The organism is Okeania sp. SIO2B3 (genome assembly GCF_010672525.1).
Taxonomy (GTDB): Bacteria; Cyanobacteriota; Cyanobacteriia; order Cyanobacteriales; family Microcoleaceae; genus Okeania.
In genome coordinates, this window is record NZ_JAAHGH010000011.1 from 17,325 (window position 1) to 74,995 (window position 57,671).

35 protein-coding genes and 3 pseudogenes (1 of these 38 only partly in view) are annotated in these 57,671 nt (G+C 35.8%); 23 read left to right on the forward strand and 15 right to left on the reverse strand.

Annotated elements, in window-relative coordinates; genetic code table 11:
- Positions 1–80: 80 nt before the first annotated feature.
- The 9 genes and pseudogenes from F6K15_RS12475 to F6K15_RS39075 form a co-directional block, all read left to right on the forward strand.
- The gene (locus F6K15_RS12475) at positions 81–5,393 is read left to right on the forward strand and encodes an ATP-binding sensor histidine kinase (RefSeq protein ID WP_293061209.1); all 5,313 of its coding nucleotides are present in this window, start codon (positions 81–83) and stop codon (positions 5,391–5,393) included.
- Positions 5,394–5,581: 188 nt separating this feature from the next.
- A pseudogene (locus F6K15_RS38320) lies at positions 5,582–7,087 on the forward strand (AAA family ATPase); the annotation flags it as partial.
- A gap of 80 nt (positions 7,088–7,167) precedes the next feature.
- Positions 7,168–9,975, forward strand: a complete 2,808-nt coding sequence (locus F6K15_RS38325; RefSeq protein WP_363267835.1) for an ATP-binding protein — start codon at positions 7,168–7,170, stop codon at positions 9,973–9,975.
- A gap of 382 nt (positions 9,976–10,357) precedes the next feature.
- A complete protein-coding gene (locus F6K15_RS12485) occupies positions 10,358–11,326 on the forward strand; it encodes a hypothetical protein (RefSeq protein ID WP_293061210.1) in 969 nt (322 codons plus the stop codon).
- A 676-nt stretch (positions 11,327–12,002) separates the two neighbouring features.
- The gene (locus F6K15_RS12490; protein WP_293061212.1) at positions 12,003–12,548 is read left to right on the forward strand and encodes a hypothetical protein; all 546 of its coding nucleotides are present in this window, start codon (positions 12,003–12,005) and stop codon (positions 12,546–12,548) included.
- Positions 12,549–12,702: 154 nt separating this feature from the next.
- A complete protein-coding gene (locus F6K15_RS12495) occupies positions 12,703–13,491 on the forward strand; it encodes a hypothetical protein (RefSeq protein WP_293061214.1) in 789 nt (262 codons plus the stop codon).
- The gene (locus F6K15_RS12500) at positions 13,488–13,667 is read left to right on the forward strand and encodes a hypothetical protein (protein ID WP_293061216.1); all 180 of its coding nucleotides are present in this window, start codon (positions 13,488–13,490) and stop codon (positions 13,665–13,667) included. Before F6K15_RS12495 ends, F6K15_RS12500 begins: the two co-directional genes overlap by 4 nt.
- Before the next feature lie 348 nt (positions 13,668–14,015).
- A pseudogene (locus F6K15_RS39070) lies at positions 14,016–14,430 on the forward strand (RNA-guided endonuclease InsQ/TnpB family protein); the annotation flags it as partial.
- A gap of 159 nt (positions 14,431–14,589) precedes the next feature.
- A pseudogene (locus F6K15_RS39075) lies at positions 14,590–14,715 on the forward strand (RNA-guided endonuclease TnpB family protein); the annotation flags it as partial.
- Between the two features lie 104 nt (positions 14,716–14,819).
- Here the strand turns inward: F6K15_RS39075 and F6K15_RS12510 are convergent.
- The 3 genes from F6K15_RS12510 to F6K15_RS12520 all read right to left on the reverse strand — a co-directional run bounded on the left by F6K15_RS12510 (position 14,820) and on the right by F6K15_RS12520 (position 19,442).
- Entirely contained in the window at positions 14,820–16,166 is a 1,347-nt protein-coding gene (locus tag F6K15_RS12510) for a cytochrome c biogenesis protein (protein ID WP_293061218.1), read from the reverse strand.
- Positions 16,167–16,374: 208 nt separating this feature from the next.
- On the reverse strand, positions 16,375–17,697 hold the full coding sequence (locus F6K15_RS12515; protein WP_293061220.1) for a transposase: 1,323 nt from the start codon (positions 17,695–17,697) through the stop codon (positions 16,375–16,377).
- A 1,010-nt stretch (positions 17,698–18,707) separates the two neighbouring features.
- Entirely contained in the window at positions 18,708–19,442 is a 735-nt protein-coding gene (locus F6K15_RS12520; protein WP_293061222.1) for a cytochrome c biogenesis protein CcdA, read from the reverse strand.
- 438 nt (positions 19,443–19,880) lie between these two features.
- Here F6K15_RS12520 and F6K15_RS12525 point away from each other — a divergent pair, with 438 nt between their 5' ends.
- Together F6K15_RS12525 and F6K15_RS12530 are read left to right on the forward strand one after the other, a co-directional pair.
- Positions 19,881–20,135: a hypothetical protein gene (locus F6K15_RS12525; RefSeq protein WP_293061224.1), complete on the forward strand. Its 255-nt coding sequence runs from the start codon at positions 19,881–19,883 to the stop codon at positions 20,133–20,135.
- The gene (locus F6K15_RS12530) at positions 20,129–20,485 is read left to right on the forward strand and encodes a type II toxin-antitoxin system PemK/MazF family toxin (RefSeq protein WP_293061226.1); all 357 of its coding nucleotides are present in this window, start codon (positions 20,129–20,131) and stop codon (positions 20,483–20,485) included. The genes F6K15_RS12525 and F6K15_RS12530 overlap by 7 nt, the downstream gene beginning before the upstream one ends.
- 463 nt (positions 20,486–20,948) lie before the next feature.
- On the opposite strand, the gene F6K15_RS12535 is transcribed toward F6K15_RS12530, so the two are convergent.
- The 3 genes from F6K15_RS12535 to F6K15_RS12545 all read right to left on the reverse strand — a co-directional run bounded on the left by F6K15_RS12535 (position 20,949) and on the right by F6K15_RS12545 (position 23,203).
- Positions 20,949–21,221, reverse strand: a complete 273-nt coding sequence (locus F6K15_RS12535) for a hypothetical protein (RefSeq protein ID WP_293061228.1) — start codon at positions 21,219–21,221, stop codon at positions 20,949–20,951.
- Positions 21,170–22,327 carry a glycosyltransferase family 4 protein gene (locus tag F6K15_RS12540; RefSeq protein ID WP_293061229.1) on the reverse strand — a complete coding sequence of 386 codons (1,158 nt, stop codon included), beginning with the start codon at positions 22,325–22,327 and terminating at the stop codon, positions 21,170–21,172. Before F6K15_RS12540 ends, F6K15_RS12535 begins: the two co-directional genes overlap by 52 nt.
- Before the next feature lie 345 nt (positions 22,328–22,672).
- The gene (locus F6K15_RS12545; protein ID WP_293061231.1) at positions 22,673–23,203 is read right to left on the reverse strand and encodes a hypothetical protein; all 531 of its coding nucleotides are present in this window, start codon (positions 23,201–23,203) and stop codon (positions 22,673–22,675) included.
- 191 nt (positions 23,204–23,394) lie between these two features.
- On the opposite strand from F6K15_RS12545, the gene F6K15_RS12550 reads away from it, so the two are divergent.
- Both F6K15_RS12550 and F6K15_RS12555 read left to right on the forward strand, forming a co-directional pair.
- A complete protein-coding gene (locus F6K15_RS12550; protein ID WP_293061233.1) occupies positions 23,395–23,574 on the forward strand; it encodes a hypothetical protein in 180 nt (59 codons plus the stop codon).
- A 154-nt stretch (positions 23,575–23,728) separates the two neighbouring features.
- The gene (locus tag F6K15_RS12555; RefSeq protein ID WP_293061234.1) at positions 23,729–23,995 is read left to right on the forward strand and encodes a hypothetical protein; all 267 of its coding nucleotides are present in this window, start codon (positions 23,729–23,731) and stop codon (positions 23,993–23,995) included.
- Between the two features lie 66 nt (positions 23,996–24,061).
- On the opposite strand, the gene F6K15_RS38330 is transcribed toward F6K15_RS12555, so the two are convergent.
- Complete coding sequence (locus F6K15_RS38330) at positions 24,062–24,385, reverse strand: transposase (protein ID WP_363267841.1); 324 nt, start codon at positions 24,383–24,385, stop codon at positions 24,062–24,064.
- 19 nt (positions 24,386–24,404) lie between these two features.
- The gene (locus tag F6K15_RS12560; protein ID WP_363267843.1) at positions 24,405–25,316 is read right to left on the reverse strand and encodes a transposase; all 912 of its coding nucleotides are present in this window, start codon (positions 25,314–25,316) and stop codon (positions 24,405–24,407) included.
- 322 nt (positions 25,317–25,638) lie between these two features.
- On the opposite strand from F6K15_RS12560, the gene F6K15_RS12565 reads away from it, so the two are divergent.
- The gene (locus F6K15_RS12565) at positions 25,639–26,118 is read left to right on the forward strand and encodes a DNA-binding protein (RefSeq protein WP_293061236.1); all 480 of its coding nucleotides are present in this window, start codon (positions 25,639–25,641) and stop codon (positions 26,116–26,118) included.
- Between the two features lie 15 nt (positions 26,119–26,133).
- On the opposite strand, the gene F6K15_RS12570 is transcribed toward F6K15_RS12565, so the two are convergent.
- From F6K15_RS12570 to F6K15_RS12585, 4 genes are all read right to left on the reverse strand, one after another.
- On the reverse strand, positions 26,134–31,692 hold the full coding sequence (locus F6K15_RS12570; RefSeq protein WP_293061238.1) for a glycosyltransferase: 5,559 nt from the start codon (positions 31,690–31,692) through the stop codon (positions 26,134–26,136).
- Between the two features lie 523 nt (positions 31,693–32,215).
- Positions 32,216–34,087 carry a sulfotransferase family 2 domain-containing protein gene (locus tag F6K15_RS12575; protein ID WP_293061240.1) on the reverse strand — a complete coding sequence of 624 codons (1,872 nt, stop codon included), beginning with the start codon at positions 34,085–34,087 and terminating at the stop codon, positions 32,216–32,218.
- Between the two features lie 430 nt (positions 34,088–34,517).
- Complete coding sequence (locus F6K15_RS12580) at positions 34,518–36,434, reverse strand: glycosyltransferase family 92 protein (RefSeq protein ID WP_293061242.1); 1,917 nt, start codon at positions 36,432–36,434, stop codon at positions 34,518–34,520.
- 652 nt (positions 36,435–37,086) lie between these two features.
- Positions 37,087–39,816, reverse strand: a complete 2,730-nt coding sequence (locus tag F6K15_RS12585; protein ID WP_293061244.1) for a sulfotransferase domain-containing protein — start codon at positions 39,814–39,816, stop codon at positions 37,087–37,089.
- Positions 39,817–40,446: 630 nt separating this feature from the next.
- On the opposite strand from F6K15_RS12585, the gene F6K15_RS12590 reads away from it, so the two are divergent.
- From F6K15_RS12590 to F6K15_RS12600, 3 genes are all read left to right on the forward strand, one after another.
- Positions 40,447–41,382: a tetratricopeptide repeat protein gene (locus F6K15_RS12590; RefSeq protein WP_293061246.1), complete on the forward strand. Its 936-nt coding sequence runs from the start codon at positions 40,447–40,449 to the stop codon at positions 41,380–41,382.
- Positions 41,363–41,509: a hypothetical protein gene (locus F6K15_RS12595; protein WP_293061247.1), complete on the forward strand. Its 147-nt coding sequence runs from the start codon at positions 41,363–41,365 to the stop codon at positions 41,507–41,509. Before F6K15_RS12590 ends, F6K15_RS12595 begins: the two co-directional genes overlap by 20 nt.
- A gap of 597 nt (positions 41,510–42,106) precedes the next feature.
- Entirely contained in the window at positions 42,107–47,992 is a 5,886-nt protein-coding gene (locus tag F6K15_RS12600; protein WP_293061249.1) for a tetratricopeptide repeat protein, read from the forward strand.
- Positions 47,993–48,341: 349 nt separating this feature from the next.
- Here the strand turns inward: F6K15_RS12600 and F6K15_RS12605 are convergent, their stop codons facing one another.
- Positions 48,342–48,737 carry a hypothetical protein gene (locus tag F6K15_RS12605; protein WP_293061251.1) on the reverse strand — a complete coding sequence of 132 codons (396 nt, stop codon included), beginning with the start codon at positions 48,735–48,737 and terminating at the stop codon, positions 48,342–48,344.
- A 359-nt stretch (positions 48,738–49,096) separates the two neighbouring features.
- On the opposite strand from F6K15_RS12605, the gene F6K15_RS12610 reads away from it, so the two are divergent.
- The 6 genes from F6K15_RS12610 (at position 49,097) to F6K15_RS12635 (ending at position 54,863) form a co-directional block, all read left to right on the forward strand.
- Positions 49,097–49,660: a Uma2 family endonuclease gene (locus F6K15_RS12610; RefSeq protein WP_293061253.1), complete on the forward strand. Its 564-nt coding sequence runs from the start codon at positions 49,097–49,099 to the stop codon at positions 49,658–49,660.
- 322 nt (positions 49,661–49,982) lie between these two features.
- Positions 49,983–52,292 (forward strand): asparagine synthase-related protein, encoded by a 2,310-nt coding sequence (locus tag F6K15_RS12615; protein WP_293061255.1) that lies wholly within the window; start codon positions 49,983–49,985, stop codon positions 52,290–52,292.
- A gap of 86 nt (positions 52,293–52,378) precedes the next feature.
- Complete coding sequence (locus tag F6K15_RS12620) at positions 52,379–52,783, forward strand: nucleotidyltransferase family protein (protein WP_293061257.1); 405 nt, start codon at positions 52,379–52,381, stop codon at positions 52,781–52,783.
- Complete coding sequence (locus tag F6K15_RS12625) at positions 52,770–53,093, forward strand: DUF86 domain-containing protein (protein ID WP_293061258.1); 324 nt, start codon at positions 52,770–52,772, stop codon at positions 53,091–53,093. Before F6K15_RS12620 ends, F6K15_RS12625 begins: the two co-directional genes overlap by 14 nt.
- A 47-nt stretch (positions 53,094–53,140) precedes the next feature.
- A complete protein-coding gene (locus F6K15_RS12630; protein WP_293061259.1) occupies positions 53,141–53,815 on the forward strand; it encodes a hypothetical protein in 675 nt (224 codons plus the stop codon).
- 58 nt (positions 53,816–53,873) lie between these two features.
- Positions 53,874–54,863, forward strand: a complete 990-nt coding sequence (locus tag F6K15_RS12635) for a glycosyltransferase family A protein (RefSeq protein WP_293061261.1) — start codon at positions 53,874–53,876, stop codon at positions 54,861–54,863.
- A gap of 15 nt (positions 54,864–54,878) precedes the next feature.
- Here the strand turns inward: F6K15_RS12635 and F6K15_RS12640 are convergent, their stop codons facing one another.
- Complete coding sequence (locus F6K15_RS12640; RefSeq protein WP_293061262.1) at positions 54,879–56,384, reverse strand: sulfotransferase; 1,506 nt, start codon at positions 56,382–56,384, stop codon at positions 54,879–54,881.
- A 194-nt stretch (positions 56,385–56,578) separates the two neighbouring features.
- On the reverse strand, positions 56,579–57,671 hold the 3' portion of the coding sequence (locus F6K15_RS12645; RefSeq protein WP_293061264.1) for an FkbM family methyltransferase. Its footprint extends 11 nt past the window's final position; 1,093 of the gene's 1,104 nt are visible here — the last part of the coding sequence; the start codon falls outside the window, past its right edge; the stop codon is at positions 56,579–56,581.

Genomic DNA, 57,671 nt, shown 5'->3' on the forward strand with positions numbered 1-57,671 from the left:
TGGACTTTCGGAAAAAAACTAATTAAAATAGGTATAGATATGATCAAAATTAGACTCAAAAGACGAACAAATTAACCCAAATGATAGAGACAAAAACAGTTAAAGTCGCTAATTATCAAACCCTTGAACTCATCCACCAAAGCGAACGTACCCTAGTCTATCGCGGTATGAATTTGGAGAACGGGCAACCCGTAGTGATAAAATTGATGGGTAACGAATATCCTTCCTTTAACGAATTAGTTCAGTTTAGAAATCAATACGCCATTGCCAAAAATCTAGACATTCCCAGTATTGTCAAGCCATACTCGCTGTTGCGTTACAACAATGGCTACGCTCTCATCATGGAAGACATAGGAGCCATCTCCCTAGCAGAATATCAGCGTCAATTCTCTGTATCCGTTGAACAATTTTGGGCAATTGCTCTATCTATAGCAGAAATTCTGCACCATCTCCATCAAAATTACATTATTCATAAAGATATCAAACCAGCAAATATATTAATTCATCCAGAAACAAAACAAGTAAAATTAATCGATTTTAGTATCTCATCATTACTGCCGAAAGAACGAACAAGTTTGCAAACCCCCAATGTCTTAGAAGGAACTCTAGCTTATCTTTCCCCAGAACAAACTGGAAGGATGAATAGAGGCATAGACTATCGCAGCGATTTTTATTCTCTAGGAGTAACATTTTACGAACTCTTAACAGGAAAACTCCCCTTTGAAAGTGAAGACCCTTTGGAACTGGTCCACGCACACATTGCCAAAACTCCTCCCACAATTCCTGAAACCCAAGTACCTATACCCTTAGCAAATATAGTGTTGAAATTGATGGCTAAAAATGCAGAACAACGCTATCAGAGCGCCCTGGGACTCAAGTACGACTTGGAAAAATGTCGGGTTGAATATCAACAAACCGGGAAAATAGAGCAGTTTGTATTGGGAGAAAGGGATTTATGCGATCGCTTCCTGATTCCAGAAAAACTCTATGGAAGGGAAAAAGAAGTCCAAACTCTTCTGGATGCTTTCGAGCTAGTGGCACAAGGACAAACAGAAATGATGCTGGTAGCGGGATATTCGGGTATAGGGAAAACCGCAGTTGTTAACGAGGTTCACAAACCAATCACCAGACAAAAAGGATACTTTATCACAGGAAAATTCGACCAATTCAATCGCAACATTCCCTTTTCTGCCTTCGTCATCGCCTTCCGAGATTTAATGGGGCAATTACTGGGAGAATCTGATATTGAATTGCAAAAGTGGAAAGGAAAAATCCTAGAAGCAGTGGGAGAAAATGGACAAGTTCTGATTGATGTCATTCCCGAACTCCAACACATCATTGGAAAACAGCCCCCTGTCCCCGAACTTTCTGGTAATGCAGCCCAAAACCGCTTTAACCTTTTGTTTGAGAAATTTATCGCCGTTTTCACAAGCATTGAGCATCCCTTAACACTGTTTCTTGATGACTTGCAATGGGCGGATTCAGCATCGCTAAACTTGCTAAAAGTTCTGATGGGAGGAACTCGGACAGGATATTTGCTGCTGCTGGGAGCATATAGAGATAACGAAGTATTCCCCGGACATCCATTGATGTTAAACTTGGCAGAATTAGAGAAACAAAACGCAACGATTTCGACCATTACTCTGGCTCCCTTGTCTGTTAATCATATCAATCAATTGGTGGCCGAAACTCTCAGTTGTTCGGTAGAATTAGCTACACCTTTAACGGATTTAGTCTATCAAAAGACGAAAGGGAATCCCTTCTTTACAACTCAATTCTTAAAAGGATTGCATGAGGATGAGTTAATTACTTTTAATCAAAATTTAGGATATTGGGAATGCGATTTAGTGAAGGTGCGAGAAGCAGCTCTCACCGATGATGTAGTGGAATTTATGGCGGGACGGTTGTATAAGTTACCCGATGCCACCCAAGAAGTGTTGAAATTAGCTGCTTGTATTGGTAATCAATTTGATTTAGAGACTTTAGCCATTATCTGTGAAACTCCTAGCGAAGAAGTAGCAGCTAATCTTTGGAACGCCCTGCAAAGTCGTCTGATTTTACCCCAGAGCGAAGCCTACAAGTTTTTCCAAGGGATGGAATATGAAGGTCAAATTCAGAGTGTTTCAGTGAGTTATCACTTTTTGCACGACCGCGTTCAACAGGCTGCCTATTCTTTAATTCAGAACGATAGCAAGCAAATGACCCATCTGAACATTGGGCGTTTGTTATTACAGACAATTTCTCCAGGGGAACAGGAACAAAATCTCTTCAAAATCGTCAATCAGTTGAATATGGGGATTTCCCTAATTGAGCAACCGAGGGAACAAGAAGAACTGGCACAATTGAATTTAGTGGCTGCACGGAAAGCCAAATCTTCTGCTGCCTACAATGCTGCTGCAAGCTACTTAAATATAGCAATTGAACTGCTGCATACTGAGATGATTTCTGCTGAACCATGGCAAACTCATTATGAATTGATGCTGCCATTGCATAATTTACTGGCTGAAGTCAGCTATCTCAACGGCGAGTATGAAGCATCACAGCAACAGACACAAACAGTTATTGATAATGCTAAAGATATCCTAGAACAGGTTAAAGCCTACGAAATCAGGATTTCACTGTCAGTAGCACAAGGTCAGTGTCTGATGGCTTTGGATGTGGGGTTAGAAATCTTGAGTTTGCTCAATGTTTCCCTCGACGATGCTCCCTTACCAGATATCGATATCGATCGCCTTTACATTTTACCTGCAATTACCAGTCCCCAAATCATTGCAGCTTTAAGTATTCTCAGTAAATTATGGGCACCTGCCTTTATTGCCAATCCCCAGTTGGTACCGTCGATCATTTTAACGATGCTTAACCTGTCTGTAAGATATGGTAACTCAGCAACAGCAGCATTTGCCTATGCACTTTACGGGATGCTGCTCTGTGCCAAAATGACGGATATTGAATTGGGCTACCGCTTTGGGCAACTGGCACTGCATACCCTCGAACGGTATGAAGATGCCGAGCTGACCTGCAAAGTCAATCAACTATTCCATGCCTTTATTCGCAACTGGAAAGAGCCAGCACGCGATCGCGTTTGGGATCTGGCTGATAACGTATTAACAGGCTTAGAAAATGGTGAAATTGAGTTTGCTTGTTATTCTGCGATTAACTATTGCGATAACCTTTGCTTAATAGGTGAATCCCTAACCGTTATTCATCAAAAACAAACCTACTACATTGAGCTGATCGAGAGTCTCAAGCAAGAATTTCAATACTTTGCTGCCGCAATCTGGGGACAGTTCGTGGAAAACTTAATGGGTATGGCTGTTGAGCCAACACAGCTTTTGGGACAAAGGTTTGACGAATCTGCACAAATTCCCAAACTTCAAGAGACCGGAGCAATTACTTCTTTGTTCTTTGTCTATACCACTAAAACTATTCTCAATTATTTGTTTAACGATTACGAACAAGCCCTGATTCATTCCCAGTCGGCGATTAATTACGAAAAAGGTGGAGAGGGAATGTTACCTATTACTCAGATTCCCCTGTATCGGGCATTAGTATTATTAGCTCTTTACCCCACTGCTGACCCTCAAAGGCAGACTCAAATCTTAGATGAGGTGGAAACTCATCAACAACGTCTAGAATTATGGGCAAATCACGCCCCGGAAAATTTTCAGCATAAACTAGATTTGGTAGCTGCGGAAAAGGCCAGAGTTCTGAGTCATCGAGAGGAAGCAATAGAGTTATACGATCGCGCCATTGCGGGAGCCAAAGAAAACGAATATATTCAAGAAGAAGCCATCGCCAACGAACTTGCAGCTAAATTTTATCTCGACTGGGGTAAAGAAAAATATGCAGCCCTTCATATGCAAGAAGCCTATTATTGTTACGCTCAGTGGGGAGCTAAAGCCAAAACCCAGGACTTAGAACAACGCTATCGGCAACTGTTAACCCCCATTCTCCAGCGTTCCACCACAGAATTGACCGCCAAGAGTACCTTTACCAAAGGTAACACGAACACCACCAACATTACTGATGGAGTCGGAATCTTAGATTTCGCAACTTTAATGAAAGCCTCCCGCTCCTTATCGCGAGATATGGAAAGCGATGGCATCATTGCTAATTTAATGCAGATTATTTTAGAAAATGCGGGAGCTGAAACCGTAGCCTTGATGATATTTAACGATGATATATTAATCTTAGAAGCACAAATTATCAACGGAGAAATTGACCAAAAAGACTCCATCCCAGTAGAGGAAACGAACCAAGTTCCCTTAGAAATCGTTAATACAGTCAAACGCACCCAAATGCCTGTGATTTTAGACGATGCTCGCCAAGAAACACGATATCAAGGAGACCCTTATATTGAAGACCATCAAACTCGTTCTCTACTATGTTTGCCTTTGCAAGACCGGGGCCAACTCCGAGGCATCCTTTACCTCGAAAACAATCAATGTACTGGTGCTTTTACCGAAGAGCGAGTGGAAGTTCTCTGTTTACTTTGTGCCCAAGCAGCAATTACTCTAGAAAATGCTCGCCTCTACGAACAAGCGCGTCAAGCTCTAAAACTGGAACGGGAACTCCACGAACTGCAACGCACCCAAATCCAATTGATTCAAAGTGAAAAAATGTTTAGTTTGGGTCAAATGGTAGCAGGAATTGCCCACGAAATTAACAATCCTGTTAGTTTTATTCATGGCAATATTACCCATGCCAACACATATATGGAAGAAGTGCTGGAATTACTCGCTCTTTATCAAAGCCACTATCCTCAGCCGCACCAGGAAATTGAAGAGGCAATGGAGGAGATGGATTTAGAATTTCTGCGTTCTGACTTTGAAAAACTGTTAAAGTCTATGGGAAATGGGAGCGAGCGCATCAAAAATATTGTGACATCCCTACGAACTTTTGCTCGTCTGGATGAGTCAAAATTCAAGCGTGTAGATTTACATAAAGGGATTGAAAGTACTTTAACGATTTTACAAAATAGGTTGCAAAAACAGGAAAAACGAGCAGAAATTCAAGTAGTTAAAAACTATGGAGAATTACCTTTAGTGGAATGTTATGCCGGACAATTAAACCAAGTGTTTCTGAATATACTGAATAATGCCATTGATGCTTTGGAAGAATGTGAGGCTCAAGATTATCTAACTATTCGCATTGGCACGGAAGCGGATGGAAAACAAGTGAAAATTACGATAGCTGACAATGGAGTGGGAATGAGTGAACAAACGCAAAAGCAACTTTTCGATCCTTTTTTTACCACAAAAGAAGTAGGCAAAGGGACGGGATTGGGGTTAGCGATCGCCCATCAAATTGTCACAGAAAAACATGGTGGTATGATTAGCTGTAATTCAAAAGTTGGGCAAGGTACAATTTTTACAATTATGATTCCTAGATAAAATCTGGTTTTCCTGGAAACTGACTATAACTATCTTTACTTTTGGGGAGCGATCGCAATTCATTGATTTTGGGGAGATATCTGAGTATTTTCGGAGATGTCTAATAGCTGGACTTTCGGAAAAAAACTAATTAAAATAGGTATAGATATGATCAAAATTAGACTCAAAAGACGAACAAATTAACCCAAATGATAGAGACAAAAACAGTTAAAGTCGCTAATTATCAAACCCTTGAACTCATCCACCAAAGCGAACGTACCCTAGTCTATCGCGGTATGAATTTGGAGAACGGGCAACCCGTAGTGATAAAATTGATGGGTAACGAATATCCTTCCTTTAACGAATTAGTTCAGTTTAGAAATCAATACGCCATTGCCAAAAATCTAGACATTCCCAGTATTGTCAAGCCATACTCGCTGTTGCGTTACAACAATGGCTACGCTCTCATCATGGAAGACATAGGAGCCATCTCCCTAGCAGAATATCAGCGTCAATTCTCTGTATCCGTTGAACAATTTTGGGCAATTGCTCTATCTATAGCAGAAATTCTGCACCATCTCCATCAAAATTACATTATTCATAAAGATATCAAACCAGCAAATATATTAATTCATCCAGAAACAAAACAAGTAAAATTAATCGATTTTAGTATCTCATCGTTACTGCCCAAAGAACGAACAAGTTTGCAAACTCCTAATGTCTTAGAAGGAACTCTAGCTTATATTTCCCCAGAACAAACTGGAAGGATGAATAGAGGGATAGACTATCGCAGCGATTTTTACTCTCTAGGAGTAACCTTTTATGAACTGTTGACAGGAAAACTCCCCTTTGAAAGTGAAGACCCACTGGAACTGGTTCACGCACACATTGTCAAAACCCCTCCTCTGATTTGTGATGTCCAAGTCCCGAAACTCTTAGCCGATATTGTTATGAAATTGATGGCCAAAAATGCTGAACAACGCTATCAGAGCGCCCTTGGACTCAAGCACGACTTGGAAAAATGTTGGGTTGAATATGAAGAAACGGGAAAAATTGAGCCGTTTGTATTGGGAGAAAGGGATTTATGCGATCGCTTCCTGATTCCAGAAAAACTCTATGGCAGGGAAAAAGAAGTACAAACTTTGCTTGATGCCTTTGAAAGAGTAGCAGCAGGACAAACAGAAATGATGCTAGTAGCCGGATTTTCTGGTATCGGAAAAACGGCAGTTGTTAACGAGGTTCACAAACCCATTACCAGACAAAAAGGGTACTTTATCAAAGGCAAATTCGACCAGCTCAATCGCAACATACCCTTCTCTGCCTTTGTCCAAGCCTTTCGAGACTTGATGGGGCAATTACTGGGAGAGTCCGATGCCCAATTGCAAGAGTGGAAAGCAAAAATTCTAGAAGCATTAGGAGAAAATGGACAAATTCTCATTGAAGTCATTCCTGAACTCCAAAGCATCATCGGACAGCAGCCCCCTGTCTCCGAACTATCTGGCAGTGCTGCCCAGAACCGCTTTAACCTTCTGTTTGAGAAGTTTATTGTCGTCTTCACAACAATTGAGCATCCTTTAACCCTCTTTCTCGATGACTTGCAATGGGCAGATTCAGCATCGTTAAACTTGCTGAAAGTGCTGATGGGGGAGAATCAAACGGGATATTTGCTGCTGTTAGGAGCCTATAGAGATAACGAAGTCTTCCCCGCTCATCCCTCGATACCATCAAACTTTATGAAGTAAAAATTCAGGCATTAGAAGCTCAAACTCGCTTTCAGGAAGCCCTTGATACTGCCATGATTATTTTGGAAAAACTGGGAATTCGTCAGTTTCCTAAAGAGCCAGATGACTCAGATATCGAGCTTTGGTTGAATGATGTCAAAGCAAATTTAGGCGATCGCCATCCAACTAGTTTAGTAGAACTACCTGCAATGAGCGAGCCGAATATGCTGGCAGCCATGAGACTTATGTTCTACGTGGTTCCTACTGCTTACAAATACAAACCAGCGTTGATGGTATTAATTGGGTTTGCAGAAGTCAATTTATCTCTCCAGTATGGCAACTCGCCTGTTTCTACTTATGCTTATTCTCTTCAAGGGCTTGTTTTATGCAACACTTTCGGTGAAATCGAAAAAGGATATCAATTTGGTCAATTGGCACTTCAACTTGACCAACAAAGTAATCCAATTGCTTACGGTCGAGCATTTTACGTAGTGTATAGTATGATTAACTATTACAAAGAGCCTTTAGAAAATAGCCTTAAAGCTCTAAAAAAAGCCTACACAATCTGCCTAGAAGCGGGAGATCTTGAATTTGCTGGGTACGCCCTTGCATTTTACTCATTTTATAGTTATCTCAGCGGTACGGAATTATCTGGACTGGCACAAGAAATGTCTGCCAATAGCAAAGCCTTAGAACGAATAAAAAGGGAGACTCCTAAAAACTGGATCGATATATATCATCAGATAGTTGATAATTTGTTGGCTCGCTCTCAAAATCCTTGTGCGATAGTCGGTGCAGCTTATGATGAAGAAAAAATGCTGCCGCTTCACAAGCAAGCCAACGATTTAACAACACAGGGGTACTTTTACATTCCTCGAGTATTTCTTTGCTATTTATTTCAAGATTGGCAGGGGGCATCTGAGAGTTTGGAAAATGCAGAGAACTGCTTGGGAGGTGCTGCTGGAACGCCATTGGTGACCCTTTTTTATTTGTACCAATCTCTGGTGTTGTTAGCTGAATTTGCCTTGCAATCGGAAAGCGAATGTCAAGAGAGACTCGAAAAAATTATAGCCAATCAGAAGATATTGAAAAATGCTGCAATTCATGCCCCAACCAATTATTTGCACAAATTGCATTTGGTTGAGGCAGAAATATATCGGGTGTTAGGCGATAAAATGGAAGCAATAGAAATGTACGATCGCGCTATTGTCGGAGCAAAAGAAAACGAATACATCCAAGAAGAAGCCCTCGCCAACGAACTCGCAGCTAAATTTTATCTTAACTGGGGTAAAGAAAAAATAGCGTGTACCTATATGCAAGAAGCCTATTCTTGTTACGCTCAGTGGGGAGCAAAAGCGAAAACCGACGACCTCGAAAAACGCTATCCACAACTGCTATCTCCCATCCTCCAACGACAACAATTGAGAGGCACTGCTAAAAGCAAGATAACTACTCTCACCAAAAGAACGGTTTCCAGCACCAGTAGCTCCAGCGGAGAATTATTAAATTTAGCCTCCCTCATGAAAGCATCCCGCAGCCTTTCCCAAGAAATCGACCTTGATCGCAGCATTGCCAACTTCATAAAAATCATTGCAGAAAACGCCGGAGCCGAAGCCCTTGCACTCATGCTCTTTCAAGAAGATACTCTCATGCTTACAGCCTACGGGGCGGGAGAGCAAATGTCTGTAATGAGCATTCCGGTTGAGAAAACTAACAGTGTGCCTTTAACCCTCATCAATCAAGTAAAAAACACTCGCCAGCACCTTGTCTTAGATGATGCCAAACAAGCCAATGAGTATGCCAGAGATGCCTACATCCAAAAACATCAACCCCAGTCCATCCTATGTATGCCTTTAATTGACCGAGGTCAACTCATCGGCATTCTCTACTTAGAAAACAATCAAACCAGTGGTGCCTTCAGCAGCGACCGCATTGAAATTTTGAATTTGCTCTGTTCCCAAGCTGCCATAGCGCTGCAAAATGCCCAATTATATGACAAAGAACAACTTGCACGGAACGATTTACAACAAGCCTTAACAGATTTACAACAGGCACAATTGCAATTAGTTCAAAGTGAGAAAATGGCAACATTGGGCAATCTGGTCGCCGGAGTCGCCCACGAAATTAATAATCCTGTTGGCTTTATCGGTGGCAATGTGGATGCAGCCCAAGAACATTTGCAAGATTTGCTATCAATCCTTGCTCTCTATGAAGAAAACACATCTCCTCCCAAAGAAATTGCCGAAGAAATTGAAGACCTGGAACCAGATTTTATTGCTGAAGATTTCCCGAAACTGATAGCATCAATGGAAGAGGGATGCAATATCATTCGTAATATCAGTACATCTCTGCGGACATTTTCCCGCACCGATACCGCCAGCAAAACCGAGTTTAATCTGCACGATGGGATAGATAGCACCTTATTAATCTTAAAATACCGCCTGAAAGCGAACGAGCAAAGACCTGCCATTGAAATTGTGAAAAAATATGCTGATATTCCCGTAGTCAAATGCTATCCAGGGCAACTCAATCAAGTGTTTATGAATTTATTGGCGAATGCAATCGATGCTTTAGATGAAAGCAATCAAGGAAAAACATTTGCCGAGATAGAAAAACAACCAAATCAGATTACCATTGAAACGGAATTAAGCGGAGATAATAAGCAGATTATCGTCCGAATTGCTGATAATGGAACTGGGATGCCAGAAGAGGTGAAAGCCAAACTATTCGAGCAAGGATTTACCACCAAAGGAGTGGGTAAAGGAACTGGCTTGGGGATGGCGATCGCCCATCAAATTGTCACAGAAAAACATGGTGGTCAGATTAGCTGTAATTCAAAAGTTGGGGAAGGTACAATTTTTACGATCGTGATTCCTAGATAAAATATCGTGATTCCTAGATAAAATATGACCTTCTTTATGGAAGTAAATATATTTATAGTTTTAGGGAATAGAGAGTAGGGGAAGTTTTAAGGAATAGGGAGTAGGGAAGATGGAGAGATAAGTATAGAGAATAAGGAACAGTTCAACAATTAATAATTAATAATTAATTACCTCTCCTTTAAAAGAAGAGGATTGACTCAAATGTGGCGGGCAAAATACCTACACCACACAAGTTTTATTATTAGTGTTTATAGCGCTACGCGCAATTCAAAAGTCAAAAGTCATATCTGACTGAGTTTGACAATTTATAAATGTCCTAACCTAAATCCGTATTGCTATATACCTCATATACCTACAATCAATTCAAGGAATAATGATCACTATGAATGAACTAAAAATTACACTTCTAGGTCCTAGCGCTGTTGGTAAAACTAGCCTATTAACTTCTATGTACGAACAGTTTAAAAGAATAAGTTTTCAGGCTAACCTCCAACTAATTCCAGAGGCAGAAAGTCATGCTATTCTCAAAAAACGCCTCAAAGAATTAAAAAGTCTCACAGAAACTTTTAAAGTGCAACCAGGAGCAGGTATTCCCGGTTCTTCAGAAGTTCGCTCTTTTATTTTTGACTTAGCTGAACAGGATAAAAAGCCATTTTTAAGACTTAATTTTTATGACTATCCAGGAGGTTATATTTCTGATAAAGCTAGTCCTAACGAGAGAAAATTTGTCAGAGAATTGATGAATGATGCTGCTGCAGTTGTCATTGCTATTGATACGCCAGCATTGATGATGTCTAAGGGCAAGTTTAATGAATATGTAAATAAACCAAAGCAAATTACGGCAATGTTTAAAGAAGCTTATCAGGATATTCGAGAACCCCGGTTAGTAATATTTGCTCCAGTAAAATGTGAGATGGAAATGATTAAAGGAGAGAGAGCAGCCAAACAATTATTAGAAAGAATCAAAAAGGAATATGCCGACTTACTTAATTTCTTATCTTCTCCACCATTAAATTCTCAAGTTGCTATTGCCATTACTCCAGTACAAACTTTGGGTTGTGTAATTTGTACAACCATTGAAGAGCCAAGAAATAATTATTTACCTACTTTTGGATTTAGAAAAATTAGTCGCGATGCTGAATATAATCCCGTGGATAATGACCAACCTTTACGTTACTTATTACGGTTTTTGTTGAAAATGCACCATGAAGGGCGTACCCCTAAATTTTTACAGGCTGTTGTTAGCTGGATTGGTTTAGATGCTCATATTAAAAATGCTTTGACTCAGTTTTCTAGGGGTTGTAAAAATACTGCGGGTTTTGTCGTACTTCAGGGCAGAGATTTATTATAATTTATAGTTGTTGATATTAGAGTGCTTTAAAAATTTAAGTTATTGATTTAGAAATTTCATCAAATCCTATTAATACCATCGTGTATTACTTTTACTAATGCACTCTACTATCTAATACCAATTTGATAAATGTTTGTGACAAATGGTAGAATTCAACAATTAATAATTAATTATTAATAATTAATTATTACCTCTCCTTGAAAAGAAGAGGATTGACTAATCATGAAAAATTTTTCTCTCTTGGTCGATTGGATATGGCTCCGAGACCCGCTCTTATCAGAGCCACTCCGCTTTATATGTTGCGGAGCAAAACGCCATCCCACCCTACGGGAAGCTGCGCTTTTTCCTGCGGAATGCGCTCGCATTCATGTCGGCGACAGCCGTTAACGTAGTTATGTGCTAGCAAAACGACCGCTTGTTTCTCCTTTAAAGGAGAGACTTTAAACCTTAATTATTCGGTAAATATTGAAAAAAAGGGAAAAATGATAGATATAACTATCTCAAATGAACTGGAGAAGCTATTTTTAAACATATCCGATCAAAATCAACTTTTTATAGCATTCTTTTTTGAAATTGGTATAAGGCTAAAATGGATTTATCGGCACTCCCAATATTTGATGAATGGCTGGAAAAAATCGATCTTAAAGGTTATCAAAAAAGTGACTAAAAGAAGAATATGAGTGATTTAGAAATAGAATTGGTTGTAGTAGTTGCTCGCTATCAAGGCAAATTTTATTACTTGAGAAGTGAAAGAGAATTATGGGTACTTGATATGAATAAGTGGCGTGATGAATTCATCAGTTATGGTCACAAAGTACCAGATTCTAAAGACTCAGATAGACTTGGGATTCATATAGTAAATGAAAAGACTGCTGGGAAATTTCTTGATTGTATGTCAGAGTTTAAAGTACATAAAGATGTATTAAGCATAGATCTAGCAAGACGTTACACATCAGTCATCTCCTGGTGGGATGTTCAAGATTTATTCCCGATTATGTTTGTAGATTTTGACAATTGCAAAGTAGGAGCATTTTATCCTGAACGTACTCCAATGGAGCATTATGTTCCTGATGGCTGGATAGGAAAATTCATTGACTTTGCAACTGAATATCCCGAAGAAATTTTTCCGACAGAAGAAAAGTTTTGGGTGAAAGGAGATTCAGACTTACTTAAGATCTTGATTAAGAAAAGTGCAAGTAATAAAGAAGTTTTGGGAAGTTGAAGATTGATAAAAATAAGCAAGTAAGCAGTTATTACTGTACTGTTTGAGGAAAATTTCATCTAACAAACATACGATAACCAGTCCTAAATACAAATATCTATTTTATTCATTGTTTTTATTGGTAAAATTCTGAAAATTTAAAAAGGAGATTTATATGGAAATATATATTGAAAGTAGAGGCTTTTCTCAAGATGATGATTACCGTTGGCTAAAGATTACTGAAGAAAGTCAAGCCAGAATAGATAAACAAGATTTACCTACTATTATTCAAGAAGCTACTCAATTAATTGATAGTGAATCTGCTTCAGTAGTTTTGAGCCGAAAAAATAATAGTTTACTGTGTTTATTAACAGGTATCGAACCTACAGAGCGAGTTGATTTTGCCGATCGCCAGATTCGGATTTCTATAGCTTGGGTAATCTCAGATTATCCAGATAATGAAAGAACTTTACGAATGTTGGCTGCTGCTGCTTTAAATAAAGAAGAAAGACAACATTTCACAGTAGAAATTAGTCAAGCTGTAAGTTTAGGAGGAGAGCTTGGTTTTCAAGTTGATTTTCACTATATACAAGAATTAACTAACACTGAGCAAGCTAAAATATTACTCCAAGATAAGTTGCCAAATACCACTAAGAAAATTGCCGAAACTTCAACCCAACGTCAACAAGAACTAGCTTTGGAATTGAAAGAATATCGCTTACCAACTCAACATAATTTAATTGTAGTTGTAACAGGAATAAAAAAAGAGCAAACTTTAATTGATGCTGATATTTGGCGTGGTTTATCTAGTTTAGTTTTATCTTCAGATTGGCAGATTGTTAATCGTACCTTGTCAGACAAAAATCTTGCCAATAAATTATCAAAATACTTCAATAACTTGATGATTATTATTGGAGTTATTAGTGCTGTCTCTTTATTAGCTAAGACTTTAAATTTTTTATGAACGAAGGCAGAAGGCAGAAGGCAGAAGGAACAATTGGATGGAGTTTTATACCAATTACCAAAAATCATGCTATACTTTCGATGCGACTTCAGTTATTAAGTAATAATAATGGTTCAGTAATTTTTGTAAATATTATCGGCATTAAACCAAGATATCTTTTGTCTTTTGTCTTTTAACCCTACTCCCTACTCCCTATGCATGGAGGAGATATCTAACTCTATCTAAAATGGAGCGAGATGACTCTCGGTATAATCTCTGATTTACCCGGATAGGGTTTGCTGAAAAAGTCTTTATAGTAGGGGTAGGAGACAGCTATACTGGAGACAGGAGACAAGAGAAATGGCTCGGGAGCGAGGAGGTAGTCGGAAAAATTGTCCCTCAATTTTTCTGTCATCATCGTCCCGAAATACTAGCATGCATGAGCTTTTTCCACCGAAAAGCTGACATTTTTTGAGACTAAAAAATGCTACAACCAATATCAGTCAATGCTTTGATATTTAATCAGCAAGCCCTAATTACTGAAGGATACCCCTGCTTCTGGAGACCCATTAATTGATATTGGAGTTGATAAATTCTTAGCAACAACTGAATTGTGAATTGATTGAACCTCCAAAATTTTTAACCAAACTACACAGTAAGCTGAAATTGCTACAACGTAGATTAAAGTTAAAAACATCCAGTTGAGGAAATCGACATAAACTTAACCAGAAAATAGCCAGACTTCATCAAAAAATCTCAGACACCCGAAAAGACTTTCACTTTAAACTAGCTCATCATTTATGCGACCAAGCAGGAATGATATTTGTGGAAGACCTAGACTTGAGAACCTGGGCTAAAGGAATGTTAAGTAAACATACTTTAGATGCTGGTTTTGGTCAGTTTTTCAGTATCTTGGCTTGGGTATGCAGGAAAAGAGGGGTTGATTTTGGCCAGGTTGACTACAGATATATAGCAATGTGCGCTGGCATATTTACACATTATTTTTTGTACACTTTTTCGCTTACTGCACTTTGGACTGGACATTGTAAATACCTGAGCGCTCATCGCTATACCAGTCAAATTTGTCCAAATTGTGGAGTGCATACAGGTAAAAAAGACCTGTCTAAGCGTACTCATAAATGTCGTGAATGCCAATACGAAATCAACCGTGATGTAGCAGCAGCAAAAATTATTTGCCATCGAGGTGTCACTGCGGCCTTTGCAGATCGTGGTTCAACAAATTGACTGTCTAGGCGTACTGTCGGGGACTGGCAACAGTCTAGATAAGTGCCATTCAAGCAGTAAACCTAAATCGTGAGGTTTAGGATTCCCTCGTTATCATCTCTGATTTAACGAGGGAGGATGTCAACTAAAATATCCAACATTTCCCGTTCAAAGGCCACACTAGCGCGATTAGTTTTACCCCCAATATAAACCCGCTCGCTTTCTTGCCAAGCCCAAATTTGCGAGTGAGAAACATAACTCATCAACACACTCAACATCAATAAACCAAAACCTAAATAAACAATAGGAATTCCAGGGTCAGCCTTTATTTGTAAACCCGTACTACCTATAATCTTGTCAACAAATAGCGTTATCCCATTAACTTCTGTAGACATTCCTTCCCGCACACTAGCAACTAATTTACCAGTAGCATCATAAATTAATACAGTTCCTTGTAAATCTCTTGCCAGTAAAGATAAACCCTCACTCAAATCTGGTTTAGTCGGAATCCAAGTTCCCCAAATTCTGCCCCCGACCGCTGTATTTAACTTGGCCATTGGTAACTCAAAAACAGGACTTCTATTAACCCTGACTCTAACTGCAGCGATCGCCCAATCTGCCTGATACATTGTCACCCCATGATATCTCATAGGTTGATTTACAAATATAGTTTTCCGATCGACTTCGGAGCCATTTTTATCTAATACTGATAGGTCTGAATAAAACTGGTCAATTGCTCCTTCTGGAGTATAGTCAATCCAGAAACGATTTACCCGGACTAACCAATCTTGAGGAATTTGTGATTCGGCAAAAATTCCGGCATCCACAATATTTTTAATTTGAAAAGTTTCTCCACTCGGTACTATTTCTTGACCGATAAATCCGGTCATTGAACCAACTATTGACCCTGCTAAAATAATCAACATACTAGCGTGAACTATTATGGGGCCAATTTTACCAATAATTCCTTTGCGCCCATAAAGTTTATCTCCTTCTTGAAATACCTGATAACCACGTTGCTGTAATATTTTTCCTAGGGAATCTAGGGAAGCTGTTTCTATTTCTGTACTTAATGCTAAGTTCTCAAATTGTTGTTTCTTATTATAGAATTTCCAGCGATTAGCAGACTTTAGAGCTGGCATTTGTCGCGTAAAAGTACAGGCTGTTAAACTTGCTCCAAACAAAATTAATATTGATAAAAACCACCAAGTACGGTAGACATGGTCTAACTCTAATAACAAAATTACTTTCCAAGTCAAAAATCCAAATAATGCTGGTTTTTCTGGATAATTTTCCTGATAAAAATCTATTGATTCACCTTGTTCTATAACTGTGCCAGAAATGCTACTTATAGCAATTATTAATAATAGAGCGATCGCTAACCTTAAATCAGCCAATAATGGCAATATTTCTCTTCTAAATATTTTGAGAGGATTAAACGTCCAGCCTAATCCTGAATCTTTAGCATCCATTAATTTAATTCCTATCAGATTTTATATTTTTTCATCGTAGTGTACCAATAGTAATATTCCCTCGAAAAAGTCAAGTACAGTAATCCTAAATCATTCATCATAACAGCACTTTGAGATTTTTCATACCGAAAATGGCTTTAAATCCAGTATTAGCAAGGCAAATACCTGAAAAGGTTGACTACTCCCCGCAGCTTTTGCCGAGGGGATTCTAAGCAGATACTACGCAACAGGATAAATCCGTGTTGCTCCGTCTATTCTTAGCTGACCAAAGATAAACTCTCTGGGGACAAGTCAAAGTGCCCCTACACAGTCGGCTTAAGTTTAACCTTAGCTTTCTGCTTACTTTTGTGATTATATTTGCAGCCCCATTACAGTCTGCATTAATTAACCAATTATTACTACTTTTATACAAACCACGCTTTATTCTTTTTCCTGACGGTTTCCAATCATTGGGTTTCTCACCATAAATAGGCAGATCGTCACCATCTAAAAATGAAGCGACACTTGTATAACTCTCTTCTGTTTCTATAAATATTATTCCATATTCATAGCATAATTGAGCTATTCTTTCTTTGAGTCTAGCTGTAGGAATTGGTACAAACTCAGAATTACTTTTTTTTCCTAATTCTATTTGATTTTTCTGACCTTTATTCCAACCAAATACAATTGTACCAATAGAATTTTTTAAACAATGATTAATTACTATTCTGGCTGCTTTATTAATTCCGTCACGAATTTGGCGGTTGCGAATTTCAGTAATGGAAGCTAATTTATTTGACCAAAATCCAGTCGGTTGATTTTCTTTAATAGTTGATACTTGTTTGTTGTACCAACCCACCCCTTTAGTTCCCCTCCCGGGAGGGGATAGGGGTGGGTGTTTCCCATCTACAATTAAGCTTGTACCTACATTAGATACACAGGTCAACCAATTATTTACACCATGGTCTATTCCTAATACATTATCTTGATTTAATTGAGGTTTAACTACTTCTTCTTTTTCATAGATAAATTCCCAATAAAAGCATCTGTTCCTCGGTAATATTCTCAGTTCTTTAAGAGATAAAAATTCAAGATTACTTGGCATAGGAATATAAAAGCAATCTAGACCAAACCAGCGCTTACAGGTATTACCTAGTGGTACTCTAATTTGATTATCTTTAAGTTTTAATGCTTGTTTGGGATAGCTAACTGTAGCCATTCCCCCTTTTTTTCTATAGTTAGGAATCCTTGGTCTGTGTTCGATTTTACCTTCATTATAGGCTTTTATTAGACCATAATAAGAGCGAAATGATTCCGCTACAGTTCTCAATATTTGTTGTGCTGCTTGAGAATGTAAAACTTTATAGTGATTGTTCTTTTTGTATACCTTTTCTAAGTCATACTTGCCAATGCCTTTTTGAGACTTAAAATATAGTTGCCTGGCATAATATATTCCCATGTTAGTTAGCTTGTGAGACTGTTCGCACAAGAATTTTAAGATAGCAATTAATTCAGGATTTTTACCTACTAAAACTTGCTGACAAGAGTACATTTGAAACAGGCGGACCGAAAACTTATTGTTGATCATAGTAACAGAGGGCTACTTTAGTTGTCTAGTCTAAATAACTCCCTTGTTTTCATCCCCACGGTTCAAACACGGGGCCTTCAACGTGGCTTTTCGGTCAAATAAAATACATCGGATTAAAATCCGACTCCTCGCCTTTCATCCATCGCTTAAAAGACGATGGCTTTCATGCTCCCGTGTTATTTAGGTAAAAATGGTTGTTTGCGTAGCATGGCCTAGGAAAACCTAGATACATCTAAAAAGTAGTTGATTCAAGGCAAAAAAGTTATACCATTTCACGGAAGTCAAAAGTCAAAATTCAAAAGTTAAAAGTTAAGATTTAATAGACACAGGACTTACGCGAATTTACTTTTAAACCACCATCTGTAGGGGTAAATACCATTCACCCTCGCTATATATAGAGTCTATGCGTAAGTCCTAAGACAGAAAACTTTGAAGTTTCAATACTGTTAACGGATTATTTGACATTATAACTTTGAAACTATTTGTGACATCCTTAAAGTGAAATGGTATTACCATTACTGTTTGAAGAAGGCAGAAGGGAAAATTGCTTATGGATAGTCTTCGACAGGCCACTCCGTGTCTACAAACCCCAAGCGATTTTAATCACTCCCATTGTACGGTGGGGTATTAAACCCGCATTCATAAAAGATAAACTTTTGAGCATATTTTCAACCTATTTTGACTAAAGTATCAATAATTTGACTATTTTTTGTTTACCACCTCAACCATAAATCATACCAAGTCTCAAAAAATTTTCTATGTTTTATTGAATAAGGGAGTAGGGGAGTGGGTAGGGAAATTGCATGGAACGTCCGTACTGGGAGTAGTAAACATAAGAATAATATACATTTAATAGCTAATAATCGCTAAAAACGTTATTAAATACTACTAATTACTTAATTATTGAAGTCTTATGGAAATATAGTATTTTTTTTATAAATGGTATTACTACTATCTATCAAACTACCTTGTTTTTAAGTAATTGGTACTATTCTAAATAACAGAGAAAATACACCAAAACCAACTAATAAAATACCACTAGCAGGTGTAATCCAACTAGACCATTTTCGTAGTTCTAAAAAGTTTTTAATATTAGCTATAAAAGCACCTGCTAATATCAAAGGCGTTACATAACCCAAGGCATAAAATAGCAATAAAATTCCTCCTAAAACCAAGTCTCCAGTCGTAGAAACCCAAGCTAATAATGTTGCTAATACAGGAGTGCTACAGGGAGATGCAACTAAACCAAATGTTAAACCTAATAAATATGAACGTATTCCTTTAGGTAAATCTTGAGAAATCCATTCCATACTGTCAAAAGAAGGCATAGGTAATGGCAATGCTTCTAGTAAATTAAGACCCATCAAAATAGCAACTATACTAACAATAATTGGCAATCCTATACCTACTTGACCATATACTTTTCCCAGCAATGATGCTACAATCCCTAAACCAGCAAGAGTTGTGGCTAATCCTAAAGAAAACCAAGTAGATTGAGCAACAGCTTGAATACGGTTCTGGGCTTCATATCCGCCAATATAACCAATAGTTATTGGTAACATCGAAAGCATACAGGGTGTCAAACTGGTAAGTAAACCAGCTACAAATATAATTATCAAACTGACCCAACTTAGATGTATGAGTTGAGTCTTCACTATGGTATTTGCATATTGAGTAGTTTCGTAAAGTAAAGTCAGAAAGGTTTCCATAGTTATGATTAATTACTCTATTTATCTAAGTAGAACTAAAATATTTGCTTCAGTAGCAGAAGTTATAGCAAGGTCGGATATGAAGATTCCGTTATTAGACACCCAAAACTTCTTGCCTTTTTGCTATGAAGGCTGGAATACTGGATATTTTTACACTTCCTACGATTGGAGCAAGATTCAAATCTCAAGCAATTTTTCCTTCTGGCCTCTGCCCTTTTCAATCTTAGATTTTAGATTTTTCCTGAATTTAAGATTTTCTCTGGAATTATTTGAAACAAATTGACTCTAAATTAAATCTAGAATATAGGATAATTTTGAGTTTGAGTATCAGGAGGATTTAAATGTCTCAATAAATCCCAGAGGTAAGACCTTTGAGAATAAGTATTGACAGCAATATAACCTGTGATTATACTAACATAAAAGTTAAATTATAATTATATGGCCACTGTCAAAACTGCAATTTCATTACAAGAGTATCTGTTTGAACAAGCTGAAGCACTAGCAGCAGAAATGAAAATATCTAGAAGTCGTTTAATAGCGATCGCTCTAGAAGAGTTTATTCGTCGGCATCAAAATCGACTATTGCTAGAAAAAATAAATGCTGCTTATGAGGATGTTTCTGAGACAGAAGCATTGACATCAATAAGTAGTATTAGTGGACATCATAGGAGTATAATAGAGGACGAGTGCTAATTAATCAAGGTGATATATTCTGGATTGAATTAGATGAACCATCGGGTTCTCAAGGTACTTACAGACATCCTCATGTTGTAATTCAGAACAATGTTTTTAATTTTAGTTTGATTAAGACTGTGGTTGTTTGTAGTTTAAGTTCTAATCTCAAGCTTGCTGCTGTTCCTGGTAATATTGTTTTGGCAGTAGGTGAGGCAAATTTACCAGATCAAACAGTTGTGAATATATCCCAGATTTTCACAGTAGAAAAAGCAAAATTGACAGAGAAAATAGGTACTCTTTCACCGGAGAGAGTAGAAAAAATATTAGAGGGAGTGGAGTTACTACTTAAACCAACAGAAATGGAATAACAATGGGATTTTTGGCTCTTTTGCTCCTCACTTTAAGCTTTCTATAGGCAATTTTTGTATCAAAAAATTTTAATTTTTACTGTATCTACTATTTCTTTTTACAAAGAAACCTTAGTTTCCGCTACACAATAGTAGTTAATTTTTAATAATATTAAACTTATTACCGTTTCTCACCTAGTTGGCATCATTAAACCAGAGGAGGAATTTAAAATAGACATCTCCTCCATGCATAGGGAGTAGGGAGTAGTAGGGATGTTGCATGCAACATCTGTATAGGGTAGAGAGAAATAATTAATGATTTATCTACGATAATTGACTTGATTTTTTATTATTGGAGATTTCTAATACAAAATTGATAAATTTTTGCTACAAATAACTTTCTAGGTGTTAGGTGATAAGAGGTAGGTGTTAGGTATTAGGTAAATTATTAATTGTTAGTTATTAATTATTAATTATTTACTAGCTAGTTTATTTGTAACATTCTTTTTTCACCCTTGGTATAATAGAGAGAAAGCCATAAATTAACATTTGAGGCTTTCCATAATCTGGCAGTCGAAGCAAAGGTTACGGACAGATTCAAAACCTGAAAGCTCAGACAAAGCAATATTTTTCCTTCTTTCCTCTTCCTTCTTCCCTCTTCCTTCTTCCTTCTTCCTTCTGCCTTCTGCCTTCTGCCATACAAAACTACCGAATCTCTTGATAAAAAGATTTCAATAATTCTGTATTTTTCTGCCAATTTAGATGAGTTTTAGCAAAATTAATTGCACCTTGAGCTAACTTTTTATATAAAGATTTATCCTCAAACAACTTACCCACCGATTCAACAATATTCACTCCATCAACCACAGGCAAAACTAAAGCATCTTTCTCATTTTCCATCACCAAACCTATATTAGTCGCAGGCAAAATTACAGGTTTACCCATTGCCAAAAATTCTGGTAATTTACAGGGAAAACGATAATCGTTAAATTTATCTGGTCTACCTGGTTGAATTAATACATCTGCTAAAGCCAAAATTTTTGGCATTAAACTCCGGTCTACATATCCTAATTCAATGGCATATTTCCGCGCCCAATTATCATCATCTCCCAAAAAATTACAGAAATCTCTACCTGTTCTAACTAACACTGCAGGTTTACTTTCTCGGTTCAACATTGCCACAGCTAAATACAAACTTCTCACCTCATGAGTATTAGCAGCATGAACATTTCCGGTGTAGGAGAAAACCAAAGTATTTTCAGGAATATTAAACCTTTTTACTATTTCTGGATTGGGATTTCTGGGATAAAAATACTCGGTTTCTACGCCAGGCCATAAAACTAAACTCGGCACATTATTCGGCACAAATTCTTTTAACTTTTCAATAATTACTGTTACTCCATCTGCACTTGCTAGAAACTCCCGATATTTCTGGGGATGAGAAACATTATCTGGAATTGCCAGAGATCCATTAGCATTAGCTATTTCTTTAAAAGGTTTGTTTAAATATTTTTCTAGGACATATTCTTCATTATCTTCCAAGTGAATTACTAATTTAAAATCATAAGCTTTCCGGAGTTTATGACAATAATTTCGCGTAACTTCTCTCGGAGTCCAAACATGAACCACATCCGGACCTTGCTGATTTTTAAATAATTTATTCAGCCGATAAAATTCACCATATTCTGTCACTTTATATAAATGTGTTAAATGTTCTCCCACCTGAGAAACAGTCTGTTTGTTTCTAGGAACAGCCACCACACAATCAAAGCCCAATTTAACTAAATTATTAGCAAAATGATGCACATGAAGGGCACTATTAGAATGAAAATCTTCGTACAGAACAAATAAAATATTTTTCATCAAAACTATATATATCTTTGAATATCTGATTTTTAGCAAATGTCAGTAAATATAGCAATTAGCTATTAGCTATTAGCCGTCAAATTTTGTTGTTTGCCCTACTGAAGTAAACATAAAATCTTATACTACTCACTCTTAAAAAAAGGGGGGTCATTTCAGTTATCAGTTATCAGTACCGACCACTAAAGCCGGAGGCTTGAAAATACTGGATTGAATATTTTTTCATCCCCTTAAAAGGGGAGGCTTTGGACCTAATTTTTTGGTAAGGAGAGAGATCCTTATAAAAAGATTTTAGGTAAACGAGAGGCGATCGCTAAACTTCTTTGACTCATCATACTGACAAATTTACTCCATGAGTTTTTGTACTTCATTTAATGGTAAATCTACCACTTCAGCAATTTGCTCTGCTGTTAAACCGAGTTTGATTAATTTAGAGACAGTGTTTAATTTAGTTTTGTATAAGACATTTTCAACGATGGGTTGGCAAGAAGTTGTCTTTTTGTAATTTGACTGAGTATTTACAGCATTAATATTTTCTAATTCTGCTGTTTCGGAATTAGAGCAAAGATTGAGATTACCAATTTGCACTGGATTAAATAACCGAGAATGATAATTTGCAAATCCTAAACGTTCGACTGTAGCAATAAAATTTGACTTATTTAACTTCTCCCCAAAAATCTCTGATAAAATTTGCCAGAGTTCGTATCCTTCATCTTTAACATGACCATTAGAACATTTATATTGTTCTGCAATTTCTCTATATTTTTCGTTATTCAGAACACCTTTTAAAATTCCCATTTGTAGATTATTTAGGTGTTTTCCAGTTTGCTGAAAGACTAACTCATCAATTGAATTTAAAACTGTTTGCCAGTCCATTGTCTTAGAATTAATTTTTCTGAAAAGCTTATCCGCTATAATCCTTCTTTATCCGTCCTTTTTATATTTTCTTAATAAAATCTCCGTTTTTATCCGTCTTTTTCCGGCTTGTAGATATGAAAATGAGGGAATTAGAATTGCATTAGGTGCCTAATTATAGGGTAAAAAGATTCAATAAATAAGGTAATAAAATGTCAAAAGTAGTTACAGAATTTATCAATTCAACAAAAAACAGCTTAGTTCGTTCTCTAACTTTAACTGTTGCTGCTACATCTGCTGTAACTTTCTTATCAGCAATTTCTGCTTATGCTGGAGGTCCTTTGAAAGCAAGAGTAATTTCTTTGGAGCTACAAAGGTGGAACAATCGCTAGTTATGTCATCTTTAATGGTCAAGTATCACAAGTAATTGTAGAGAAATTTACTCCAGAAAGAGGATTTGAGAGAAAATTACATACTGTTAAAATTTCAAATAGTGACAGTATTCTTGGTTGGGACTGGGACGAAAAAACAAACAGAGCATCATATATGTTCTACGATGGTCAAAAAACCGTTGTTAGAGTGCAGGATTTTTTTGGCGATAGATTTGGTGGTGTACGTAGCACAACAACGGTTTCAAATAGCCGTCTCGACAAATACTCTTCTTCTTGGACTTTATATAATGGTGTTGCTGAATATACTTTGCGTCAACAGACTTTGAAAAGGGAAGAATTTTCAAATGGAACTTTTGGTTCTGTTCTTGAGACAACATCTTACAATTCTGCCAACAGCATAGCAGGAAGAAGTTGTTATTAATAGTCAAGTAGTGAAAGGAATGCCCAGAATACACCGCAGAAGAAAAGGTCGTGACATACTCCCACACTATAGCTTCAGCTTAGTGTGGGCTTCTCGTTTCGCAGTCCCGGTACCCCGTCGGACTCCACGAGCTTTAAGGACGGAATGCCCTGCCGCCCTATTTTTGATATTTATAGCTGCATTCACATCACGATCGATCGCAATACCGCAATGCGGACAAGAATGAGTTCGTATGTTTAATTTTTTGGGAACTTTTTCCCCACAGTTTGAGCAATCTTGGCTAGTATTTTTGGGGTTTACTGCTATTGTTTTCTGTCCAGCATTTTCGGCTTTGACAGTCAAAATAGACAGGAATTGACCCCATCCAGCATCGTTAATTGATTTACTCAAATGAGTCTTTGCTAGCCCTTTAATGTTTAAGTTTGCCTCCGGCACGCCGCTCCGCGTCTACATGGGCGATAACATCCGCTTTTGATAACAATTCATTAGCTGTTTTAAAGTGAAAATCTTTACGTTTATCGGCTACCTTTTTATGTTGTTTGGCTACAGCTTTAACAGCTTTTAGCCTCCTTTTACTTCCTTTTTTCTTTCGAGATAAACGTTTTTGTAGAGTCTTTAATCGCTTCTGAGATTTTCTATAATATTGAGGTATGGGGACAGATTCTCCTTCACTTGTTACTAAGAATTCCTTCAGTCCCATATCGATTCCCAGGGTGTTTTTTAATGTAGGTTCAACATTAAAAGTCAAAGCTGGAACTGATTTGTCTTCTAGGGATAAAGTCACATAATAACCATCAGCTTTACGACTAATCGTCACTGTTTTAATTATAAAACCTTCTGGTATTGGACGATGCTGAATTAACTTTACCTTTCCTATTTTGGGCAAATTAATGTGATTTTCTTCTATGCAGTCAAGTTTGATTTGAGGATAAGTAAAACTACGATAACGCCCTTTTCCTTTAAACCTTGGTTTTCCTAATTTATGTCCACTCTTGTCTGCTTTAAACCATCTATCAAAGGCAAGTTTTACCCGTTTTATGCAATCCTGTAAAACCTGAGAATGAATTAGCTTGTATTCCGGAAACTTGTCTTTGGTATTGACCAAATCTCGTTTTTGAGAGTAATAGTCTGGATTATCTCTGAGTTGAGGAATGGGCATAACCAAGGGACAAGCATTAACCGGACAGCGATTTTCTTCCCACCACGAGAACCGCTCGCCTAACCGATAGTTGTACTGCCGACGCAACAATTCCAACCACATTTCTATTGTGGCTAACTGTTCTTTATTTGGCCTTAATTTATATTGGTAGGCAGTGCGCATGGTGGAAAATTTCCGGGGTTATTGCAAGATAATCATACAAGTTTTTCAACTAGGGCGAAAGCTTCTGCTGGGATGTTTGCAAATTTAATGGGCATCGAACTCATTCAATTTGCTGCCGATTCATCTGACACCAAATCAAATCAAACTACTCTCTATTCTATCATCTACCTTGGGCCACAGATTTTAAGCTGCGAGTATCTATAATCTACTGGAAAATCATTTTCTCATTTTTCACACTCCCATATCTCCAGTAAATTTCTTCCCACTAACTACAATTTCAGCTATCTAATGTACTATTGCGACAGTCGCAATAAAAGAAATCATGTTTGTCAGCACCACAGAAGCAGCAAGTCTTTTAAGTATATCTACTCAAAGAGTTCGAGTCTTGCTTAAAGAAGGCCGCATACAAGGGGCCAGAAAAATCAATAATCGAGTTTGGGTAATTCCCTTGCATGAAGGAATGCCAAGAATACATCGCAGAAGAAAAGGTCCGAAACCACGTTGGTGTTCCCATAAGCGTTCTGGCAAGAACACTGTTCACTTCAATCGCAACCACATTGGAATCAATACAACCAAAAAAAATACTGATTTGACAATTCTTTCGGTCAAAGAAGGCACAGAAAATTTAGCAACCGGCCATGAAGCTGAAATTCATGGTCCCTGTCGGATTGTGTACCGAGCAAATAAACCTCATAGTTGTGGTGCCACGGTTTGGATTGAAACCTTGGCAGCAGTCACAATGGTTGATTATAAAGAGGGGGTTTTCAAAATTGAGAACAAATGGGTTTTAACTGATGAATAAAAAGTAGGTTTACAACTACAAAACGACAGTGTAATCGTTACGTTGAATATCAAAATTTAGATTGTAATATGGGTCGCCCAAATCCATACAAATTTGCCATTGGTCTAACAACAACATATAGTCAACCACATCATAATTTCTTTGTCTGTGTTTCTCTGATTGATGATTAATTAAAACACTACGGGGGGTAAAGACTATTCGCTTGCCATTTTTCCTCAACTTTAAACACAAATCAACATCTTGATAATCAGAGAAAAAATGTTCATTAAAACCTCCAACCATTTCAAAATTTTGCCTACTCACCATCAAACAATCTCGACTTACAGCAGATACTTCTCTTGCACAAACTAAAGAACCTGCATAACCATCATGGTTAGAGGGAAAACCTCGCATTACATAATCAACTTTTCCAGATTTTCCTAATACAATACCTGCGTGTTCAACAATTCCATCTGGGAAAATTAATAGTCCTCCCACGGCACCAATATCAGGTTGTTCGGCGTAATATAAAAGATGTCGTTGCCAATCTTCAGTAACAACTTCTAAATTAGTATTGAGGAAAATAAAATATTCTCCTTGGGCAGTTTTGGCAGCCAGATTATAAGCACGAGAATAATTAAATTGCCCTGATAGATTTAAAACTTTCACCGCAGAATTTTCGATAATATTTTCTGTTTTTTCCCCACCAACTAAAATCACTTCATTTTTGGGATAAGTTGAAACAGACAAAAGATTTTTCGACCATTTATCAATATTTTCTGAAAGATTAGGAGCAGCAATAATTAGACTAATGAAAGGATGATTATTTCTAGGTAAAGGATTAATATTTATCCGATGTTTACCTACCCCTGGTTCTGCTTTTGCTGCTAAACCAATTCTTTGTAAATGGGAGTTAACAGCAGCTTGTTGTACTACTTCAATACCTGCTTTAGCATCGGCATCTCCCGAAATACTTCCTTTAACTTGTCGCCAATGATAAAGGTGTCGAGAAATATGAGCAATTTTATTAGTTTGCTCGGAAACTCGTAACATAAACTCATAGTCTTGTACTCCATCAAATTCACTCTTAAAACCACCAGCAGCTAAAGCTAATTCTCGGCGGACACATAATAAATGACCGACATACATAACACCACGAAAATATTCGGGAGACCAGTCAGGTTTAAAGAATGGAACGATATAATTTAACCCAGAAAAATCAATTTTATCTTCATCGGAATAAACTACATCAAATCCTTCTGCCAGTTTATTGAGACTATCTTCTAATGCTGTAGGAGCCAGAGTATCATCATGGTCTAATAAACAAATATATTCTCCTGTAGCCATATTTAGAGCTTTATTTGTAGCAGCACTAATTCCGCCATTATCTTCTGAAAGTAGAACTTTAATTCTGGGTTCTTTTTCTGCTAAACCTGCAAGTACATTTCTAATTTCTGGTTGTTTCGAGCCATCATCAACAATACACCATTCCCAGTTAGGGATAGATTGGTTAAGAACACTTAAAACAGTTTCCACAAACCAATCTAAAGATGAATTCCAGGTTGGAGTAAGAATACTAATAGAAGGTTTAGAGTCATCTCTTCTTCCTTCTACTAAAGATTCAGAAAAATCCCCTCTTCCTTCTTCCTCCTTGCTTCTTACTTCTATATCAGAAAAATCCCTTCTTCCTTCTTCCTTCTTACTCCTTCCTTCTACTAAAGATTCAGAAAAATATCTTCTTCCTTCTTCCTTCTTCCTTCTTGCTTCTATATCAGAAAAATCCCTTTTTCCTTCTTCCTCCTTGCTTCTTGCTTCTATATCAGAAAAATCCCTTCTTCCTTCTTCCTTCTTACTCCTTCCTTCTACTAAAGATTCAGAAAAATATCTTCTTCCTTCTTCCTTCTTCCTTCTTGCTTCTATATCAGAAAAATCCCTTCTTCCTTCTTCCTTCTTCCTCCTTCCTTCTACTAAAATAATTTCCCAAAAATTTTCAACTGTTACTCCGGATAAACCCAATAATTCCTGTTTTGGTTTGGGCGGGGGAGTAGGATTTTTTGACTTTTGAGTAACTTCTTCTAAGGGTTTAGTCAGAAGTTTTTTTTTAGTAGTAATTGAGGTATCTGGTTCTACAGGAAATAGACTCTTGACAGGAATATTTTCTTTTTGAGATTTGAACTTTTCTAGATCGGCTTGAATTTCTTGGATTTCTGTTTGCGATTTCTCCAAATCTGCCATTATTTCCGCTAGTAAAGGAGAGACAGAAGACTTAGATTCAGGAGTAATTTTTAAAGTAGATTCTGATAGTAAATTCTTCTGCAAAACCTCAGAGCGATCGCTATCTATTTTTTCCAACTCCTGTAAATTTTCTTCCTGCTTATTTTCTCCTTCTTCTTTAACCAAACTTTCAATTTTTTCCTGATTTACTCTGAGTTGTTCGGAGGAGCGATCGCTATCTATTTTTTCCAACTCCTGTAAATTTTCTTCCTGCTTACTTCCTACTTCTTCTCTAACCAAACTCTCAATTTTTTCCTTCCTTACTCTGACTTCTTCCTTCTCAAGAATTACCATATCTGGATAACTTCTCTTACCCACTCGTCCACACCAAGAACCATAATATTTTCCTAATACATTGAAACCAGCATTAATCAGCCACTCCAACAATAAAGACTCCAGAAAACCCATCCCTTTTTCTGGTGAATTTAGGTCTTTAGTAAAACCTTCCTGAATTCTATGAATAAGAGGTTGAGAACTCTTGCCTTCAGATATTAATTTTTCTGACTCGTGGTTAACTAAGAAACATTGGAATAAGAAACGACCACCTGGTTTTAAAACTCGATAAATTTCATCTAAATAATTACGAATCTTACTCCCACCTACCTGAGTAAATCTGGAACCGATAAAGACAAAATCAAAACTTTTGTCGTCGTAGGGAAGTTTCAAATCTGAGTCTATCTGACGGAAATTGAAATGTGGTTTATGGCTGCTAATATTTTGCTGTGCCCAAGATATTAATTCCTCAGAAAAGTCATTCCCTTCATAACGACCTGGAGATTTTAAATAATAGGCTAGACCATAAGCAATATTCCCGACTCCGCAGCCAATTTCCAAAACTTCAGCAGTGGGTTGAAGACCTACTCTTTGGATAAAGTCGCCTAAAAATTTGCAGCTTCTTTGGATAAAGTTAATTGCTTTTCCTTCTATATATTTATCATCAGGAATTGGGAGGGATGGGTTCAATAGTTGAAATAGAATTTCTCCCTCTTTCCCTTGAAATATTGGAGTCAGAGTAATTAGAGTATTTTGGCAGTTTTGAAGTTCTGCCTTTGTCAAGGGTATTTCCAGACAAAATCTAACATTTTCAGCATTATTAAGCTTAGTCCGAACTTTTGCGACATCTGGGCTAGGTAAACCTAATTTTTGTTCAAAAGAAGTATATTCTTGACTGCCGATGAAAACTTTAAAGCTTTCTACAGAACCAAAATTGTAAGAACCTACCCATCCAGATATGATTAATTTTTGATTGGCTTTTGCTACTTTATCTAGATGACCTATTGTTGTAATTGGTTCAATTGGCGGGATGAATTTTGATTGTTCTTGAATTATGGGTGCTTCAGAAAAAGTTAATAGTTTTGTTTTTTCTGGCACTGTATATGGCTCCAAATCAACTACATTTTTTTCTGGTAAATCAATTCCACTTTTGCCTTCTTCCTCACTTCTAACTTCTTGTTCACTTATAATTTTTGACTTTTGACTTTTGCCTTCTTCCCCACTTCTAACTTCTTGTTCACTTCTAACTTCATTACTTCTTCCTTCTTCCTCTCTTGGTGCGCATTCCCTCTCTTGGTCGGCGTTCCCTTGCGCCTGTGGGCGGCGCGGGGTCCGACCGCTTGCGTCTTTCGCCGACGCGGGGTCGCACCGCTTCTTCCCTCTTCCTTCCTTTACTTTAGATAAAACCTGACCTTTACCATCTTTAAATATGGGAGTTAAAACAATTTCAGCATTTTGGAATTGTGAAATTTGTTCTGGGTTAAGAAATGCCTTGATACGAAACCTTGCTTTGTCAGAATTATGAAGATTCGGATGTAATTTTCTCACATCAGGGCTTGGTAAATTTAAGGCAGTTTCAAAATTTTCTATTTCAGTACCTGCAATAGTTAATTGAAAGCTTTTGACTGCTCCTAAATTACGAGAAACTGCCCAACCTATTAGTAATAATTCTTGGCGGTCAAATTCTGCCTTATCCAGAGAACCCAATGTTGCTAATATTTTTGTTTTTTCTGGCACTGTATATGGTTCCAAATCAACTACATTTTTTTCTGGTAAATTAATTGCACTTTTTCCTTCCTCCTTCTTAACTATATTTTGTACTGACAAATTAATATCACTTCTAACTTCTTGTTCGCTTCTAACTTCTGACTTCTGGCTTTTGCCTTCCTCCTTCTCCCTTCTTCCTTGATTATTAACTATATTTTCTGCTGGTAAATTAATGTCACTTCTTCCTTCTTTTTGTTCACTTCTAACTTCATTCCTTCTTCCTTCTTCCTTCTTCCTTCTTCCTTCAGCTCGTAATTTTAAAGCTGCTGCATAAAGTTCCATATCTTGACTATTAGCACTTGCCAATTCATCCATTAATTTTTTGTCTGATAAAACCTCTTTCTGAAAGTCAAGATATTCTGGATAAGGATTTCTATTTTGATAAATAACTTGATAATCTGACCAACCAAGAAGATTTTTGAGTGCCAGTAAATCCTCTTCAAAATATTCTGTAATTCCGACAAAATCAAAATAATCCAGAGATTTGCCATTCACACAATAAGCCATAAGATTACTGTTAATTTGAGCAAACTTCAGTAAATCTTGTTTATTTAGATAATCTTTTGTGGGATTAGATATATGGCGAAAACAGTAATCAGAAATTAACCTGTGGATAGGTTCTCTTAACCATGTAATTCTCTTAGTATCAGGAAATAATTTATCGTACTTACCCGCGCGAAAATGACCCTCAATAACTTTAGTCTGCCAATGAATAGTAGCTGGCATATTATCTTCAAACATATTAGTTTTATCTGTCAGAACTCCCTGAGTTCCATAAACTTGTAATAAAACTTGTCTGAAAGCTGTTCCGGCTGCTTTTGGCACATGAACAGAAATAAGTTCTACTTGAGGAGTTTGGCTTGGTAAATTATTTGCTTCTGGTGTTTTAACTAAAGCAGATAATGCAGGATTAACAGCATTTAATAAAGGTTCTCCTTCACGGTCAGCAACAAGAGGAATTAAAATAATCAAAGCATCCTTAAATTGTTGTTGCTGCTGTTTATTCATTGGCAATCTAATAATAAACCGAGCGTTATTAGCAGCAGAAATATTTGGATGTGCTTTTTTCACTCCAGGGCTAGGAAGACCTTGAGTTAATTCAAATCCTATTAATTGTTGACTACCAAATAAAACCTTAAAATTAGTTACAGACTCAGGCTCGAAAGAGAGAACCCATCCGCTTAAACAAACAGTTTCATTTTCTATTGCTACTTGGTCTAAAAATCCTGTAGTTACTGCGAGTTGTGTAGTTTTTTTCTGTACTATTTCAACTTTTTCCATATTGATTAAGATTCTGCTAAATTATTTTCTGCAAACCCTCAGTAGTAAGATAAACTGAGCAAATTTTAGTTTATTTATTAGTTTGATTATAGTCTTATATCATGTCTCTTTAAAATACCCAAAAAATACCATTGATCAACAAATTTTCAACCTGTATCTTGAGTAGGGGAGTGGGGGAGAAATAAGCATAAAAATAATTTCAACTTATATAATATATGTTTATAATTCTATAATTACTTCAATATTTGGTTGTCCTTCTCCCTAACCTGTGAAGATATATATTTTTTAATTTCTGACCACACTCCCCACATTCCCATCCTGGGAGGGGTTTAGTGCTGGGTTCCCACACACTCTCTACCATTACTATGCACCACAACCGAATATTTAATCTCTCCTACTCCCCACCCCATATTTTTCTATTTCAATACTTCGGTTTCCTGTTCCCTCTTAAATATTAGACCTCTTGCAAAAGTTTTAATTAAAGATATGAAATCAACAATTTAATCTCTCTATTCCCTATTACCTATTCCCTGACTTCTGCAAGAAGCCTATTTTTTTCCAAAACTAACAAATCTTCTTTAAAAGATGAGGTACGACCACACCAATAACCATAAGATTTTTCTAGAACATTAAACCCTCGTTCATTTATCCACTGTGATAGTAAACTTTCCCTAAAGCCAATTCCTTTCTCTGGCAAATTAATATCTTTAGTAAAACCATCTTCTATTTCATAAATAAGCTGTTGAGAACTTTTGCCTTTAGCCATGAACTGTTCTGATTCAGAGTTGATTAAAAAGCAAATTAATAAGCACCTCCCTCCAGGTTTCAAAACTCTATATATTTCATCAAGATAGTGCATAACCTCCAGACCTTGTAAATGAGTTAATAAATGAGGAATACAGACACAGTTAAAACTTTCATCAGGATAAGGAAAAGTAAAATTAATTGCTGATATTGTGCCAGTGGGATTATACAGAGGGTGATGAATATTGTGCCAGTTAAAATTAAAATTAGGTTTGCGTGTTGTAATTTCCTTTTGTACCGAGGAAATCAAATTTTTTACCATATCAAAACCTTCATAACGACCAGAAGGATGTAAATAATGAACTAAGGAATAAGGAACAGGACCAATATTACAACCAACATCCAGAATATGGTCTGTAGGTTGTAAATCTAATCTCTGAATTAAATCTCCTAGTAATTTGAAGGAAGTACGAATAAATTGACCGCTGCCATCAATATCAGTTATTTTTATATCTTTCTCTTCCGGCAGTGGCAAAAGTGGTGCTAATACCTTTAATAAAATTATCCCCTCACCACATTTAAATTGAGGAGTTAAAGCAATTAATGAATGCTTTAATTGGTTAATTTGTTGTTGATTTAAAAGTATTTTGAGCCGGAATCTGGCATTACTTGCACTATCTAAACTAGGATGAATTTTTTCTACATCTGGACTGGGTATATTGAGAGTCTGTTCAAAAAAACTAAACACTTGATTACCAATCAAAACTTTAAATCCTTCCACCATACCAGCATCAAGGGAAGCAACCCACCCAGATAAGCGCAAAACTTGATTTTTAATGACTGCCCTGTCAATAGAACCCCAAGTAAGTAAAGGATTAGTTTTTATTATTTGCTGGCTAATTTCTTGCTTTGCAGATAATAAATTTTTGAGATTTTCTTGAGTATAGTATTGTATTTTTGACGTTTTTCTCCGCGTCTCCCGCAAACTTAGTGCTTCTTGATAAAGTTCTATATCTTCCTGATTTATACTTGATATTTTATCCACTATTTCTTGATTAGATAATACTTCTTCTAATAATGACTTGTATTCTGGATAAGGGTTGGTATTTTGGGTTTCAAGTTTATAGTTTGGCCAGTTTAGTATAACTTTTAGTTCATGTAAATCTTCAGGAAAAAATTCTTGAATCCCGACAAAATCAAATTCTGTTAATTTTTGCTCTTGAACAAATTTTGATTTAATTACATTCTGCATCTCTGGTTTTTCGGCGAATTCTATAAATGTCAAATTAGACTCTTTGACCGATGATAAATTTTGTTCATCACTTTCTAATAAAATTTGCCAAGTCTTCCAAAAAAAGTAAAAAGAGATTAATCTCTTGATTGGGTCTCGGAGCCAAATTATTTTTCTAAATTCTGGAAATTTATAATCATATTTATTACTAGGGAAATGACCATGAATTACTTTTATTCCTGGGTTGGGATTGGTTAACATTTTATTGCGTAAACCACCCTTGTGAGGATAGTCGAAGAAAATCTCTTCTGGATAATATATTTGCTTCAAAACTTGTTTAAATGTTGTACCAGCAGTTTTTGGTACATGAATTGAAATAACTTTTGCCTTTACTTCTTCTAATTGATTGATTTGGCTCATTTTTGTGTTGAATATTTAAGACTAAGTTTTGCTTTCCCTGGTTGATTATATGTAAGTATTTCCTGCAGAATGCTGCGCAAACAGCCATTAGTATTCAGCAAACAGATGCATGAACGCATAGGACTTACTAAAGTTAGCTTGTTATCTTTTTTTTCTCTGGGGAATGCTGCATAAACATAATTTTGAATACTCCTTCTAAAATAATTAAGTTAATAACTGAAGTCTGTACTTCCTATCTTATGAAGCTAGCTGATAACCTAGTTTCTCCCATAGGAGGCTAACTGACTACTTGAATGCTGAATACTTACGATTATATGAGTATATTTTTAGCAGAATAGCACTCTACTTTCCTAATTCTCTTTGAATCTTTTGTAATTTAAGTTTGTATTGTTTTAATACTGTTTGATAGTTATTAAATTTTGATTGAACTTCAGTTTTTTTTTTGCAGAATTAGCAAATCTTGATGAGTAAAAGATTTACGCCCACACCATGAACCATAATATTTCCCTACAACAGTTAAACCACTTTCTTTTATCCAATCAATTATTAGGGATTCTTGAAAGCCTATTGTTTTTTCTGGCAGTTCTGGATCTAAACAAAAACCACCTTCTATTTCATAGACTAAATGCTGAGAACTCTTGCCGTCAGTCATTAATTGTTGAGATTCAGAATTAATTAAAAAGCAGGCAAATAAACATTTTCCTCCTACTTTTATAACTCGCTGAATTTGTTGGAAATAATGACGCATATCAATGCTAGACAAATGAGTAAAAAGATTACTAATACAGATCGCATCAAAACTTGCTTCTGCATAGGGAAAGATCAATTTTTTCATCGGAATAGTTCCCTTTGAGTTATAAATAGGATGAAAAATATCCTGGTATTGAAAATTAAAGTTAGATTTTCTAGGAGTAATTTCTTGCTGTGCCCAATCAATTGCTTTTTCTGAAAATTCAATACCTTCATAACGTGCTTTAGGTGTTAAGTAATAAGTCAAGCCATAAGCAATTTCACCTATTCCACAGCCAATATCAAGAATACTATCTGTTGGTTTGAGACCTGTTCTTTGAATTAAATATCCTAACCATTTAAAAGCATTAGACTGAAAATCAACAGAACTATTTCTATCAATCTGACTAATGTATTCTTCAGAAGGAATCTTCCTAGAAGGATTAAAGACATCGATCAAAACAGACCCCTCGAAATTTCCCAACATTGGGATTAAAATAATTAGGAGGTCTTGATAGCTTTCTCTATGAATTTTATTGAGAGGTATTTCTAGACAAAATCTCGCCTTTTCTGCCCCTTTTAATCTAGGGCGGGCTTTTTTTATTCTCGGGCTTTTTATTCCTAGAGTTTGTTTAAAGTCTTTATACTCTTCACCTCCAATCCAAACTTTAAAACCACTAACAGGAATTAGAATTAGAGAAACTATCCAACCTGTTAATTGTAGAATTTGATTCTCAAGTACTACTTTACCTAAATTCCCAATAGTTAGTAATGAATTTGATTCTTCTAAGGTAGTTACCCCATCTTTCTCCCTCTCAAATACGGCTAGTGACTTTTTGAGTTTAGGAATATATCTTTGAATAGTTAAATCTTCTACTTCATTACGATCATGATATTTAAGTTCTCCTATTTTTCTTTTGTGATTTACAGTTGCTCTCCCCCTCTTAATTTTATTTAAACTTTCTTCCATAGAGCGAGTAAAATAATGATTAATTCTCAATTTTTTCACAGAATGTTGAGGAGAAACTTTTGCCGATAATTTTTCATAATTTTCGCTAACTGCTACTCCATCATTAACATAGACAAAATGATGAGGAGTCATACATTCAATAGTAAACTCACTACGAACAATACATTTAAAATTGAGATTAGCCTGAAAATCCTCTTTAGCTCGTTTAGTAAAATTTTCTATTTGTAATCCTTTCGGTTTTTTCTCATATCCTGATGTGCCAAAAATCAACCAATTAACTCCAATAGCAGGGACATCTGGGAATTCTTCTAATATTTCTCTTAAATCATTTTTTTCTGTGGGGAATAAAAACTCATCTAAATCTATAAATGCTATCCATTTTGATTCATTTTTATACTTTTGTAGGAAATGATTATATGCCTTCATTTGTTGACCATTTTGCACAGACCAATTTGTCAGAACTACTTCGTGATTTTCTCTATATGGACGAACAATATCAAGAGTACGATCGGTACTATTGTTGTTGTATAAATAAAATCTTTCAACACCAACTAACTTATGAAATTCTAACCATTCTCTTAAATAAAGTCCTTCATTTTTCATAATTGCACATACACTTAAAGTGGCTTTTTTTCTTACCTGATTCATAGAAATCTCTCCTCAGTTACAGACTACTTCCAGAACTACATTAATTTTTTTTGCTGTTTAGAAGATCAAGTAGAAAAATATTTATCATCGCTTCGTGCCGAAGGGGTTAGGTTTTGGGCAATAGGGAAATGGGAAAATTTTCTCCAACCCTTTTGAGCATAACTGGGTCTACAACCCCACATCTCAGTCGCGGTCAAGAAAAGCTTACTCTTAGCCCCAATCAGATTGACCCGAACACCCAAACCTGATCAAAATATTTTTGGAGGGTTGCTCATCCATCCCCGTGGCAAAAATAACTTCTTTACCGAATAATTAAGGTTTAAAGCCTCTCCTTTAAAGGAGAAAAAAGCGGTCGTTTGCTTCGCAACGCTGACGCGAAACGCCACAGCGGAACGGAGTTCTATCTTCGCAGCTTCCCGTAGGGTGGAATGGCGAGGTCTTGGAGCCATATCAAATCGACCAAGAGAAGAAAAAATTTTCAGTAGTGCGTCAATCCTATCCGTTTTCAAGGAGAAGTAATTGTTAATTATTAATTATTAATTGTTGAAGTCGCCCTACCGACATAAGTCGCCAGTCTTATGGATCCCCTACCCCCTACACCCTACTCTATCTGAGTTCTGAGTTCTGAGTTCGTAAACCCCTAACCCCTAGTTCAAACCCAGGCTGGATCATAAATAGCATCTGAATATCCATTAATCTCAGTGGCATAAAATTCATCAATAAATTTTTCTCCTTCTTTCTGATACTGCTTGTAACGTTCTTGCCAAAAGCCACCATGTTTTTGTGATATATCTTGGCTTACTTCGTAAGCTTTTCCTCCATTCACAATTTTTTGTTTTATCTGTTCTCTAGAACGATATCTGTATTGTCTGAGAATGAGTCCATGATTTTTTCCAAGTGCTGTGACAGGTAACTTCTTTCCCTCAAACTTTACAAGATGATGTCCCTGATCTATCTCCATACCTAATTGCCAACGAACTATAACCTTACTGTAACCCTGACTGTGAAAAAGAGAAGTATCTTCCTTCTTTCTGTGAGTCATTCTTTTGAGAGGATTAGGTTCAGACGAATCGTAGAATGAGCGGGGCAAATAATTTCTGTGCTGGAGACCTAGACAAAAGTGTTTTTGCCCCAATTGACTGAGAATATTTCGTAGAGGTTTGTCCAATGAAGCAATAACTTCATCAGCGTCAAATGGAAATATCCATTCTGCTCCCCACATTCTGTGAGCAAACTCAGCAGCAGCAGACATTTTTCTAAACTTATGAAATAAAGGGTCTCTATCTTCAATTAGGTAAACCATTGCTTCTGGATAATCATCAGCAAAACGTCTAATTTCATCTGTCGTTTTATCTGAGGATAAATGATCTAGAACTACGAATTTTGTGATGCCTTGTCGATAATTTCCAGCTAAAGTGTAGTAGATAATATCTTCTTCATCTTTCACCATTGAAACACCAGCAATAACTGCACTTTCTTCCGATTTATGAAATATTTGCTTTTGATTTGTAAGTGATTGGTTCGGCTCTATATTTGTGATTTTTTGCAGTGTTTTTTGCCACCAATAAGTATGACGATTTTTGCTAACAGTTTTTGTGAATTGCCAATCTATTAACAAATCTTGAGCTTGTTTATACCTTTCTCTTTGTGCATCATCCAACATCAATATTCCACCTGGTTTTAAAAGTTTAATTGATGCCTCAAAGCATTTCATTCGATCACGACCATCTACAATAATTAAATCGAAAAATTCTTCAGGAAATTTTTCACATATTGTATGATATGGTCTTGCTGATAGCTTAATATCTACTGGATTACAATTTTTCTGTTTCTGAATCTGATTTTTTACCTGCTGAAACCACCTACCGTCATGCTCAATAGAAGTCAGATTTTTAGTTAATTTAGATAGCCAGATAGTAGAGCCTCCACTACCAAATTCCAACACTTTAGCATAAGGTTTTTGCTTCAAGAAATTTTCTAAAAATTTGATAGCTTCTTCTGTCAATAAAGGTGTAGATCTAATGTTTAGTGATTTAGTATTATTAGTCCGGATACAACCTATTGGCATTCGAGTTTCATCGGCTAATACTGCTTGTATTAGCCAGTTAAATTTGGGTCGTAATTTATTTACTTGGAAATCTATACTAAAACCAATTTCTTTTACTTGGGGTACTTCTGGATAACGTTTAGCTATATCAGGGTATAACTGATTAACAGATACTTTTTTCAGTATGCTACTTAATTCTACTATTTCTATAGCAACTACAGGACTGTTTTTTCCTAATGCCCATCCAGAAATATTAATGGTATTTCTATCGCTAGTTTTTTCCTGAATTTTTTCGATTTTATATCCCCAAAATAATTCATCATATATTGGGTGAGAGTCTGCATCATAATTTTCAACAACTATTGTTGATGTTGTTGATGATTGAACAAAAGAGTTAATTACATTCTCTTCAACTTCCTGAAAAGTGTGCCTTGATTTGGAAATTGATTTTGAATCTAGTTTTGACTTAATTTGCTCTAACTCAGACTGATAGTTATGTAATTTTTCTTTGACTTGAGACAGGGATATATGTTGTTTTTGTTCTTTGTTGCCATTCATTTCCCAATTAAATTTTCTACCTAAATATTCTTCTAATTTTTGATTATAAGGTTGAAAGTATTCAGCAAGAGTTGAGCGGATTTTTGGATCTATTGGCTGATAAGAAAGTTGATGATCTTTCTTTTTATTAGTTACTTGATAATTAGGCAAACCCAAAAATTCAAAAACTTCTCTTAGTGTGACATCTGGACGAGTATAAAAATCTTCACTTTTCAGAATTAAGAACTGTTCTCTGGGAAAAATACTCATCCATTTTTCTAATTGTTCAATGTAAATCCCTCTTTCTAAATAACTATAGTTTCTATGAAATAAACTTCTATAATTTTCATCAGATAATAGTTTCTCTTTTTCTATATTCAATCTTTCTGGTTCTTTTTCAATTGCTTGTCTGAAAGGTAAAGTTTCTCGTTTTTTACTAATTATTCGATTATGATGATAATGAGATACTGCTCTATCTACAGGATTTCTTAGAAGCACAATTAGTTTAACATCTGGTAATAAATTAAACATTCTCTGGGGAGTATGTGGGTCAACTAGATAATCTGACGTAGCTTCGCCAGTTATGAGATTTTTTCCATTAGGAATTGTGGGAAACTGAGATAAATACCAATCTACTCCTTCTACAGTTTTTCTGTTTCCCGGTTTAGAACGCCAGTTAAAAAAATGCAATTCTTTCATTGATGCTGGCAAAATTTGTGGATGCTCAATCATATAGTTATACAAGGAAGTTGTACCACACTTTTGAGCGCCTATGATGATAAAACTAGGTAAAGTCATCTTGATATTATGAAACCTCTCTATATTTTTAGATATGATCTTTAATTCAAAAATTTATATTTGATATACAGTGTCATAAAAAGTTGATAATATTTCTGGAATTGATGCTCAAAATTAGATCGAGTTTACTTTTTATTTAATTACTAAGGTGACTGACACTCTAATTGTTGCCTATTCCAAGGCAATAGAACTACATCCTAATAATCATTTATTATAAAAGACCCTCAAAATTAAATCTGAGCTAGGCCAAAATAATCAAATACAGCTACCTATAGTATCTTAAATTTGTCACCTAATGTTCTACCTAGTTAGTAATTTCAAATCAAGACAAGTATGATTAACTCGTTGCTAATAACTCCGAAAACTACAGCATATCAAAAGGCCATAGAAATTAAATCAACTTCTGCATTGTCTGATCATAATTTGGGAAAGTCCTAGTTAATCAAGGTAATTTGGAACAAGCGATCGCTTTTTATTCCCATTACCCACCCCACAAGTTTTATTGTATGTTGATGAAAAATTTCTCCTTATATAGCAATGTCAAATACCGCGTCGCCGTAGTGCTATACAATCGAATATTTCCAACAAGACAGCCAAGCTTTAGCACAGCAAAAAACAGGATAAGCAGATATGTGTTCGCAGTTAAATCCAGAAACAACAGCAGTAGAAAATTTACAACAGGCAGAAATCTATTTGGCCCAAGGAAAATTAGCTCTAGCCCAGGCAGCTTGTCAAAAAGCCTTAGTCGAATTACCAGACTTTGCCCCTGCATACAAAACACTAGGAAACATTAGTCTGGCTATGGGTCAAAAAGAAGAAGCTATGAGTTGGTACACAAAAGCTCTTGCTGCTCAACCTGATTGGGCAGAAGTCTATGCCAATATCGGCAGTCTATATGGGATGCAAAAGCAGTGGCAGCTAGCCATCGCCTCTTATCAAAAAGCTATCAGTCTCCAGCCAAACATTGCTGGATTTTACCGAAACTTGGCAAAAGTTTGGCAGGTGGTAGGTCAGCCACAGTTAGCTGCTGAGTGTTCTTATCAGGTATTAACTTTAGAGCCAGAGTCGGTGACAGCATCAGAATGTTTAAGTCTGGGTAAAGCTCTTTTTGACCATCAGAAGTTAACTGAAGCCATGGTTTGTTATGGCCGAGCAATTGAGTTAAATCCTAATTTATTTAGAGCTTATCATTTATTAGGAGATGCTTTGGCAAATCAGGGTAGTTTGGATGAAGCAATTAGTTATTATCAAAAAGCTGTAAAGCTCCAACCAAATACATGGATAGCTTACCAAAAACTAGGGAAAAGTTTACTAGAAAAAGGTAATTTTTCTGCAGCAATTATTGCTTTTGAGCAGGCGATAGAAATCAATCCTAATTCTCTATGGTCTTACCAAAAATTAGGTGTGACTTGGATGAAACTAAAGAATTGGGATGCAGTAATTAATGCTTACCGTAAGGCGATAGAATTTAATTCTCAAAATGGTTTTTTTTACAACAATTTGGGATTAGCTTTATCTGAAAAAAAGCAATGGTCAGAAGCAGTTTATGCCTCCTCAAGACTGTAGAAATAATGTGAATTTAGCATTAGGTAAAGATAGTTGGTCTCCCTTCAATAGTCAAAATACATATTGGTTTCCGGATGCTTATACAGAAATAGTTGTATTCTATGTTAATGAAAACTGCTATAATTAGGGCTTTTCTTTATATATAAAAGCATTTATATATAAAGAAAAGTGCCTTTATGGGGTCGAAAAAAGTGCATAGCTTTCAGTCTAAAACGCTCAAAAAATTAGTATTTTAGGTGCATAGTTGGGCCGAAAAATCATTATTACAATTCTTACTTCTACCTCCTCGCTCCCGAGCCATTTCTCCCCTCCTGGGAGGGGTTAGGGGTGGGTTGTCTCCAGTTATAGCTGTCTCCTGTCTCCTACAAAGAGCAAAAAGACTTTCCATACGCAAACCCTAATTATTCAGTAATAGGGAAGCTACGAAAATACGGAATTATCTTTTTTTTATCCCCTTAAAAAGAAAGGATATTGACCCTATTTTTTTGTCAAGAGTGATAATTTTAAAGCTTCTGAGTTAATATTAACTGCGATCAAAAATTTTACAACCAATTTGGTATTTCTATAAGATCAAAAAAATTCTATAGCAACGAACAAGTTGCTTAGGACTTATACTGATGATGAACCTCAAACAGGGAAATGTTTTTCCCCTGTTCCCTATTCCCTATTCCCTGTTCCCTGCTATACCTTGAATCAGAAATATAGTCTTTCAATTATGAGAAACATGAAATCTTTGTCCTCAATAAATTCAGGAACTGCAAGCCAATATTTCCAAGCAGGCAACCAAGCTTTAGCACAGAAAAAAATAGAGGAAGCGATCGCTCTCTACAAAAAGGCCATCGAACTTCAGCCTAGCTTGGCCTTGTATTACCAAAATCTAGGAGATGTTTTAGTTCAAATAGATAAATGGCAAGAAGCTGCTACAACCTACCAAAAAGCTATAGAACTCAAACCTACTTCCGCATTGTCTCATCATAATTTGGGGAAAGTTCTGGAAAAGCAAGGTCAGTTGGAGAAGGCGATCGCCTCTTATTCTCAGGCCATAGAAATTAATTCTAATTTTTCAGAGTTCTACATTAGTTTAGGAACAGCTTTAGTTGAGAAGGGGTTACTTTATGAGGCTATTTCCCATTTCCAAAAAGCTATATCTCTAGAACCAGACTCTAGTATTGCTCACCAAAACTTAGGAGTGGCTTTAGAAAAACAAGGTCAGATTGAGGAAGGGATAATCTGTTATCGAAAAGCTATTGAAATTGACCCTGGTTTCTGGGAAGGGTATCAAAAGTTAGGAACAGCTTTGACAAAATTAGGAGACCTCCATCAAGCTGCCGAAATTTATTTAAAGGCTTGCCAAATAATTCCTAATTTTGCTACAGTTTATCATTATTGTGGGGAAGTATTGGCAAAATTGCATCGGTGGGATGAGGCTATTGTTGTTTATCGCCGAGCTATTGATTTGTTGGGCAGCGACAAAGACACTACTCCTACAGCAGCTATTTATCATCAATTTGGATATGCTCTGACCCAAAAGCAAGAATGGGAAGAAGCTATTTCAGCATATCGTCAAGCAACGGAACTTCAAGCAAACTCCCCAGATGTTTATCACCATCTTGGTTATGCTCTGGCTCAACAGCAAAAATGGGATGAAGCGACAATAGCTTACCGCAAAGTTACAGAACTCCAACCTAACTCTCCAGAAGTTCATCATTACTTAGGGTATACTCTCTCTCAACAGCAAAAATGGGAGGAAGCTGTAGTAGCTTACCGCAAAGCCTCCGAACTTCAACCCAACTCTCCCGACGTTCATCATCAGTTAGGTCATGCTTTGATTCAACTAAAGCAAAATGATTGGGCAGTGGTAGTTCTCCGCCAAGCTGTGGAACTTAATCCTAATTTTGCTGAGGCTTACGGAGACTTGGGCAAAGCTCTGAGTAATATTAAACAGTGGGATGAGGCGATCGCTTCTTTCCAAAAGGCCATTAAGTTGAATCCGAATTTAGCTGAGGTATATGGTTATTTAGGGGAAGTTTATGCTTCACAGAAACAGTGGGATGAGGCTATTGTTAATTATCGTCGTGCTCTAGAATTTAACCCCAAATTGCCGGAAGTTCATCATAGTCTGGCTTTAGCTTTGGTGCAGCAACAAAAATTTGATGATGCTATTGCCAGTTATCGTCAAGCTATTGAACTAGGTATTAATACGGCGGAAGTTCATCATCAGTTAGGTCATACTTTGAGTAGGCTTAAACGGTGGGAGGAAGCGGTAGTCTATTATGGTCGGGCAGCAGAAATTAATCCAAATTCGGCAGCTGTTTATCATGTTTTGGGAGAAAGTTTAGTCCAACTAGAAAGATGGGATGAGGCGATCGCTGCTTATAGGAAAGCTAGTCAACTTAACCCTAAATCTGCTGATGTTATCTACCATATTGGGGAAGTTATGTCAAGATTGGGCAGATGGGATGAGGCGGTAGTTGCTTATGAGAAAGCTGTGGAATTAAGACCTAGTTCGGCAAAATTTCATTTTCAGTTAGGTGAGGCTAAGACGAAAAAAAATCCATTAAGTGAAGCGATTATTTGTTATCGTCGTGCTTTGGAAATAGACCCTCATTTTTCTAAGGCGAAGACAAAGTTGGAGGAAGTTTCTTCGGTACAAAATATTATCAAAACAGGGGAGTTTGGTAGTCTGAGTTTGTTAGGAGAAACTGAGTTTGAAGGTTGTCTTGATTATGCGACTATTGACTATGTTTCTGGTTGGGCGAGACATAAAAAAGACCCTGACAAAGTTGTATTTCTTGATATTTTTGTCGGTAATAATTTAATCGGAACTTTAGTAGCGAATAAGTATCGTCAAGATTTAGCGGAGGCTTTTGATACTCACGGATATCATGCTTTTGCTCAGAAAATTCCTCCTTCTTTACATAGTAATGGGTTAGTTGAAGTTAGTGTCAAGATAACAGAAACAGGTCAACAGTTGAAAAATTCTCCTAAACCATTAGTAGTCGGACCGAAGGGGAAAAAACATGAGGTTAATCTGAGTTTTGGTCAGGGAGAAATAAATAAACTTATCTATCATCTTCAAGAAGGAAGAAGCAAGAAGCAAGAAGCAAGAAGAAAGGAAGAAGGAGGAAGTTTTTTTGAAGGAAGAAGGAAGGAAGGAGAAGCTTTTTTGAAGGAAGAAGTCAAAAGTGAAGAAGAAGTTATAAGTCAAAAGTCAAAAGAGTCAAAAGTCAAAAGTGAAGAAGAAGTTATAAGTCAAAAGTCAAAAGAGTCAAAAGTCAAAAGTGAAGAGGAAGTCATAAGTCAGATACCTCTGGCAAAAGTTCGGGCGGAAAAACCAGCAGTAGCAGTAATTATTTTGAGTTTGAATGGAGCGAAACTATTAAGTGAATTATTTGCCTCTTTTGAACTTTATAACAGCTATGAAAATTTGGAATTAGTAGTAGTAGACCACGGTTCGACAGATAATAGTATTGATGTCTGTATGGAGTGGTCCGAAAAGTTACCAATTACAATTATTGCCAGGGGAGAAAATTTTTCTTTTTCCAATTCAAATAATGTGGGAGTAGATGAAACAAGAGCTAATTTACTGTTGTTTATGAATAATGATATTACCCTTTGCCAAGATATCATTCCTCAAATGGTTGAGTTAATTCAACAAGATGAAAATCTAGGAATGGTAGGAGTAAAATTATTAGATATTGTTAGTGACAAGTCTTTAGCTTTTCCACCTACTCAACATTTAGGGGTACAGATATATTTCCACAGTCAAAATGAACCGTTTTATCCTTTTGAAGTTCGTTATGCTCCCCAATTATTAAAAGTACAATCTGCTCCTTGGAAAGTACCTGTTGTAACTGGAGCATTAATGATGTGTCGGCGGGAAGATTTTCAGAAAGTGGGAGGTTTCAACGAAGATTATTTCTATGGTTATGAGGATGTAGATTTATGTTTGAGTATCGGGCAAAAATTAGGCAAAGAAATTATTAGTGCTAATCATTTAACTGCTTTTCATAATCGTGGTTTTTCTCGGTTCAATAAAGGTAAAGAATTTATCCAGAAAATCTTGAAAAATCGTCCGATAATAGAAGAAAGATTTGCTTATTATCTCCGTAGGAAACATTTACAAGATTATTTTGAAAAAGGAATTTATTGGACTGGTCATCCTTTAACTATTGGTTTTGCTGTAACTGAGGCAAATATGGCAGCTTCAGCAGGTGATTATTTTACAGCAGTAGAATTAGGAGAACAATTAGTTAAACAATTTGGGTGGGATGTTTATTATCTTTCTGAAGGGGAAGAATGGTATGACATGACTCGTTTAGATGTAATTGTAGTGATGCGCCATGATTATGATTTAGAAAGAATAGAAAATGCTAAACCAAGTTTAGTAAAAGTTGCTTGGGCGAGAAATTGGTTTGAAGTTTGGGCATCTCAAAAAACGGCAGGAGATTATGATTGTTTTTGGTGTTCTTCTCAAAAATCTGCCGATTATATTCAGCAAAAATTATCTAAGTCTACAACAGTAGTTAGGATAGCAACTAATGAGGAAAGATTTGATTGGGAAGGCAGAAGGCAGAAGGCAGAAGGCAGAAGGGAAGAAGTAAGAAGGGAAGAAGTAAGAAGGAAGAAGGAAGAAGGAAGAAGGGAAGAAGAAGTTAATTGTGAAGTTACAAGTCAGAAGTTAGAAGTCAGAAGTGAAGAAGAAGTCAGAAGTGAACTAGGTAATAAAATTCCAGAAACAGGTCAAAAAGAATTCAAAAGTCAAAAGTCAAAAGTCAAAATTGAAGAAGAAGTACATTCAGATTCAGAAGAGTCAGGAAAAATTAATTCTGAACCAGAAAAAAATTCGGAAGTAGGAGTTTCAGAAGAGTCAGGAAAAATTTCTTCTGAACTAGGCAATAAAATTCCCGAAGTAGACAAAAGTGAAGTAGGGAATCATTTAGAAGTAGGAGTCAGGAGTCAGTCCTCAGGAGTCAGGAGTGGAGAAGAAGTCAAAAGTCAAAAATCAAAAGTTAAAAGTGAAGAAGAAGTTAATTCTGAAGTTAGAAGTCAGAAGTTAGAAGTCAGAAGTGAAGTAGGTAATAAAATTTCAGAAGTAGACAAAAGTGAAGTAGAGAAAAATTCAGAAGTAGGAGTTTCCGAACAACAGGAAAAAGTCAATTCTGAACTAGAGAATAAATATAAATCTGACTATTGTTTCACAGGAAGCTTCTGGAAATATCCGCGAGATATTATGAGTTTTTTAGAACCAGATAATTTACCTTTTGAATTTGCTTTGTATGGATATAACTGGGAAAAATTTGAGAAGTTTAAAAAGTATAATCGCGGACTCTTGCCTTATACAGATATGCCTAAAGTTTATGCTTCGACAAAAATAGTAATTGATGATGCTAACTCAGTCACAAAACAATGGGGTTCTACAAATTCACGAGTATTTGATGCGATTATTTCTGGTGCTTTAGTTGTGACAAATGGAGAGTTAGGAAATCAAGAATCTTTCGACGGAATATTGCCTACTTATAATTCCCGCGAATCTCTGGAAAATTTATTACAGGAGTACCTAACAAATGAGGAGTTAAGATTAGCAAAAGTGGCAGAATTACAGAAAATCGTCGAGGAACAACACACTTACAAACATCGTGCCCAAACAGTATTTACTGCCTTACGCGAAAAAATGAGTAATAGTTTCCGCATCGGCATAAAAATTGGAGTTCCTGACTGGAAACAGGCGCAAGAATGGGGAGATTATCATTTTGCCTTAGCTATGAAACGGCAATTTGAAATATTAGGTCATTCCGTCAGAATTGATATTTTACCAGAGTGGGAAACTCCCAAAGCATTCGGAGATGATGTAGCAATTGTGATTCGTGGTTTGAGTCGTTATCAACCTAAGTCTTATCACATTAATTTGATGTGGAATATTAGTCATCCAGATAAAGTTGAGTTAGAGGAATATGAAGAATACGACCATATATTTGTGGCATCCTATTCCTATGCTGAAGAGTTGCAAAAACAGATAAAAGTTCCGGTACAAACTTTGCTCCAATGTACCGACCAAAATTTGTTTTATCCAGACAAAGAAGGTTATGAGGAAGTAGGAGAAATATTGTTTGTCGGTAACTCTCGCAAAGTTTATCGCCAGATAGTAAAAGATGCCGTCGAAGCAGATTTAAAAGTAGATGTTTATGGTACAAACTGGGAAAATTTATTGCCCAGTGGTTATTTAAAAGGAGAATATATTCCCAATGAAATTTTACGACGTTATTACAGTAAATGTGGCGTATTATTAAACGACCATTGGGATACCATGCAAGAAAAAGGATTTATTTCCAATCGTTTATTCGATGCTGCTGCTTGTGGAGCAACAATTATTTCTGACCAAATTGCAGGTTTAGAAAAAGTATTTGGAGATAAAATTTATACTTATAACTCTCAGGAAGATTTGCCAAAAGTAGTAGAAAATTGTTTGCAGCAAAAAAGTCAGAATGGAGGAGAAAAATTAGAGTTAGCAAAATATATTCGAGAGCATCATACTTTTGAGAAAAGAGTCAGAGAAATATTAGAAGCGATCGCCACTTTAAATCAGAAAAAAATGCAAAGTCCTAATTAATAGTTGTAGGGTAGGCAAATACCAACTTCTAAATATTAACAGTCAACTTTATGGAAATTTCCCAAATAAGAACCTAACCCAAGGGAGCAAGATGCTCCCACTGGTGAATAATTAGGGCTTGCTGATTAAATCTAAAAGTATTGACAGATAAAGACTTTAGCCTTTTTAGAGTCGAAAAAAGTGCGCCTGTTTCAGTCTAAAACACTCAAAAAGGAGCGTATTTTAGGCACATAGTTGGGCAAAACAATCTTGGGGCAATTCTTAACCTCCTCGCTCATTCCCATTTCTCCTGTCTCCTGTCTCCTACCCCTACTAAAAGACTTTTTCAGCAAACCCTAATTAAATATGCTTAAACTTCTGTTTTCTCCTCCAATAACTCCGATGCTTTAGCACCACGATTTATTAAACTCCATTTTGGCTCTACAGGGTCATACTTGCAATTGCACACAAATACTTTTTTGTCTGTGTCAGGGCTAACAAATTTTTCAACTCTTGTGACAACCCAATCTCCATCCCTTCCATGAGTAGTAAAACCATTTTCAGATTCTGATTTATAATTTCGTGTGCGATCGCGACAGCGAAACGTAGTTTTATCGCCTATTTGAGGAATAGTAGGTTTTTCCTGATAGGTCCAATTTTCCCAAAGAATGTTGGTCAAACTTTCCCTTGGCATAAGCATCCGGTCTTCCCAACCATAATCATTTCTATTTTCCGTTTTGTATACAATCCCAGTTTCAGTCGTCATATCTCGAATCCTCAAATGATGTTTGTTCCCCCTCAAAGACGCAATCGACTTTCAGGATTTCTTGTTCTTTATTAAAGAGAATATCTTTCAGCTTTCATCCATATTTCTGTTCTATTTTTTCACATTCTTCTGGGGTTGTAGCAGAGTGAATATTTTCAGGATTTTTGTCATTATTAGACATTAATGAAATCCCCAATAATCTACGGACTAATCATACCTATAAGCTCTAAATTAAGGAAATTTTGAATATCTAATACCTTGACTATGACACAAATCAATAAGTACAATAATTATATATTGTTGAAAAGTAAATTATACTATAAATTCCCGTAATAAAGTTTATTTATCATGCCAAAACCATGACAGCTATAACCATCAACTTTAATAATATCCTCAAACTTAACGACGACCAATTCTATCAATTATGTCGAGATAATCCCGAAATTAAATTTGAACGTAACATCAGAGGAGAAATAACAATAATGCCACCCACCGGAGGAGAAACTGGAGAATATAACGCTTCTCTTATTGCTGATTTTGTAATATGGAATCGTCAAACAAAATTAGGAGTCGAATACTACTCCTCCACCTGTTTCAAACTTCCCAATAATTCCAATCGTTCTCCCGATGTATCATGGATTAAATTAGAAAGATGGAATAAACTCACTCCCGAACAGAGAGAAAAATTTCCTCCTATAGCGCTAGACTTTGTATTAGAATTAATGTCACCACCTGACATTTTAAAGGATGTGCAAAAAAAGATGGAGGAATATATAGATGGAGGAGTAAAATTAGGTTGGCTAATTGATAGAAAAAATCGTCGCGTTGAAATTTATCGCCAAGGAAAAGAAGTAGAAATATTAGACTCTCCCACAAATTTGTCAGGGGAAGATATATTGCCTGGTTTGATCTTGAATATTTAGTTTTTGTCTAGAGTAGGCAAGACGGAAATAATTATACAAAATCATATAATGAGATTCCGATCCACCTTCATTAATGGATAATGGATAATTGATAATTGATAATTACAAGAAGGTTAAAACCGTTACGGAATTGAATATAAGGAAGTATTATTTCTTTATTTTCCCCTTAAAAGGGTCGGCTTTAAGCCAGAATTATTTAATTATTAATTATTAATTATTCGGTAACCCACCTCAAGAAACCGGGTTTATGGTTTAATTGTTGTGAGAAAATATTAATGCGGAATAAATCCAGTTTCTCGCTGAATTTAAAAGGAAATTAAACATGGGAATATTTTTGGTCAGGTCATCTTTGACACCCTTTGACAAAAATCAGCAGGAAAAATTAATTAGATCGGGCAAACAGACAATTCATATCCAGTCTCAGTCTGATAATTCCTACTTTTTGGCTAATCAAAAAATTGCCTTATTTCATTTTGCTACAGATAATTATTTCTACTCGACAAAAGACCAAATATATGTGAATCAATCAGAGAGTAAAATTATCTCAGTCACCATAATTCAAGGCTATTGTTGGTCATCCACAACAATAGGTAGTACAGGCAAAATATTAACAGCTTTTGATATTTACTTACTCCTATCAAAAAATAACTTTGATGCCGAGAAAGTTAGAGATTTATTGGCAGGAGAATATGCCATAATCCACGCTTCAGATGATGGTAATGTCATCGCCTTTAACGACAGATTAAGTATCGAACATATTTACTATTCAAAAAATAAAAATATCTCCTCAATAACCAACCGTATAGCATTATTACCTCACATTGATGACCAGTATGAATATAACTTAGAAGCTATGCTTGCCTTACCAGTAGTAGGGTATATGCTGGGAGAAGACACATACATAAAAGGAATTTCTAGACTCGCACAAGGAGCAGTAATTAAACTGCAAAATGGAGACCTAAAAGTTAATGAAAATAAAGATTGGATTTATCAAAATGCTCCTAGTAAAAGCGAGGTGAAAAATCCTGAAGTTTTTAACAGTATTGTCGAGCAAGGTATTAATGAATGTTTGGCTAATATTAAAGCTATATTTAGTAGTGCAGATAATATCCCACTGGCACTCACCGGAGGAAAAGATAGTCGATTAATTTTAGCCTTAGCTTTGCAAGCTGGTTTAAGAGATAAACTACGTTTATTTACCAATGGAATTGAAGAACATCCAGATGTAATTGTAGCCAAAAAATTAGCTAATCATTTAAAACTTCCTCACACTACAAATAAACCAGGTAGGTTTAGAGAACCCACCTTAGCAGCAGAAGAATTACTCAGAAGATTAGCAACTCATGTATTTCAAAATGATGGAATGTTTGGTGCGTGGGACCTCAAGCAAGGAAAACAATGTGTCAAAGGTTTAGTATTAGCTGGTTTTATTGGAGAAGTATTTAAAGGGTATCTGAAAAAGCCTTTTAATTATCCAACAATGCCTAATCCCGAACAGATGATTTCCGCTCATGGTCCTTTCGATCCTTTAGGAATATTAAAAGAGGATATTCGGAGAAAAATTTCCACAAAAGTTCTCAACAGAATGGAAAATTATTTAGGGTTAGGCTCAGAATTTAATGATATTCCAGACCTATACTATATAAAAGAACGTATTCCTAATTGGTTAGGAACAGCTAGAAGAAAAGATGCCGATAGTAATCAAGTAGTAATGCCAATTAATTCTACAGGTTTAATTAGATTAGCCTTTGCTCTTAATGCTCCTCAAAGACAACAAGAATTAATACATTTTGCGATGTTACGTCGCCTCGAACCAAGTTTACTAGAGATACCATTTGCTCAACAAACTTGGCACAGAGGTTTAACTGCTTATGGAGCTTCAAACTCAATATTTAAAGACCCAATTCCTGCTCCTAAAAATTTACCACAACATGGAAGTTGGCAACATACAATTAATAAAAATCCCAAATTTAGAGCAGCCATCTTTGAAATTTTAGCTGACTATACACAATCTCCTTTATGGGAATTAATAGACCGACAAAAAACACTAAATACAATAAAAACCGTGGGATTTAATATGCCACAAATGATTAGTGCTTTTGGTTTAATGACAATTTTCTTTAAAGTTCACAATATCAAGATTCCTCAAAAAGCTTTGTTTGCTAATAGTTCAGGATTTAAAACAGAAGATAGTGTGATTATTAAAGATGTTAAATCAGGAAAATTATTTAATTTTAATCAAGACAAAAAAAATCGGCTGACTGAAAAAATTGATAGTAATATAAAGCCAATAATAGTTGCTAGAAAAGCAATGGCATTGATACCAGGAGGAGAAAATACAGGAGAATTATCCTTTGAAGGATTTGTTGATTCTGAAAATAGTAATTTTATCCCTGGTTGGGTATGGTGTCTGGATTTTCCTTTCATGCAATTAACAGTTGAAGTTCTGGAAAATGGCAAGATTATTGATAGAATAGTTGCTGGCCAATTTCGAGGAGATTTAAAAAAAGCAGGTAAAGGAAATGGACATCATGCTTTCCGCTATGATACTAAAGGTAAGCCAGTTGAAAGTCTCAGATTTAGGGTAATGGATACTGCTTTTGAATTAAAGAAGTCAGGAGGAAGAAAGTAAGAGTTAGGCGATCGCTTTTAAGTCAAATTCAACCTAGATGTAGCTGTATTAATCAAAGTTTTGCTAATTATTTTTTTGTACTGAAGATGCTTAACCTAACTGATGATAATAACGGACAAGTAATGATGAGTGATACTAAAAATATAGCACAATCTGCTATAGAGGTTGACAAAAATGTTTACCAACGCCTAAAAATAACTGAAAACACAATCCATAATTTTTGTCAAAAGTGGCAAATTACAGAGTTATCAGTTTTTGGCTCGATTTTGACTGATAGATTTAATCAAAATAGCGATGTAGATATTTTAGTTAAATTCTCACCAGAAGCAAGAATTTCTTTATTTGATTTAGAGAATATGGAGTCGGAATTAAAAATAACATTAGGTAGGGATGTGGATATAGTTACCAAGAAAGCAATTCAATGTAGTCGAAATTGGATTCGTCGTCAAAATATTCTAGGTAGTGCCCAGGTTTTGTATGTCACGAGATGATGAGATAATTATAGACTTGGTTACTGCTTGTAATCTAATTTTAGATTTTACAAAAGGGATTGATAAAGAGAGTTTTATAGCAGATACTAAAACCCAATCTTCCGTCTTATATCAAATCATTATTTTAGGAGAAGCCGTTAATCGATTATCCACTACTTTTATTGATGCTCATCCACAAATTCCTGTCAGGCAAATCAAAGGTATGCGTAATCGAGTTACTCATGAATATAAGGAAGTTGATTGTGATATTATTTGGGATGCCATACACAAAGACGTGCCTCGTTTATTAGCAATATTAGAAAATCTTTAATTAAAATTAGGTATTAATACAAAAATACCTTGATCGAGAAAAAATCTATGAATCTATCAACCAAAAATAATATCTCTCGTAATAATCCAAATCATCCCAACGGCATTAAAAAAGTCCAGGTAGGTTGTGGTCCCCATAATATCATGGCCGACTGGTGGAATGTGGATATTCGTCCCTTTCCCGGTATTGACCAAGTTATGGACGTAACTAAACCTTGGCCTTTTAATAGCTTGGAATATGTATATGGGGAACATTTTCTCGAACATTTAAGTCTCGAAGGAGCGATCGCTTTCCTAAATAATGTTTGGAAAAGTCTTAAACCTGGTGGAGTAATTCGACTTTCTACTCCTTCCCTAGAGTGGGTACTTTCTACTCATTTTAATTTGTCGGAAACTAACCCACAAAAACGGATTGATTCTACATTTTCTATGAATCGTGCCTTTCATGGATGGGGTCATCAATTTATTTATTCAAAGGATTTTTTACAATCTTTACTTAATAATTTAGGATGGGAAAAAGTTGTATTTTGTGAATATGGAAAGAGCGAACATTCTAGTTTAATAGGTATTGAACGTCACGGCAAATATCGAGTCGATTATGGATATCCTAATGTTTGGATTGTGGAAGGTACACGGGGTGATGGTCGTTCAGAGTCTAGTGTTTTATCTTATCAAAAATTACTGGATAAGTCTTATGTGAGTTATGTTAGGTCTGGTCATTAGTTAGTGCTTTTATCAAATTTTTTTGAAATTACTTACTATCGTTTTTTATCTTAGTGATATGTCAAAATCCCAAGAATCAGCAGCTAGCATACAAAAAATCAGATTAGAATTGGAGGGTTATGCTCAGTCTCTACAGGACTATCGAAACTCTTTACAACAAATAGAGGCAAAATTAAAAGATTTATCACATTTTCCAATTCAGGAAACTCAAGCTCTAGAAACACCCAGAAATAAAAAATTAGTTCATTGTGTACTACTAACTTTTTATTTTAATGAAATATTAGAACGCTGTTTAGAGGGGTTATTACCAGAAAAAAACAGAATAGATGTTAGTGTAATAGAAAATAGTAGCATTAATTCTGATTCTATTAGAAAATTGGTGGATTCATATAGGGAGAAAGGTTTAGTTAAAAATCATTTTCTTTTTGAGGAAAATATTGGTACTAATGCTTTTGAAATTGCTTTTGATAGTAATTTACTCGATTTAGAGTATCAATTTATAACAGTCACAGATGGGGATTTAATACCAGATAAAGGTTGGTTGGATGAACAGATTACTATTCTCAATCAATGTCCAGAAGTTTTTTCTGTTAGCTCAGAGCTTTACTATCATAATGCTCCTCATCGACTGAGAGCAGAAATAATGAAGATAGGTATTAAGTCAGTAAATGAAATTTACAATGAAAGGTTAGCCGGATGGTGGTTGAAAACTTTTAGAGTAAAAGATTGGAAAGATTTTCTTGCTTTTAGGAAAAAACACAAAATTTTCTTTCACGATCGCTCTGCTTATGATTATGGAAAATTCTACAAAAATCAAAAATCAGTGCTTACCCTAAATTCAAAGTCATATCATTTAACCTGGGATTATGCTAATGCAGAATATCTTCAACTTAAAAAATCTTTGGGAGAAGTAAGTAAACATTCATGGTATCAGAATAAATATTCTGGATTTACATTGATGAAAGAGAACAGTGAGGAGTTGTACTTTCCATCTCCTCCAGAAGTAGCACATCAAAAACTATCTACTAAGTTAAAAAATACTATGTAATTATAGAGTTAAATACTAAGATTTTTCTAGAGATTTTTTGATATTTTGAAACTTAGACTTGATTTGTTCTAGTTTGTTTCGTGCTGATTTTGTTTGATTCACCGCATTAGGATTAGTTGATATTAATGGTGGTTCAGTTTTAACTTCAGGTTTAGTAATTTTTGGTAAAGGAGATAGTTTTTCTTCAGCAGTAAGACTATAACCAAATTCTTGTAAAGCTTCTTGGCAAACTTCAGTACATAAAGCTTGTAGAGAAGGTTCCAAATCATTTCGCCAGCGTCCAATTGATTCTTGAGGATTAGCAGAAGTGCGATGTCTTTTTAACTGCTTTGTATCTTCAGATGCTTTTTCCAATACTTTAGAAATAGTTGAACTACTATTATCTAAATGCAAATACTCAAAGATAGAACTTAAAGTTTGTTCCGGGGCTAAAATTAAATCTTCATAGCGTACCAGATGTGCTTGTTCTTTTCTTTCTCTCCATAATTGAAGTATATGAAAAGCGGCAGATTTAACTCCTCTTTGAATATATTCGCGATCGCTTTTAAAACGTTGACGGCCAAAATCAACATATCCCCTCTTGGCATTGAAAGCTGCCACTGAGCAAGCCATATCTCGAAAATCACGAACTAGAATAATTTCTCGTGCTTGAGGATAAATTTCAAGCAATAGTGTTCTATTTAATCTTAGAAGAAACTTTTCTACAAAGTAAAAGTTAGAATTATTATGCAAGAGTGGGGTCAATACTTTACCTTGCCCAATAGCTATATTTTCATAGAACCGATCTATATTTTGACGACAAAAATCAGCTAAATTTTCTATGTAATCAAGTCCTAGCCAAGAAGAATTTAAACAGCTATTAATGTTGTGATTATGATAGGGATTTGGCCCTGTGCGATAAAACTCATCATAAAAGTAAGTAGGAGAGAAGTCTACTGAGTTACTTGGCTGTGAAAGAACTGCCAACATTTGCATCCAATATTGAGATACTCGAATTTCATAGGGATGAATCTGACTTGTAACAATTGCTGGATGCTGTGAAAGTAACCGCATGATCCAAGTGCTTCCTGATCGCCCTGAAGATGTCATCAATAAAGGTTGCAACTTAGATTGATAGTTTGAGTGTAGTCGCTGACGACGATATTTAATAACTCCAATTGAGATAGTGCTTTGATTTTTAAGTACGGCTTGTATATTTAACTCACCCTCTAATGGCAGTCCAATTATTACCACTTCTATTTGAAAACCACAATCTTTAACTCCAGAGACTTGTGGATAGAGTTTGGCTACACCAGGACGATTTATACTGACAGTAGCTTTGCGTAGAAGTCTACCTTCACTAAGTAATTGAACTTCTACAGCTTTGGAGTGTTTACCTAGTATCCAACCTGAAACGTAAATTGTATAGGTATTAGTTTTGCTTCTTTTTTTAGGTTGGTCTATAGCAAAACCCCATAATGCTTCTGTATCAAGTTCAGCGCGATGGATATCTAAAATTTCAACTATAGCGTTTTCACTCATGTATTTTGATTAATAAATTAATAGGATTGCAGAAATTATATCCATGTTTTTGATTTTAACTATAGTGCAAAAAAAAAGTTATAGAGTTTCTCAGACTCATGAGGTATACCTTATCTTTTAGTCTTATTTTACACCGGAAAACAGAGCAAATTTACTTTACCTCACAAGTATGATAATTGCTATAATTAAATTTGCTACTTCTTAAATTTGCTAAATAATTGATATATTAATCCTTTACATTGATTTAGGTATTTAGAATGGATGAATAGTAAATTATATTGCATTAAACGTTCAAAATCTCTAGTAACAGGAATAAAATTCTTTAAAAGAAGTTCATTAATTATTTTATCTGCTAGTGCCGAACTATTCCAGTATTGAAGTTCTTCTACTTCTAGTAGAATTAATGAAGTTTGAGCTAGGCAATTTTTAGCACCTTCAATAACTTGTAATACTGCTCCCTCAACATCAATCCATAGTGCAAAATTTTGATTTTCATCTAATACGATATTATTATTTAAACAAAAATCATCAAGTTTAGTGCAATCTACTCTTGTCACTTGATATTGACAATCTGTTGTTTCTCTAGTCATTAATGAAGCAATTCCTATATTTTTAGGCAGTTTATTTCCATCAAGCTCGGTTGGAATATGAAAATCAGCCACTCCATTATAGTTAGTCACTGCCAAATATCTGTAATCGATAGATAGTTGCTGAAACTCTTTCCTATCTTTAAAAGTTTCATAATTGTTGATATTTGCTTCAAAGGCACAACACTTTGCTGTAGGAACTGCCTTCTTGAATGCAATACTCGCAGTACCATCACGAGAGCCAATATCAAAGAAATAATTAGGTTTTAAAAGTTTTGCAGTATCTAGAAAAAATTCTACAAGCATCTTATTTGATAAGACCCTGTTCTGTTTATTTAAAATATCAAAATGCACAGACAATTGACTTAATGAAGTATTGACTATTTGAGATACAATCCACCTTAATTGCTCTATTTCTGTTTTGAGACTAATGTTAGCTTGATGTATTTCTTGAATCTGTTTTTCATAGGTTTCCCTGAGATTACTGTAAGTATTAAATTGATTATTTTCCAGTTGATTCTTGAGGAAATCAGCTTTCTGATAAACTTTCTCTGCTTCCTGTATTTTACCTTTTCTTTTTAGAGCATCTCCTAACTTATCATAAGCCCAGTGAAAGTTAGGATTTAATTCAATAGAAGTCTGGTAAGCTTCAATAGCTTCATCTAATTTACCTTGACGTAAATATTCATTTCCTATTTTT

Bases quoted from the DNA above. Each gene is read 5' to 3' on its own strand.
- F6K15_RS12550 (WP_293061233.1), top strand. From the start codon at position 23,395: ATGTCAAAAGTAGTTACAGAATTTATCAATTCAACAAAAAACAGCTTA.
- F6K15_RS12565 (WP_293061236.1), top strand. From the start codon at position 25,639: ATGTTTGTCAGCACCACAGAAGCAGCAAGTCTTTTAAGTATATCTACT.
- F6K15_RS12485 (WP_293061210.1), top strand. From the start codon at position 10,358: ATGAATGAACTAAAAATTACACTTCTAGGTCCTAGCGCTGTTGGTAAA.
- F6K15_RS12615 (WP_293061255.1), top strand. From the start codon at position 49,983: ATGGGAATATTTTTGGTCAGGTCATCTTTGACACCCTTTGACAAAAAT.
- F6K15_RS12510 (WP_293061218.1), bottom strand. From the start codon at position 16,166: ATGGATGCTAAAGATTCAGGATTAGGCTGGACGTTTAATCCTCTCAAA.
- F6K15_RS12620 (WP_293061257.1), top strand. From the start codon at position 52,379: ATGCTTAACCTAACTGATGATAATAACGGACAAGTAATGATGAGTGAT.
- F6K15_RS12490 (WP_293061212.1), top strand. From the start codon at position 12,003: ATGAGTGATTTAGAAATAGAATTGGTTGTAGTAGTTGCTCGCTATCAA.
- F6K15_RS12635 (WP_293061261.1), top strand. From the start codon at position 53,874: ATGTCAAAATCCCAAGAATCAGCAGCTAGCATACAAAAAATCAGATTA.
- F6K15_RS12495 (WP_293061214.1), top strand. From the start codon at position 12,703: ATGGAAATATATATTGAAAGTAGAGGCTTTTCTCAAGATGATGATTAC.
- F6K15_RS12525 (WP_293061224.1), top strand. From the start codon at position 19,881: ATGGCCACTGTCAAAACTGCAATTTCATTACAAGAGTATCTGTTTGAA.
- F6K15_RS12515 (WP_293061220.1), bottom strand. From the start codon at position 17,697: ATGTACTCTTGTCAGCAAGTTTTAGTAGGTAAAAATCCTGAATTAATT.
- F6K15_RS12575 (WP_293061240.1), bottom strand. From the start codon at position 34,087: ATGAGCCAAATCAATCAATTAGAAGAAGTAAAGGCAAAAGTTATTTCA.
- F6K15_RS12585 (WP_293061244.1), bottom strand. From the start codon at position 39,816: ATGACTTTACCTAGTTTTATCATCATAGGCGCTCAAAAGTGTGGTACA.
- F6K15_RS12625 (WP_293061258.1), top strand. From the start codon at position 52,770: ATGTCACGAGATGATGAGATAATTATAGACTTGGTTACTGCTTGTAAT.
- F6K15_RS12520 (WP_293061222.1), bottom strand. From the start codon at position 19,442: ATGGAAACCTTTCTGACTTTACTTTACGAAACTACTCAATATGCAAAT.
- F6K15_RS12555 (WP_293061234.1), top strand. From the start codon at position 23,729: ATGTTCTACGATGGTCAAAAAACCGTTGTTAGAGTGCAGGATTTTTTT.
- F6K15_RS12600 (WP_293061249.1), top strand. From the start codon at position 42,107: ATGAAATCTTTGTCCTCAATAAATTCAGGAACTGCAAGCCAATATTTC.
- F6K15_RS12475 (WP_293061209.1), top strand. From the start codon at position 81: ATGATAGAGACAAAAACAGTTAAAGTCGCTAATTATCAAACCCTTGAA.
- F6K15_RS12560 (WP_363267843.1), bottom strand. From the start codon at position 25,316: ATGCGCACTGCCTACCAATATAAATTAAGGCCAAATAAAGAACAGTTA.
- F6K15_RS12590 (WP_293061246.1), top strand. From the start codon at position 40,447: ATGTGTTCGCAGTTAAATCCAGAAACAACAGCAGTAGAAAATTTACAA.
- F6K15_RS12540 (WP_293061229.1), bottom strand. From the start codon at position 22,327: ATGAAAAATATTTTATTTGTTCTGTACGAAGATTTTCATTCTAATAGT.
- F6K15_RS12580 (WP_293061242.1), bottom strand. From the start codon at position 36,434: ATGAATCAGGTAAGAAAAAAAGCCACTTTAAGTGTATGTGCAATTATG.
- F6K15_RS12630 (WP_293061259.1), top strand. From the start codon at position 53,141: ATGAATCTATCAACCAAAAATAATATCTCTCGTAATAATCCAAATCAT.
- F6K15_RS12570 (WP_293061238.1), bottom strand. From the start codon at position 31,692: ATGGAAAAAGTTGAAATAGTACAGAAAAAAACTACACAACTCGCAGTA.
- F6K15_RS12545 (WP_293061231.1), bottom strand. From the start codon at position 23,203: ATGGACTGGCAAACAGTTTTAAATTCAATTGATGAGTTAGTCTTTCAG.
- F6K15_RS12640 (WP_293061262.1), bottom strand. From the start codon at position 56,384: ATGAGTGAAAACGCTATAGTTGAAATTTTAGATATCCATCGCGCTGAA.
- F6K15_RS12595 (WP_293061247.1), top strand. From the start codon at position 41,363: ATGCCTCCTCAAGACTGTAGAAATAATGTGAATTTAGCATTAGGTAAA.
- F6K15_RS12610 (WP_293061253.1), top strand. From the start codon at position 49,097: ATGACAGCTATAACCATCAACTTTAATAATATCCTCAAACTTAACGAC.
- F6K15_RS38325 (WP_363267835.1), top strand. From the start codon at position 7,168: ATGATTATTTTGGAAAAACTGGGAATTCGTCAGTTTCCTAAAGAGCCA.
- F6K15_RS12605 (WP_293061251.1), bottom strand. From the start codon at position 48,737: ATGACGACTGAAACTGGGATTGTATACAAAACGGAAAATAGAAATGAT.
- F6K15_RS12500 (WP_293061216.1), top strand. From the start codon at position 13,488: ATGAACGAAGGCAGAAGGCAGAAGGCAGAAGGAACAATTGGATGGAGT.